General features: G+C 57.3%; 38 protein-coding genes (1 of these 38 running past the window's edge). 20 read left to right on the forward strand and 18 right to left on the reverse strand.

Going from position 1 to position 57,671, the window contains the following annotated elements; all coding sequences use genetic code 11:
* The first annotated feature begins 748 nt into the window (after positions 1-748).
* Positions 749-3,559 carry a TonB-dependent receptor gene (locus QZ170_RS01600; protein ID WP_297176201.1) on the forward strand — a complete coding sequence of 937 codons (2,811 nt, stop codon included), beginning with the start codon at positions 749-751 and terminating at the stop codon, positions 3,557-3,559.
* A gap of 113 nt (positions 3,560-3,672) precedes the next feature.
* Here the strand turns inward: QZ170_RS01600 and QZ170_RS01605 are convergent, their stop codons facing one another.
* The 9 genes from QZ170_RS01605 to proS form a co-directional block, all read right to left on the reverse strand.
* Positions 3,673-4,902, reverse strand: a complete 1,230-nt coding sequence (locus QZ170_RS01605) for a pitrilysin family protein (RefSeq protein WP_297176203.1) — start codon at positions 4,900-4,902, stop codon at positions 3,673-3,675.
* 249 nt (positions 4,903-5,151) lie between these two features.
* Entirely contained in the window at positions 5,152-6,819 is a 1,668-nt protein-coding gene (locus QZ170_RS01610) for a C69 family dipeptidase (RefSeq protein WP_297176205.1), read from the reverse strand.
* 127 nt (positions 6,820-6,946) lie between these two features.
* Positions 6,947-7,447, reverse strand: coding sequence for a flavodoxin (locus QZ170_RS01615; protein WP_297176207.1), 501 nt, complete (start codon positions 7,445-7,447; stop codon positions 6,947-6,949).
* 120 nt (positions 7,448-7,567) lie between these two features.
* Positions 7,568-8,938 (reverse strand): alpha/beta fold hydrolase, encoded by a 1,371-nt coding sequence (locus QZ170_RS01620; RefSeq protein WP_297176209.1) that lies wholly within the window; start codon positions 8,936-8,938, stop codon positions 7,568-7,570.
* Between the two features lie 1,325 nt (positions 8,939-10,263).
* A complete protein-coding gene (locus tag QZ170_RS01625; RefSeq protein WP_297176211.1) occupies positions 10,264-10,707 on the reverse strand; it encodes a nucleoside deaminase in 444 nt (147 codons plus the stop codon).
* Positions 10,704-10,928 (reverse strand): hypothetical protein, encoded by a 225-nt coding sequence (locus QZ170_RS01630; protein ID WP_297176212.1) that lies wholly within the window; start codon positions 10,926-10,928, stop codon positions 10,704-10,706. Before QZ170_RS01630 ends, QZ170_RS01625 begins: the two co-directional genes overlap by 4 nt.
* Before the next feature lie 188 nt (positions 10,929-11,116).
* Complete coding sequence (locus QZ170_RS01635; RefSeq protein WP_297176214.1) at positions 11,117-11,998, reverse strand: diacylglycerol kinase family protein; 882 nt, start codon at positions 11,996-11,998, stop codon at positions 11,117-11,119.
* On the reverse strand, positions 11,995-12,465 hold the full coding sequence (gene queF / locus QZ170_RS01640) for a preQ(1) synthase (RefSeq protein ID WP_297176215.1): 471 nt from the start codon (positions 12,463-12,465) through the stop codon (positions 11,995-11,997). The genes QZ170_RS01635 and queF overlap by 4 nt, the downstream gene beginning before the upstream one ends.
* Before the next feature lie 31 nt (positions 12,466-12,496).
* On the reverse strand, positions 12,497-13,975 hold the full coding sequence (proS, locus tag QZ170_RS01645; protein ID WP_297176217.1) for a proline--tRNA ligase: 1,479 nt from the start codon (positions 13,973-13,975) through the stop codon (positions 12,497-12,499).
* Between the two features lie 584 nt (positions 13,976-14,559).
* Between proS and QZ170_RS01650 the strand changes: the two genes are divergently transcribed.
* From QZ170_RS01650 to QZ170_RS01665, 4 genes are all read left to right on the forward strand, one after another.
* The gene (locus QZ170_RS01650; protein ID WP_297176219.1) at positions 14,560-17,661 is read left to right on the forward strand and encodes a SusC/RagA family protein; all 3,102 of its coding nucleotides are present in this window, start codon (positions 14,560-14,562) and stop codon (positions 17,659-17,661) included.
* Positions 17,662-17,687: 26 nt separating this feature from the next.
* Positions 17,688-19,253, forward strand: coding sequence for a RagB/SusD family nutrient uptake outer membrane protein (locus QZ170_RS01655; RefSeq protein WP_297176221.1), 1,566 nt, complete (start codon positions 17,688-17,690; stop codon positions 19,251-19,253).
* Between the two features lie 66 nt (positions 19,254-19,319).
* Entirely contained in the window at positions 19,320-20,354 is a 1,035-nt protein-coding gene (locus QZ170_RS01660; RefSeq protein WP_297176222.1) for a putative zinc-binding metallopeptidase, read from the forward strand.
* Between the two features lie 13 nt (positions 20,355-20,367).
* Entirely contained in the window at positions 20,368-21,669 is a 1,302-nt protein-coding gene (locus tag QZ170_RS01665; protein WP_297176224.1) for a DUF4302 domain-containing protein, read from the forward strand.
* A gap of 93 nt (positions 21,670-21,762) precedes the next feature.
* Here QZ170_RS01665 and QZ170_RS01670 read toward each other — a convergent pair whose 3' ends face one another.
* The 5 genes from QZ170_RS01670 to QZ170_RS01690 all read right to left on the reverse strand — a co-directional run bounded on the left by QZ170_RS01670 (position 21,763) and on the right by QZ170_RS01690 (position 32,167).
* A complete protein-coding gene (locus QZ170_RS01670) occupies positions 21,763-24,999 on the reverse strand; it encodes a S41 family peptidase (protein WP_297176226.1) in 3,237 nt (1,078 codons plus the stop codon).
* Between the two features lie 44 nt (positions 25,000-25,043).
* Entirely contained in the window at positions 25,044-27,803 is a 2,760-nt protein-coding gene (polA, locus tag QZ170_RS01675; protein ID WP_297176229.1) for a DNA polymerase I, read from the reverse strand.
* Positions 27,804-27,818: 15 nt separating this feature from the next.
* Positions 27,819-28,550 (reverse strand): RloB family protein, encoded by a 732-nt coding sequence (locus QZ170_RS01680; protein WP_297176231.1) that lies wholly within the window; start codon positions 28,548-28,550, stop codon positions 27,819-27,821.
* Between the two features lie 9 nt (positions 28,551-28,559).
* Positions 28,560-29,825, reverse strand: a complete 1,266-nt coding sequence (locus QZ170_RS01685) for an ATP-binding protein (protein WP_297176233.1) — start codon at positions 29,823-29,825, stop codon at positions 28,560-28,562.
* Between the two features lie 167 nt (positions 29,826-29,992).
* Positions 29,993-32,167, reverse strand: coding sequence for a TonB-dependent receptor (locus tag QZ170_RS01690; RefSeq protein ID WP_297176235.1), 2,175 nt, complete (start codon positions 32,165-32,167; stop codon positions 29,993-29,995).
* 529 nt (positions 32,168-32,696) lie between these two features.
* Here QZ170_RS01690 and QZ170_RS01695 point away from each other — a divergent pair.
* The 11 genes from QZ170_RS01695 (at position 32,697) to QZ170_RS01745 (ending at position 48,207) form a co-directional block, all read left to right on the forward strand.
* Entirely contained in the window at positions 32,697-34,481 is a 1,785-nt protein-coding gene (locus QZ170_RS01695; RefSeq protein ID WP_297176237.1) for a thiol-activated cytolysin family protein, read from the forward strand.
* Between the two features lie 41 nt (positions 34,482-34,522).
* Entirely contained in the window at positions 34,523-36,325 is a 1,803-nt protein-coding gene (locus tag QZ170_RS01700; RefSeq protein WP_297176240.1) for a thiol-activated cytolysin family protein, read from the forward strand.
* A 133-nt stretch (positions 36,326-36,458) separates the two neighbouring features.
* On the forward strand, positions 36,459-37,430 hold the full coding sequence (locus tag QZ170_RS01705; protein ID WP_297176242.1) for a hypothetical protein: 972 nt from the start codon (positions 36,459-36,461) through the stop codon (positions 37,428-37,430).
* 1,087 nt (positions 37,431-38,517) lie between these two features.
* A complete protein-coding gene (locus tag QZ170_RS01710) occupies positions 38,518-39,897 on the forward strand; it encodes a DUF6242 domain-containing protein (protein ID WP_297176245.1) in 1,380 nt (459 codons plus the stop codon).
* Positions 39,898-39,942: 45 nt separating this feature from the next.
* Positions 39,943-40,644, forward strand: coding sequence for a hypothetical protein (locus QZ170_RS01715; protein WP_297176247.1), 702 nt, complete (start codon positions 39,943-39,945; stop codon positions 40,642-40,644).
* A 62-nt stretch (positions 40,645-40,706) separates the two neighbouring features.
* Positions 40,707-41,489, forward strand: coding sequence for an isoprenyl transferase (locus tag QZ170_RS01720; protein ID WP_297176249.1), 783 nt, complete (start codon positions 40,707-40,709; stop codon positions 41,487-41,489).
* Positions 41,490-41,533: 44 nt separating this feature from the next.
* Positions 41,534-44,281 (forward strand): POTRA domain-containing protein, encoded by a 2,748-nt coding sequence (locus QZ170_RS01725; RefSeq protein WP_297176251.1) that lies wholly within the window; start codon positions 41,534-41,536, stop codon positions 44,279-44,281.
* A gap of 64 nt (positions 44,282-44,345) precedes the next feature.
* Complete coding sequence (locus tag QZ170_RS01730; RefSeq protein ID WP_297176253.1) at positions 44,346-44,858, forward strand: OmpH family outer membrane protein; 513 nt, start codon at positions 44,346-44,348, stop codon at positions 44,856-44,858.
* 49 nt (positions 44,859-44,907) lie between these two features.
* Positions 44,908-45,456, forward strand: a complete 549-nt coding sequence (locus QZ170_RS01735; RefSeq protein ID WP_297176255.1) for an OmpH family outer membrane protein — start codon at positions 44,908-44,910, stop codon at positions 45,454-45,456.
* A gap of 365 nt (positions 45,457-45,821) precedes the next feature.
* Positions 45,822-46,067, forward strand: a complete 246-nt coding sequence (locus tag QZ170_RS01740; protein ID WP_297176257.1) for a hypothetical protein — start codon at positions 45,822-45,824, stop codon at positions 46,065-46,067.
* A 1,390-nt stretch (positions 46,068-47,457) separates the two neighbouring features.
* Positions 47,458-48,207, forward strand: a complete 750-nt coding sequence (locus tag QZ170_RS01745) for an NERD domain-containing protein (RefSeq protein WP_297176259.1) — start codon at positions 47,458-47,460, stop codon at positions 48,205-48,207.
* A 130-nt stretch (positions 48,208-48,337) separates the two neighbouring features.
* On the opposite strand, the gene QZ170_RS01750 is transcribed toward QZ170_RS01745, so the two are convergent.
* From QZ170_RS01750 to QZ170_RS01760, 3 genes are all read right to left on the reverse strand, one after another.
* Positions 48,338-49,696, reverse strand: coding sequence for a hypothetical protein (locus QZ170_RS01750; protein ID WP_297176297.1), 1,359 nt, complete (start codon positions 49,694-49,696; stop codon positions 48,338-48,340).
* Between the two features lie 3 nt (positions 49,697-49,699).
* Positions 49,700-50,662, reverse strand: a complete 963-nt coding sequence (locus QZ170_RS01755) for a leucine-rich repeat domain-containing protein (protein ID WP_297176260.1) — start codon at positions 50,660-50,662, stop codon at positions 49,700-49,702.
* Positions 50,663-50,773: 111 nt separating this feature from the next.
* Positions 50,774-51,667 (reverse strand): leucine-rich repeat domain-containing protein, encoded by an 894-nt coding sequence (locus tag QZ170_RS01760; protein ID WP_297176262.1) that lies wholly within the window; start codon positions 51,665-51,667, stop codon positions 50,774-50,776.
* An 885-nt stretch (positions 51,668-52,552) separates the two neighbouring features.
* Between QZ170_RS01760 and QZ170_RS01765 the strand changes: the two genes are divergently transcribed.
* From QZ170_RS01765 to nhaD, 4 genes are read left to right on the forward strand one after another with little or no spacing between them, the layout of a single operon-like run.
* A complete protein-coding gene (locus QZ170_RS01765) occupies positions 52,553-53,617 on the forward strand; it encodes a zinc ABC transporter substrate-binding protein (protein ID WP_297176264.1) in 1,065 nt (354 codons plus the stop codon).
* Complete coding sequence (locus tag QZ170_RS01770) at positions 53,614-54,246, forward strand: ATP-binding cassette domain-containing protein (RefSeq protein ID WP_297176266.1); 633 nt, start codon at positions 53,614-53,616, stop codon at positions 54,244-54,246. Before QZ170_RS01765 ends, QZ170_RS01770 begins: the two co-directional genes overlap by 4 nt.
* A 7-nt stretch (positions 54,247-54,253) precedes the next feature.
* Positions 54,254-55,507, forward strand: a complete 1,254-nt coding sequence (locus tag QZ170_RS01775; protein ID WP_297176268.1) for a phosphatase PAP2 family protein — start codon at positions 54,254-54,256, stop codon at positions 55,505-55,507.
* Positions 55,508-55,536: 29 nt separating this feature from the next.
* Entirely contained in the window at positions 55,537-56,925 is a 1,389-nt protein-coding gene (gene nhaD / locus QZ170_RS01780; RefSeq protein ID WP_297176270.1) for a sodium:proton antiporter NhaD, read from the forward strand.
* A gap of 187 nt (positions 56,926-57,112) precedes the next feature.
* Here nhaD and QZ170_RS01785 read toward each other — a convergent pair whose 3' ends face one another.
* Positions 57,113-57,671, reverse strand: partial view of a TonB-dependent receptor gene (locus tag QZ170_RS01785; RefSeq protein WP_297176271.1) — the final stretch only. It continues 1,823 nt past the right edge of the window; the window shows 559 of its 2,382 coding nt (coding positions 1,824-2,382); its start codon lies off the right edge, out of view; its stop codon occupies positions 57,113-57,115.

The following is a 57,671-nucleotide window of genomic DNA, read 5'->3' on the forward strand; positions in this document are numbered from 1 at the left end:
AGCAAAGGACTGAAAATCCTTGTGTCCCCGGTTCGATTCCTGGTGGCACCACAGAATGAAAGAAGAGAGATAGCAGTATGGGGCTTCACCCACCTGCTGTCTCTCTCTTCCTTTTATCCTTTATCACACCCTCTCGCACCCATTTATCCCCCTTAGCCCGACCGCAAGACGCATCCCTACGGCGATTAGGGTGCCCCCCTAGGCTCTAAGCGCGGAGGCGCCCCCACCACCTAGCACACCCTCAGCGGGCTCAGCGCACCTATCCCCCGATACATGGGCGGGTGCGTCCAGCCCGTAGCGAAGCATAGGGCGTCGGGGGAGAAGGGGGAGGAGAAGCACCGAGGAAGGCGGGCAGATCATGGAGCTAAGGAGTCTGAGTATCAGAGAGAAAAAGGAAGGAGGCCGCACCACTGGACGGATCCAGCTGTACAGCCTCCCATATGGCCTGCGGAAGTAACACCTTACCACACTACGAACACCAAACGCAATCTTCCCCGTAACCTAGAAGGTGCCCCCCTCGCCAGACCAAGTCAATATATTTACTCTAGGACACACGTCCCACATATAGGAAACGCTACACACCCAGATGCAGTACAAAATTAAATAAATTTATTTAAACAACACCTCCTATCTTAACGTAAAACGAGAAAAGAGAAGGAAGCCCCCTCCACAGCACCCCCCTTATTAAACATCTCCCCCGCAAGCACCTCTAACCAACAAAAAGAGTATAGAAAAAGGAAGCTCACTTATGTATTATCCACTCCGAGCCCTACGCCGGCTCCTCCTACTGCTACTCCTGCTCGCCCCGCCGAGCCTCGGCCTACGAGCCCAGCAGACGACACACAGTATATCAGGGACGATCCTCGATGAGGCGGGCGAAGCCCTCCCCTCGGCCACGATTAGCCTCCTGCTACCAGACGGCAAGCTCAAGGGTGGGATCACCAGCAGCAAGGACGGCTCGTTCGTCCTGCGCAACGTCGCTCAGGGCTCCTACACCCTACGCATCACCTTCGTCGGCTACAAGGCGCAGACACGCCCGATCAAGATCACCAACAAGAACCTCCAGCTGGGCAAGATCACGCTCGAGGAGGATGGACACGTCCTCAGCGACGTCCAGGTCGTAGCCAAGGCCAACGAAGTGGTCGTCAAGGGCGACACCCTCGAGTACAACGCCACCAGCTACACGACACAGCAGGGGGCAGCGATCATAGAGCTCCTGAAGAAGCTCCCCGGGGCAAGCGTCGATGAGAAAGGACAAGTCACCGTCAATGGCAAGACCGTCTCGCAGATCATGGTAGACGGCAAACGCTTCTTCGAGGGCGACCCTAAGGTAGCCCTTAACAACCTACCCGCCGAGCTCGTCGATAAAGTGCAAGTCCTAGACCGGGAGAGCGAAGCCTCCCGCATGTCGGGCTTCTCGGACGGCAACGAGGAGACGATCATCAACCTGACCATCAAGGCGGGTAAGAAGCGTGGACTCTTCGGCACGGCCTTCGTCGGGGGTGGCACGGACAAGCGTTATGAGGCCAGTGCTATGCTCAACCGCTTCACCGGCGACAACCAGCTCACCGTGCTGGGGAGCATGAACAACACGAACAACGCTGGCTTCAGCGACATAGCGCAGGATCTCAGTCAAGCGAGCTTCATGTACAGCCTCTCGGGAGGACGTCGTGGCCCAGGCGGAGGAGGCGGGCGCATGCCGGGACAGATCGACGGGATACAGACCTCGAAGGTCCTCGGGGGCAACCTCAGCCACACCTTCACGCCCTCCCTCATCCTCGGCGGTAACCTCTTAGCAGGGAACACCACCAAGGACAAGACGACCTCCTCCACGATCCAAAACATCCTCTCCTCGTCCTCCACTACACAGACGGGCAAGACCACGGAGTACAACGACAAGGACACCTACGCAGGCAACTTCCGCTTCCAGTGGAAGATCGACTCGCTGACCGAGCTCATCATCTCGCCTCAGCTCCACTATGGCAAGGGGCTAGGCACCTACACCTCTGACGAGCAGATGCTCAACGATGCCACCAATGCCCTCATCAGCTCCTCCTCGCTACGTCAGCGCACCTCTCAGTCACAGACCGACGGGGACCTAAGGCTGGATGCGAGCCGCCGTCTCTCTGATCGTGGCCGTACCCTCACGCTATCCGCCTCGGGGACGCTCTCGAATGAGCTAGGCTCGGGGACATACCTCTCCGACATCGTCAGTGCCGCTACGGGTACAGAGCATGTGGACCAACGTATCGAGAGCACCAAGCGTAGCGGGGAGTACCGCATCCGTCTAGGGTGGGTCGAGCCACTTGGCAGGGGCTTCTTCGGTCAAGCTACCTATCAGATCAAGGGGGTCAATAGCTTCAGCGAACGAAAGGCCTTCGACGCAGACCTCTCGGGGAAGTACACGGTAGAGAATGCACGATACAGCAACGAGTTTCACTCCGACTTCCTCACCCATCAGGTGGGGCTTGCCCTCAAGAAGAAGGGAGCGACCTACGACCTGACGGCTGGAGTGAACCTCGAGCGCTCCAACCTCAGTAGCTACACCGTAGTGGCTGGCGCGAATGCTCGTAGCATCCGCCGCTCTACGACCAACTACTCCCCGACGCTACGCTTCTCCTACAAGCCCAAGCGCACGACAGAGCTGCGCATCGACTACTTTGGCCGTAGCTTCCAGCCCACCACTGACCAGCTGGCTCCCGTGCAGGACGTGACTAATCCCCTCGTCGTCTATGAGGGGAACCAGAGCCTACTCCCGGGCTTCCAGCACAACCTCTTCGGGCGGTACAACAACTTCTGGACAGCGACACAGACCTCACTTGCCCTCTTCGGACACGCCCGCTATGTGCAGAATGACATCGTCTCCCGCACGACCTATGACCTCACGACGGGGGTGAGGAAGATCGGCTACACCAACGTCAGTGGTAACGCTATGGCTGGCCTCGGGGGCTTCTTCACGCAGGTACTGCCCGGCAAGAAGTTCTCCATACGTCTCGGCTCTCGCAACGAGCTCATCCGTCAGATCGCCTTCATCAATGGGGATGAGAACCGCTCCCTCTCCCTCAGGCTCAACGAAGACCTGACGCTGAACTACCGCAACTCCTTCCTCGACATCAACCTCCGTGGGGGGCTCGGCTACTACAATGCCACCAACAGCCTTACCTCGGTGAACACCACAGCTACCAAGGACTACTCCATCGGCTCAAACATGAACCTCACCCTTCCCCTAGGCTTTGCCATCGAGGCCGATGGTACCTACACCACGACACAGGGCTATGCGGCGGGCTTCGAGAATGACCAGTGGCTCCTGAATGCAGGTATCTCCTTTAGCTTCCTCAAGGGCAAGCGGGCTACGCTCCGCCTCAAGGGCTATGACCTCCTAGACTCTCGCCGTAGCATCTACCGCAACATCTCCGCCACGAGCATCACCACCGAAGAGTCGAATACGCTCGGGCGATATGCTATGCTGCACTTCATCTACCGCTTCGACAGCTTCGGCGGGGGTGGCTCTAGGAGCGACATGAAGCGACAGGGTCCTCCAGGACCTCCTCCCATGTAGGGCTAGCACCATCGCCTACTTATAAAAAGGTACTGCACCGCCGAGCATTCGGCGGTGCAGTACCTTTTTTATATTCCCCACCAGGAGAAGGCTATGGACTTCCTCCCTAAGCCCTAGCGGTAGATCAGCTGATGGAAGGCCTCGGGGCAGAACATCTCCGCTGCGATCGCATGCAAGCCCTCGGGGGTAAAACGCTCCAGACGACGCTCCAGCTCCTGCTGGCTCTCGTAGTAGCCATGATGCAGGAAGGCCTTGCCCATGGATAGGAAGGCTTGCTCGCGGTTGTCCGAGGCGATCGTCAGTTGGCCTCTTAGCTGAAGGAGGGCAGCCTGGAGCTCAGTCGTGGAGAGGGGCTCTCGCCTCATCCGCTCCAGCTCCTGCAGGACGAGCCCGAGAGCCTCTGCCTCTGCCTCGGGCGAAGAGCCGAAGTAGACCGAAAAGAGTCCCGTATCGGAGTAGGGGGTATAGCTTGCCTCGACATTGTAGACCAAGCCCCGACGCTCACGTAGCTCCATATTCAGTCGTGCATTCATCCCCGTCCCCCCGAGGATATTCGTCAGCAGGCTTAGCCCCAGCCGACGAGGATCAAAGGCCGAGTAGGCCGCACGCCCCACGAGGACATGGCTCTGCGAAGTATCCCTTCGTCTGACCCGCCTAAGGGGAGGCGCAGGGAGCGTTAGCCCCCCAGCCTGCCCAGAGGGGGTGGGGAGGGGTGTCGCCACCTGTGGGAAGTAATGTGAGCAGAGTGCCGTGAGCTCCTCCATCGAGAGGTCTCCCTGAGCGAAGAGCACCATCCCCTCTGGGCGGTAATGCTCCCTGAAGAACCGCCTCTGCACCTCCACCCCGATACGTCCGACCGACCCCTCCGTACCCAGTATAGCATGCCCTAGGGGGTGCCCACGGAAGACTTGATCCTCGAACTCATCGAAAATCAGCTCCGAGGGGCTATCCTCATACGAACGGATCTCGTCGAGGATCACCTCCTGCTCCTTCGCCCACTCCTCCTCGGGGAAGGTGCTCCCACGTACGATATCGAAGAGGCTCTGCAGAGCCCGATGAGCGAAGCGACGAGGCAGAGCGACGTAGAGGATCGTCTCCTCCTTGGTCGTATAGGCATTCATCTCTGCGCCCACGGCCTCTAGTCGGTGGATGATCTGGGGAGCGGTGCGTAAGCGTGTCCCCTTGAAGAGCATGTGCTCTATGCTATGGGCTAGCCCATAGTATCGCCTTGGCTCGCTACGTGTCCCCACTCGGATGGCAAAGCCCAGGTAGGTCACGGCAGAGGGTTCATGGCAGAGGATGATACGAAGTCCCGAGGGATGGGTCTCAGTCTGATACTGCATGGAGTGGTGGGGTAAGAGGCGAGGAAGATAACAAGGAGGATGAGTGGGAGACAGAGGAGAGCAAGAGCCCCCATAGGTAATCGGACAAGAGCCACGGGACAAGAGATGGGAAGAGGGAGCTCATAGGCTACACGGATGGGACGGGCGGGGAAGTCCAAGGGAAAGGTGAGCCCCTACCCCCGAGCCTCTTTGGCTCAAGGGCAGGGGCTGGTAGGTGGGCTCCCCGTAGGGAAGCTTTAGGGGCGGGGGCTATTCAGCGTTCTTCTTTGGAACCACAAGGTGCTCAGCCTCGCCACTGCGTGCGATGCTCTCATAGTACTCCTTGCTGTAGCCGGGGAAGTTAGGCATGACGATCTGGCCATAGCCATTCTCTTCGAACTTCCCGTCCTTCTCCTTCTTCACGTTCCCGTCCATGTACTTCACTAGGAGGTATTCACCTAGCTGCTTCCAGCGGGCTGTGGTCTCGTTAGCCACCTTGTCGCAGACACGGGTGAGGTAGTCGGAGACACGGGAGGGCTCGGTCTTCATCAGGGCGAGGGCATACTCGTCGGTGGTCTTCACCAGATCATTGAAGCTCGACTCCAGTGCTGTCTGTACGGGGCGGATATCCTGGATCATGGGCTCATAGCGGTGATAGGCCATATTGGCTACCCAGTTATGGATCCAGAAGGCTGAGGTCCAGCTCATCTGCGTCATGCTCCCATTACCACGGCGGTAGCACTCGGGGACAGAGGTGATAGAGGCATACATGGGGGTAAGGACGGCGGTATTGGCATCGTCCACGCCGAACCATAGGATCCCCCCGATCACATCGGGTAGCCAGCTACGGAGCTGAGCGATGAGGACGAAGCCCGTCTGCTGTGTGGCGATAGCACGCTCATTGACGTACTCCTTGCCATCGACCTTGAAGGTCATAGGACGCCAGCGGTAGGGGACCTTGTAGGCACCTGCCCCGGGGTCGTTGGTCATGGATAGGGGGGTGTCCTCATAGTGGTTGCGCATACCACGGCGGACATCATCGAGCGTCACCTTGCGATCGGGGACGATATAGAGGGGCATGGGCTCCTCGTTCACGTCACCTTGTACGAGCTTGGTGTACTTATCCATCCCCTTGTCGAAGGAGCGGAAGAAGCTCCACACACGAGCTTCGCAGGCTCTGAGGCCACTGAAGTCGTAGGGGTTATAAGCCTTCTGGAAGTCGAAGTCCTTGTCGCTCTTGCCCGTATACCAGCCGTTCTCACGAGCAAGCTTGACGACATCCTTCTCATACATACAGTTCTCCTTGTCGCCGAAGGGGATCTTGTGGATACGAGCCTGATTGGCGTGTGCGCTGATCGCGTTGTCGGGGATGCGGATAGCTACCCATACGGCACCCTTCTTGTTGGGACCCTTGCCGATCATCTCTAGGATCCACACCTCGTTCTTGTCGGCTACGGTGAAGGACTCGCCCGAGCTATAGTATCCATAGTCACGTACGAGGTCGGTCATCACACGGATGGCCTCGCGAGCGGACTGCGAGCGCTGGAGAGCAATATAGATGAGGCTCCCGTAGTCCATGATCCCCTTGGGGTCAGAGAGCTCCTTGCGTCCCCCCCAGGTACTCTCGGTGATGGCCACCTGGTGCTCGTTCATGTTCCCGATGACGTTGTAGGTGACGGCAGCCTGAGGGATGAAGCCGAGAGGCTTGCCCGTGTCCCACTCGTGTACCTCCAGCATGAGACCCTTGCCCCAGGCCTTGGAGGGGTAGTGGACGAGGTCGCCATAGAGGGTGTGTGAGTCAGCCGAATAGCTTACCATGACGGAGCCGTCAGCCGAAGCCTTCTTCCCGACGATGAGGTCAGAGCAGGCAGAGGAGGGCTGTGGCAGGAGCAGGGCTGTAGCCAGAGCGCAGGCTCCGAGGAGAGCGAATTGTTTCATAGGTCGATGTATTTGTTGTGTTACAGAGTAAACTACTTAACCACCATAAAGATATAAAAAATACCCCTCACACCAGACGATACGTCGGTGTGAGGGGTACAAAATAAATGGGTCGGGCGAGGGATCGTTAGAGCTCGCTCTGCAGGAGCGCTACCCACTTCTCGATGCGCTCGTCGGTCAGGTCAGACTGATTAGCCTCGTCTAGGCATAGGCCGATGAGCTTGCCATCCTGCTCTGTCTCCGTAGCGTCGTAGCTGTAGCCCTCGGGCTCGTAAGCACCGATGAAGGTGCAGCCCGTGCTCTGGAGGCCTTCCTTGAGCTTGGCAAGAGCTTCGCAGAAGCTGTCAGGGTAGCTGTCCGCATCCCCACAACCGAAGAGGGCAACCTTCTTACCTGCTAGGTTCTGCTCAGCGAGCTTGGGCAGGAAGTCTTCCCAGTCATCCTGTAGGTCTCCGATACCCCAGGTAGAGGAGCCGAGGAGGAGGACGTCAAAGCCTGCTACCTCCGAAGCATCTACGCTAGCTACGTCATAGAGGTTAGCTTCTGCACCTAGAGCCTTGCCTAGGCGCTGGGCTACCTCAGAGGTCGAGCCTGTAGAGGAGCCGTAGAAAATACCGATCTTACTCATTACGATATAAGTGTATTAGTGTTAGTGATTAAGTTTTCATTGACAAAGATAGCAAACTATCCCACGTCTACCTCATACCACACCGGATACTACCCTCGCCTAAGCCTAGGGCACTCGGGGCTACTGGACCACACGCAGGCGGTCTAGCTCCTGACGTAGGTAGCTGAGCGCCTCGGGACTAAAGCCCTGGGGGAGGCGTGCATACTCTAGTGGAGAGCCACTCTGTGTCGGGAGGAAGAGGTGATTGTAGCCAGGGAAGACCTGCACACGTGCCCGTGGGAGGAGGCGCTGGAGCTCCCGTGCGTTGATCGGCAGGACTTGCTTATCCAGATCCGCATAGATACCGATGACGGGGACACGAAGGTCTCGCCAGACCGCCGAGACATCCTGACTCAGGAGCTCCCGTAGGTAGGGGGTGAGCTGACCGAGGATAGCCTCGATACTCTGTCCATTCCCGAGGTACTCCTGATGGGACTCAAGCACCTTGCGAGCCTTGGCCTTCACCTCGTCTAGGGTGAGGTGCTTGTCCTTCATCAGGGCATAGACCTGAGCGTTCACCCGACCGAGCTTGCGTCGCTGGTCCTCACTCGCTCCAGAGAGCTCGAGCAAGGCATCCATCTGATCCAGCAGGACACGGTCTAGGGCAAAGGTCGGGCCAGCGAGCGAGATCACCCCCGAGACCAGAGACTCTCGGCGAGCGACTTGGGCTGCGACATAGGCACCCTCGCTGTGCCCGAGTAGGTAGATCTTCGTCCCCCGAAGGCTCGGCTCTGCGTGTAGCCTGCGGACGACTGCAGTAGCATCCTGCACGAAGTCGGAGAGGTGCGAGTCCATGAAGACCCCAGTACTCTTCCCCACCCCTCGGTCATCGTAGCAGAAGACTGCATAGCCTGCCGAGAGGAGCGTATCGGCGATGTGGCGGAAGGGCTTGTGCCCCAGTATCGTCTCATCCCTATCCTGAGGCCCGCTCCCCGTGATTAGGACGACGAGGGCGTGCGGGGGACGCTCTGTAGTGGGTAGGGAGAGGGTACCCGAGAGCGTAACCTTCGTCCCGGGGATAGGGATCTGAAGCTCCTGCTGGCGGTAGGGGGAGGCGATGGTATCAGCACGAAGGGGCTCTGTGGCCTCCCTCTTGCGTTCGAGAGTGAGGGGTAGCTCCGCACCTCCCTGGGTCAGTGTCCCGAGGATCTTGCCCGAGGCATCCCTCAGGCCGAGGTAGCGAATCTGGAGCAGATGGCTAGTCAATAGGAGGCTGTCCCCCTCCACCTGTACCTCATCGACCCGTAGGCCGTAGGCACCTTGGTCGGGGCTATCGAGGGCACCCTGCCACTTGCCCTGCTCGTCTTGGTTGAGGTGAAGGATGAGGCGTAGAGACCCCATAGGTAAGCGCAGTGTGCCCTGCCAGTCTCCACGGAGGCTGGTCTGCGCCTGTACCATGAGTCCCCCGAGGAGGAGGACATGGGTAAGGAGGATTGTTTTTCTGTACTTCATCGGTCGTATCTATAGATAATGGTTAGACTAGATGTGAGTAACGTAACAAGGTGACCATTAGCCACCTCGTCCACCCACAAAGTTAACTTTTTCCCACTATCCATAGCATCCGTCCCAGGGTGCTCCCGATAGCACGATGATTGTCCCGCGGCTCACCCCAGCTAGTCGGCTAGGTGAGACAGGGCTATAGGGGCTGATAGGGCTATAGGGGTATAGGGGCTATAGGGCTATAGGGCTAATAAGTCCAATAGGTCTAATAGGCTCCGCCGAACATCACCCCCAAAGGGTGAGTGTGAGCCCCCCGTGAGGGTAGACAGCCACTAGAGCCAGCCCCCTACCCTACAGCCCCTACTCACACCACCACCGGCTATCTATATCCTGCCACCACCAGCTAGACTACACTACCACCACCAGCCAGACTACGCTATCTCCGCCAGCCAGACTACACTACCGTCACCGACCAGACTACCCTATCCACCACCGACCAGACGACGCTATCATACCGACCAGACTACCCTATCCACCACCGACCAGACTACCCTATCCACCACCGACCAGACGACGCTACCATACCGGCCAGACTACCCTATCCACCACCGACCAGACTACACTACCGTCACCAGCCAGACGACCCTATCTCCGCCAGCTAGACTACGCTATCACCACAGACCAGACAACCCTATCACCACCGGCTAGACGGCACTACCGCCACCGGCTAGACGACACTACCGCCACCGGCTAGACGGCACTACCGCCACCGGCTAGACGACACTACCAGCACCGACCCTACCACCGGCTAGACGACACTATCACCACCGACCAGGCGCCCCATCACCGGCTAGGCTACACTACCATCACCGACCCTACCGTCGGCTAGACTACCCACTACTAGCCCTACCTGCCTACGACTATAGCACTCCCGCGCCTAGTGCTATATATGAGCTATCCTACCCTATGCATACTACTCCCCGACCTAGCTCGACCTAGTCCTGCATAGCCCATACTGACCTAGTCCTATATGAGCTAGCCCGACCTAGCTATCTTGGGGGAGGACTTCGCAGGCTGCCTTATTGGTCTTATTGGTCTTATTGGTCTTATTGCACCTAAGACCTATTGGGCTCATCCCCTATACTACCCTACCCCTATACCCGCCATCACGGCTATTCCGAGAGGGCTCATACACTAGATATAATATACCCTCGGGTGGACTAGTAAACATCGTCCCCGTCACCTTACATAGGTGACGGGGACGATGTTACCGAGAAGCCCGCTACGAGGCGGGTTGGCAAGGGGTGCAAATGGGTGGGGAGAAAGCCCTACAGGCGCTAGCGGCGAGACTGGAAGAAGCGCTGCATGAGCGCTCGGGCTTCGTCCTCGAGGAGCCCTCGGTCGAGGCGAACGCCTCGGGGAAAGAGCTTCGGAGCGTGAAGGAGGTAGCCGAACTTCGGTTCGCCTGCCCCATAAACAACACGCTCTACCCGAGACCAAAAGAGGGCACCTGCACACATCGTACAGGGCTCGATCGTCACGTAGAGCGTACATCCCTGGAGGTACTTCCCCCCGAGGGCTTCGGTAGCAGAGGTGATGGCAAGGAGCTCGGCATGAGCCGTAGGGTCGCCGAGGCGCTCCACACTATTGTGAGCACGGGCGATCACTCGTCCAGCACAGACGACGACGGCGCCGATGGGGATCTCTCCCTCCTCGTAGGCTTGCTCAGCCTCCTCTAGGGCCAGGCGCATATAGCGCTCTTCCTCGGGTGTGTAGGTCATGGTCTGCACATCTCCTCCTCGCCGAAGAGCATCGGGGCATTGCGCTCATGCTCCCGCAGCACCTCTGAGATGATCACGGAGCGGAGCCAACTGGAGCGGTTGGTGATATGGTGCTGGGAGCAGTGATCGAGGATCGCTTTGTACTCCCGATCGTTGAGAAGGACATTCAGGCAGTGCCTTCGCCTCTCGGGGGGAGGGGCAGTACGACGCTTCTTGGCCATGGAGATAAGAAAGACAAATCAGGGGAAGGAGAGGGGGCAGAATGAACGGCGAAGGGGAGGAGGCTGGGGGCAGTAATGGTAGGGTGGAGCGCCCAAAGAGGGGCGGAACGAAGGGCTACGCTCCCGATGGGGACAAGCTTGCGGGCTACGGGAAGGAGCCCGTGGAAGTGAGGGGAGAGGTGTCCCGCCTAGGCAGGGACGATCACCTGCAGGGCTCGGTGGTGCAGGCTGACTCGGAGCGTCGTACCCAACTCGAGAGGCTCACCATCGACGTGCACGGGGCCGGGCTGGCTCCGCTCGATACAGACCTGAGTCGTCTTCTGGGCGCTGTAGTACTTGTTTCCCCCGAGGCGCCGACGCATCAGATCCCCGAGTACGATGGGAGCCTCTATAGGACTGAAGGGGCGGATGAGGACGAGGTCGAGGAGGCCGTCACTAAGGTCTGCCTCGGGAGCGATGTAGGCATTGTTGCCATACTGCGAAGCATTGGCTACGACGAGGACAAAGGCTTCGGTCTCTAGTGTCTCTTCCCCTTCGCCCAGAGTCACCCGATAGGTGTCGGGGCTAAAGCGAGCGTATTCCCTGATCATCGTCTGCAGGTAGGTCACGGGGCCTCGGGTACCTGCCTCGGCGAACTGCTTGCTGACCGCAGCGTCGAAGCCCATCCCGCAGGTGCAGAAGAAGGGGATCCCCTCCACCTCGCAGCAGTCGATGGCGATACGTCGCCCCGAGACGAGCGCCTTGATTGCTCCGTCAGTGGACATGGAGAGGCCGACAGCACGTGCTAGGCCGTTACCCGAGCCCTTGGGAAGGATGCCTAGGGCGGTATCGGTATGCCTCAGGGCACGGGCGACCTCGTTCACTGTACCATCACCCCCTACAGCTATGACGTGGTCGTAGCCCTCGCTAGCCGCACGGCGAGCGAGCTCGTAGCCGTGCCCCGCCTCCTTGGTGTAGGTGAGGAAGAGCTCATAGGGGAGGTCGGAGTAGGCACGCCCGAGGAGCTCGGGCAGGCTCTTCTTGGAGCCTGTACCCGAGATGGGGTTGATGATGGCCAGTGCCTTCTTCATCGTACGGGGTAGGAGGCTAGGCGTTGGGCGGCCAGCTCCTCGTACTTCGTGCCGGGGCGACCATAGTTGCAGAAGGGGAGGATGCTAATCCCTCCTCGGGGGGTAAAGTCCCCGAGGACCTCGATGTAGCGAGGGTTCATCAGCTGGATCAGATCCTTCATGATGATATTCACACAGTCCTCGTGGAAGGCACCGTGATTGCGGAAGCTGAAGAGGTAGAGCTTGAGGCTCTTGCTCTCAACCATCTTCACGTCGGGGATGTAGCTGATGTGTATGGTCGCGTAGTCGGGCTGCCCGGTGATGGGGCAGAGGCTAGTGAACTCGGGGCAGTGGAAGCGCACCCAGTAGTCCCCCTCCTGATGCTTGTTGGTGAAGGCCTCGAGCACCTCGGGGGCATAGTCCTGCCGGTACTCGGTCTTGCGCCCGAGGATGGAGAGTTCGTTCTCGCCGTCTCTGATACTTGCCATAGTGATCTGATGGGTCTAGGGATGGGGGTGATTAGTAAGCACGGGCGAAGAGGACACGCTGGGCAGAGGGCTTGCCAGTGACCATACACTTGCCTGGGGTCTTGTCGCCGAGGAGGGGGATACAGCGGATAGTGGCCTTGGTCTCAGCCTTGATCTTCTCCTCGGTCTCGGGCGTACCATCCCAATGGGCGAGGATGAAGCCACCCTCCTCGATCTTCTCCTTGAACTCCTCGTAGCTGTCTACCGTGATCGTATGCTGCTCTCTGTAGTCGAGCGCCTTCTGGTAGATATTGGCTTGGATGTCGTCTAGGAGCTGAGCGACGTGGTCTGCAATCCCTTCGTAGGGGAGGGTCTCCTTGGTGAGGGTATCACGGCGGGCGACCTCGATCGTACCCTGCTCCATGTCTCGTCCACCGAGGGCGAGACGTACGGGTACCCCCTTGAGCTCATATTCGGAGAACTTCCAGCCGGGCTTCTTATTATCGGCATCGTCGTAGCGCACGCTGATGCCACGACTCTTCAGCTCACTGATTAGGGGCTGGATATAGCGGGTGATCTCATCACGCTGCTCTAGGCTCTTGTAGATGGGGATGATGACGACCTGATAGGGGGCGAGCTTCGGGGGGAGGACAAGACCGTTGTCATCCGAGTGGCTCATAATGAGCGCACCCATGAGGCGGGTAGATACCCCCCAGGAGGTAGCCCAGACGAGCTCCTGCTGTCCCTCCTTGTTGGTGAAGGTGACGTCAAAGGCCTTGGCGAAGTTCTGCCCGAGGAAGTGTGACGTCCCACTCTGTAGCGCCTTGCCATCCTGCATCAGCGCCTCGATGGTATAGGTCTCTACGGCACCGGCGAAGCGCTCGTTGGCACTCTTTACCCCGACGTGCACGGGTACCGCCATATAGTTGCGAGCGAAGTCTGCATAGACATTCACCATACGCATCGCTTCCTCCTCGGCCTCGGCCTGGGTAGCATGTGCCGTATGGCCCTCCTGCCAGAGGAACTCTGCTGTGCGTAGGAAGAGACGGGTACGCATCTCCCAGCGTACGACGTTCGCCCACTGATTGCATAGGATAGGGAGGTCACGCCAGGACTGGATCCAGCCCTTGTACGTATTCCAGATGATCGTCTCTGAGGTAGGGCGCACGATGAGCTCCTCCTCTAGGCGAGCCTCGGGATCGACGACGACACCCCCATCGGGGCTGGTCTTCAGACGGTAGTGGGTCACGACAGCGCACTCCTTGGCGAAGCCCTCGACGTGGTCAGCTTCACGGCTTAGGAAGCTCTTCGGGATAAAGAGCGGGAAGTAAGCGTTAGAGTGTCCCGTCTCCTTAAACATATCATCCAGCTGACGCTGCATCTTCTCCCATATAGCGTAGCCATAGGGTTTGATGACCATACAGCCACGTACCGCTGAGCTCTCGGCCAGATCAGCCTTGATCACTAGGTCTTGGTACCACTGTGAGTAGTCCACACTGCGAGGGGTAAGCTCCTTGAGTTCCTTTGCCATTATTGTCTTAGATGTCTTATCTATGTTACTTTGAGTCACAAAGGTACAAAAAGCCTTAGAAAGCCCCTTAGGAGCACACCTCTCCCCATCCCCCCCTCAGACCAGGGCCGACGCATGATCTCGCTCGCACACTCCTGCCCTTGGATCTTCGGGGGTATCATTTCATATCCCAGGGAGCCTTAGCCCATCACTAGAGATCCTACGTAATTATCCCCAAGGAATAGACCTACAAGCAAGCCCTAGAGGGGAGATACTTAGAGCGCACTTGTGTACACGCGTGTATACTGTTGTGTACACGTGGGTATACAGTAGTGTACACACGTGTATACTCACCCCTCCTAGGTAGGAGGTATTCGCTGGGTATATCTAGCCTAGGACACGGATACTTCTATCTTCGGCGTGTACTCCCTCACGACCTTGCCCTCGCACTATAGTGATTTCATGCGTCAGCCCTGCCCCTCGGGCACACACATCCCCTAGAGCAGTCCCCAAAGACGGCATATTTACACACTTAGCGCCTCAGAGCGTGGAGAGGTAGGAGAAAAAAGCTTAATTTCGTAGCGCATTATTAGAAAGATTGCTGCATGAAGATTAAATCATTCGTGTTCGTGCTCCTCCTTCTCCTCTCGGGGATGGATACGTGGGCACAGACACTGCAAGTCGCGGGCAAGGTCACCGGAGTACGGCGTGAAGCCCTCGCAGGAGTGCAAATAACCATCCAAGGTACAAGCCGAGGAACCAAAACAACCGACCAAGGGCTATACATCATCGAGCTAAACGAAGGGCAAGCACTAGAGTTCGCCCTTCGTGGCTACAGCCGTCGCATCGTCGTGCCCACGGGGCGCACCCTAGACGTACAGCTGAGCCTAGATAGCCTCCGCCACACCACCCCTACGGACACCACCGCCACAGCCCCCGCCGAGGAGATGACCCTCTCCACCGGCTCCCGTGGTGCGACCTCCATCCTGGGCAGTGCCAAGCCCCTCTGGGTACTCAATGGGGTGATCCTCGGTAGTGACTATGGTAGCATCGAAGACTTCATCGGGGCCAATGCCAAGCAGGTCGTCGCCGCCAAGGTCCCGGGGCTCAGCATCGACAATATAGAGCGCGTACGCATCCTGACGAGCTCCACCGAGACCTCCGCCTACGGCCCGAGGGGGATTGCAGGGGTCATCGAGATCACCTCCAAGCAGGGCTCGGGGGGCTCTCAGTCACTCAACTACTCGGGGGAGTTCACCTGGCGCCCTATCCCCTCCTACAACAATATCAATATCATGAACTCGCAGCAGCACGTATCCCTCATACAGGATATGGTAGACGCTGGCCTCTTCCCTATCCATGAGATGGGGACGAAGAAGGATCTAGGGCTCATCGGACAGATGTATGAGCTCTTCGGGAAGACCGACGCCTCGGGCAACCCCCTGCTGACGAATGACGTCGCCTCTCGTGCGGCATTCCTCCGTGCAGCTGAGCGCAGGAATACCGATTGGTTCAAGGAGCTCTATCAGAACTCGATCATACACCAGCACACCCTCAGCTTCAACGGGGGGACGAGCAGGACCAACTTCTTTGCCTCACTGACTGCCCGTGTAGACCCAGGCTGGACCATCGCCGACAAGGCCAATACCTACTCGGGGAATATCTCCGCCGACTACCGCCTCCTGCAGAACGTCCGTGTCGGGCTAAAGCTCATCGGGGAGTACGCTACGAGCGAGGAGTCTGGCGAGTCTCCCGTCAAGTATGCAGCTACGACCAGCCGAGCCCTCGCTCCCCGAGACTCCTACACACGGGACTACGTCCCCTTCAACATCTTCGACGAGCTGCGTGCCAACCGCAAGAACAAGACCCAGCAATATCTTTCTATCCAGGGCTCGATCGTCTGGGACGTGATGAAGCAGCTCAAGGCTTCCTTCGTCACCGACCTGAAGTACACGAATACCGTCACCTTCGCTGACAATACCGAGCAGTCCATCCTCGCCCGCTCCATGCGAGCCATGCAGTCTACTTATATACGTAGCAACAACAAGAACCTCTACACCGACCCAGACAATCCCTTTGCCCTCCCGATGTCCATCCTCCCCGAGGGAGGTATCAGGGAGAACAAGCTCCGACAGCGCTTCCTGACCAGCTACAAGCTCAACCTAGACTACCACGAGACCTTTGGCCGTCATCAGCTACGAGCCCTAGGGGAGATCGGGGTAGACGTTGGCTCTACGGAGACGAATACGAACCTCAACTACGGTGTCCTCTTCGACCTCGGGGGGCAGGCCTACTTCATCCCCGAGGCCTTCAAGCGGCTCTACGAGAAGGGGAGCAACTACTACACCATACAGAACGGTGTAGACAACAACGTAGACTTCCTCACGCAGGTCTCCTATAGCTACGACGAACGCTACTCGCTGGTCGGTCTTCTTCGCTTCGATGCCAGCAACAAGTTTGGCCCTTCGCGCTACATCCGTTGGCTCCCTACGTGGAATGTAGAGCTCGGGTGGGCTGTCCACAAGGAAGCCTTCTTCCCCAGCCTGCGCCCTCTCTCCTCCCTCTCCCTCAAGGTCTCCTATGGCCTGGTGGCGGACAACCCATCGGTCTCCAACTCCCTAGAGCGCATCTATGCCGACCTCCCCTGGAGACCCAACTCCAAGGAGATCGGGCTCACCATCAAGAACCTAGCGAACCACGGCCTGACCTATGAGAAGACGCGTACGCTGAGCTTCGTAGCCTCGGCCTCGGCCTTCAAGAACCGCATCTCGGCCACGGTAGACTGGTACACTCGTCGCAGCTATGACCTCGTCGGCCCCATCTACACACAGGGCGTCGGGGGTGAGGTAGACAAGCGGGGTAATGTGGCGGAGCTGAGCTCCTCGGGTCTACAGCTCCAGCTCATGTCCACTAACATCCGCACGAAGACCTTCACCTGGCAGACGGGCTTCTCCTACCTACATAAGACTAATCGTATCACCAAGCTACTCACTAGCCCCACAGTGAAGACGATGACGGACATCTCGGGCTTCTCCTATCAGGGCTACCCGCTCTCCTCGGTCTTCTCTATTCCCTTCCTAGGGCTGACGGATCGGGGGATGCCTCGCCTCCTCAACGATCGTGGTGCGGAGACCCTCGGAGACTTCAACTTCCAGAGCACCGACGTCAGCTCGCTACGCTATAGTGGGACGCTGGTACCGACCGATCTCGGTTCCCTCACCAACATCCTCCGCTATGGAGGACTAGCCCTATCGATCAACCTCAGCTACCAGTTCGGAGCTGTCACACGTAGACGCTACATCACTCCGATGGATGACATCCGAGCTCTACCCCGTGACCTCGTCGATCGTTGGGTACGTCCCGGGGATGAGGCCAAGACGAATATCCCCCGCATCCCCAGCAACTACGCTTACCAAGAATACGGGCGAGACAATATCACCAATGCCTATACGGCCTACAATCTCTCGGACGCACGGACAGCCAAGACGGACTTCGTGCGCCTCAAGGAGGTCTCCCTCGAATACACCTTCGCACGGCAGTTCCTCCGTCGCACCCCAGTGCGCAGTCTCTCTCTGAAGCTTCAGGCGCAGAACCTCATGCTCCTCTACTCGGACAGCCGTCTACGTGGCGACGACCCCGAGTACATGTACCTATCCTCTATGGTACCGCCTAAGCAGCTGATCCTGACCCTACGTGTCGGGCTCTAATCCTCACCCTCAGAAGGCTATCCCCTATGAACAAGTATAAGGCACTTGCCCTCATCATCGCCCTCATCCTACCTGCTGTCCTCTCCTCTTGTAATGGTCTGCTGGACAAGCAACCCGATGATCGGGTCACGGTGAACTCCCCCGAACTCGTCCGAAGACTCCTCATCAACGCTTACCCTACGGCTACCCCGACCTTGGTCTCAGAGCTCTCCAGCGACAATATAGATGACTACGGGACGGACAACCCGAATTATACCAACTTCCAGCTGGGCTTCGCCTACTGGGATGATACGCCCGAGTACAATACGGCAGACGGACTACGTGCCATCTGGGAGGCGCACTACAAGGCGATTGCCCATGCTAATAAGGCTCTGGAGGTCATCGATCAGCTGGGCAACACCTCTGCCCTAGCCCCTCATCGAGGGGAAGCACTGCTCTGTCGGGCCTACGCCCACTTCGTGCTGGTCAATGTCTTCGCCAAGCACTACAACACTCAGTCCAGCCCCACCGACCTAGGTGTACCGTACGTGACCAAGCCCGAGACGGAGCTGGACCCGAAGTACACCCGCAACACCGTCTCCGAGGTCTACGCTGCCATCGCTCGGGATCTACAGGAGGGGCTCCCACTGATCACCGACAGCTACTACAGCGAACCTATCTATCACTTCAATAGGAGTGCGGCATATGCCTTCGCTGCTCGCTTCTACCTCTATCACGAGGAGTGGGACAAGGCCATCGCTGCGGCAGACGTAGCTCTCACGGGCAAGAGCCCACGGGACTGGTCAGAGTTCCAGAACGCATCCGTCGTCGGAGCAAAGACCGAGGATGCCTATGCCAAGCTCTATAGCCGTACCACGACGAGTGCCAACTTCCTCCTGCTCCCAGTCACCTCGGGGATCCGCAGCTATTTCTCCAATGCGAAGGAGCGTCGCTTCTCGCACTGCCACCGAGCAGCTACCGAGACCCTCCTAGCAAGCAACATTTGGTCGAAGACCACGAGCCCACAGAACGACTACTGGCAGGAGCCCTTCATCTCCCCGGTGTACAACTTCAGAGACATCATCAATCAGTCCAAGTACCCCACCTACACGAGCAACTCGAGCAACACGATCGTCGTGCCCTTCTCCTACGAAGAGACCCTGCTCGTCCGTGCCGAGGCTAAGGTGCTTCGTGGGGACAATGCTGGGGCTATCCAGGACCTCAATGCCTGGACCTCCGCCTACCTAAAGGTAAGTGACAAGACCTTCACGGAGGCTCAGATCGTCGACTTCTACAAAGCCCTAGCCTACAGCACGGCAGACGCACCGACGATCAAGAAGACCCTTCACCCTCGCTTCGCACTCTCCGGGGGAGAGACTCAGGAGATGATCCTGCATCAGGTCCTACAGTGTCGCCGTATAGCTACGCTGCACGAGGGACTGCGCTGGATAGACATCAAGCGTTATGGCATCGAGGTACCCCGCTATGTACATGACGCACGCAATAGGGGCAACGTCTCGGTCGCAAAGACCCTCACCAGCTGGGACGATCATACAGCACTGGAGATTCCTCAGAATGCTATATCCAAAGGCATGAAGCCCAATCGTCCCTAAGCCCCGCCACCCCACTCATCCACGGCTCCGACGAGCGAGCCCCACATCCCCTACCAAGATACAGATATGAATAGCATCCCCCGTAGGCTTCGCCAGCTATCCCTGATCGCTCTGGCTAGCCTTGCCCTCTCGGCCTGCAAGGGTGCCGACAGCGACCTCTCCAAAGAGAGTGTCGTACGTACCCCGGAGCACCAGTCCGAGCTGGATAAGTATATCGAGGAACAGTTCTCCCGCCCCTACAATATAGAGGTACTCTACCGCTATCGGGAATACGAGATAGGTCGTGGGTGGGTCACCTCACCGGCACGAGCGGAGAATAGCCTGCAGTTCGTCAATGTCCTGCGCTACCTTTTCCTCGAGCCCTATGTCGAGACCACGAGCAAGGCCTTCGTCAGGCAGTTCTCCCCCCAGGCCCTCATCCTCACGGGCTACTATGGGTACAATCCCCCGCCTAGCAACACCTACACGCTAGCATCAACGATCAACGGGATCAAGATCGTCTTCATGGACATCAACCATCTTGACTTCCCCACCCTAAAGGCACTCTATGCCGAGCGGGAAGCCCTACAAGGCAAGACCGATGCTACCAGCGTCGCCCGATACAACGAACTGGATGCGCAGATCAAGCGGACGAACCAGTCCTACATCACCACCCTGCGCACCTCCTACCTGCGTACGATCTATCATGAGTCTGCCCATACCTTCCACCAGAGGGTAGAGCCTACCACAGACTTCGACAAGATTACTTCGCTAGACTATAAGGGGGGTACGTGGACGACTTGGTGGACACGCAACGGCAAACGTTCCATCCAATACGGCTTCATCAGCAACTATGCGAGCCAGGAGCCTCACGAGGACTTCGCCGAGCTCTTCGCCCACTACATCATCCTTACCCCCGAGGAGTGGGCGGTGAAGATGCAGGAGGCGGATGTGACACCCTCGGGAGCTAGTTCCTCGGGGAAGGTGCTCATCGAACGCAAGCTCGCCATCATCAAGGAATACATGACACGGCAGTGGGGGTTAGACATGGATCTGCTGCGGAGTAATGTCCAGAAGCGGTACCCCGAGTTTGCCCGCCAAGACTTCACCATCATCCACTAAGCCCTATTGACCTATGAAGAGATACTACATGAGCCTCCTCGTGGGGCTCGCCCTCACCTCTAGCCTGATGCCGTCCTGCTCCTCGGCCGACAAGCTCAGCGACCTCGGCGAAGCATCCCAACGTACACGTGAGGTGCTACGTGAGTACACCGACCGCCTAGAGGGCAACAAGGGTTACTGGCTCCTCACCTACTGGCCAGACAGCCGTCTGCGCTATGGGGGCTACAACTTCTTCGTCCACTTCGAGGGGGGGAAGGTCACCGGACTTACCGAGCTACACCCCACGGCGGTGACCTCGCTCTATGACGTCACGACGATAGACCAGCCGACACTATGCTTCTCCACCTTCAACGATGCCTTGCTACATTTCAGTAAGTCCTCGGAGTACTTCCGCTCCGCCCGAGGTGGTGACTTTGAGCTCCTGCTGAAAGAGATAAAGGGTGACACCATCCTCCTGGAGGGACGTAAGCAGGGCACACGGATGACCCTCGTCCCCTTCGGCTCAGATCCTGCGACAGAGATCACGGCTATCCAGCGGGTCTCTCGCCTTCTTCGCACAGCGGGGCTTACCTCGGTGACTATAGGTACGGCAGGCACGGTAGCCCTTCGCCTGCATCCGGGCTACCGCCAGATAGAGTTCACGCCAGAGGGAGGGACGACCGTACGTGCCCCCTTCGTCTACACCTCCCGAGGCCTTCGCTTCTATCAGCCCGTGACCCTAGGGGGTGTTACCCTCAGTGAGCTCGTGCTCAGTAGCGATGATACCCAGCTACAGAGTACCGATGGGAGTATCCAGACGACCATAGTAAACCCTCCCCTAGACTTCGCCACGAAGACCTTCGTCTATTACGCAGAGACGGGCTTTGTGTCCCCCAAGATGCTCCAGCACCTTACCCGTGCCAAGAATGCCCTGACACGCACAGGACGTGGCACACTGCAGACCACAGGCTACTGGGGAGCTTTCACCGCTGCCGACCTCGGGGTGAACCTAAGAGGTAACGACAGCCACAACACTATGGTCATGACCTCGGGCATTATGACGACCCAAGGGTACTACAATAGAGCCAGCTACGAAGTAGACTTCGTCGGTGTAGGGGCAGACCCGACACAGGTGGATATCCTACTGAGGGATGGTAACGACTCCTCGGGCTGGTACTTCTACAGCGCCATCATGCCTATCGTCGAGGGGCCTCGCTCTAAGGCTCCCTACACCATCACCGCCTACACCGATGACGGTGGCGCTACCTACTATTACTACCTGCAGAGTACGACAGACGCAGACTACTGGCTCTACCTCTATCCCTACTCTGCCTAAGCTCAGCCGGTAGATCCGAGCCAAAGATTAGCCCCCTTCATCCGATACGTGTCGGATGAAGGGGGCTAATCTTTTGCAGAGGTAGTCTCGCTGCTACTTCTTCACTTCGCTAAGCAAGACCTCTACGGCTCGCTCGAGCTGTGTGTCGTGTCCCTGAAGCACCTTGTGTGGCTCTAGTGGCACAACGACATCTGGGATCATCTCGGTATTCTCCAGATACTTGCCATCAGCAGTCAGATAGCCTACGGCTGGGATCCCATAGTAGAGTGCTGGGTCTAGGAGTGTATCCCAATTGACGCTCGTCATAGTGCCTGGTACGGGCATCCCTACGACCTTCCCTATGCCCTGGTGCTGATAGACCCAAGGCGAACCGTGAGCATTGCTATAGTCGGCTTCGCAGGTGACCATTACGGAGGGGTGGTTCCATCGTCTGCTGGGCATCTCACAGTAGTCCTTACCACGGACGACCTGCTGGAGATACTTCTTGCCCGAGAAGAATACCTCGAGATCCTCGTGGAGCCTTCCCCCACCATTGTAGCGGATGTCTATGACGATCCCCTTCTTACCATAATACTTACCCAAGACATCGGAATAGACGTTACGGAAGCTGGGGTCTCCCATCGAAGGGATATGGACATAGCCTAGACGTCCACCCGAGAGGCGCTCGACCTCGCTAGCACGCTGACGGATCCAACGCTTGTAGAGGAGTGAGGAGAGCGCACCCTGAGAGATAGGGCGAATGACCTCCTCGATGGTCTCTCCCCCTGCCGTACGGAACGTGACGAGGACACGCTTGCCGACCTTGTCATTGAGTAGCGGGAAGTAGTCTTGCCCCTCCTTGATCGGTGTGCCATCGATCGCCGTGATGAGCGCACCAGCTCGGAGACGGCTCCAGGAGACGTCAAAGGGGCCTCCTACTACGACCTCATCCACACGTAGCCCATCCCCTCGGCTGGGTGAGGAGAGGAAGAGCCCGAGCTCTGCCGTGGGGAAGGCTGAGCCCGAGGCTCGATAGCGTCCCCCCGTGTGCGAGACATTCAGTTCGCCAAGTAGCTCGCTAAGCATCTCGGCGAAGTCTTGGCTCGTGGTGATGTGGGGGAGGAACTGGCGGTAGTGCTTCGTCAGTTGTGCCCAGTCCACACCATGCATATCTGTACGGTAGAAGCGAGCCGCCTCCTCACGTACGACTTCCTCGTACATCGCCTCACGCTCCTTAACGCGGTCGATGGAGCGAGAGCCCGTGATCGTGATCGCCTTCAGCGCGTCATTCTTCGGGTCGAGCTTCTGGGGACTACTGCCGAGGATGAAGAGTGTCTTGCCCTCCTTGTCCTTGTCAAAGAAGGGAGAGCTTAGGTCGAGCTTCTTCTGTAGCTGGGTCTTGTGCTTGAGGAGATCATGTACCCAAAGGTCATAGCCACCCTCGTGGGAAGCAAAGTAATAGAGTTTCTTCCCGTCAGGAGAGAGCATAGCGTCTGCGAGCGAAGAGGAATTAGGAGTAAGGCGGACAATGCGATCCTCTATCCCCTCGAGCTCGAGCTGTACAGGCTCGGGCTTGGCCTTAGTGGTCTTGGTGGAGTCGGTCTTAGCCTTCGCCTTGGCCTGCTTCTCTGCTTCGTCCAGGAGCTCACGCTCCTCATCGGTCATGCGGTAGCGTTCGTACCCCTTGCGGGTGAGGAAGACGATCATCACGTCATTCTCCGAGCCCCATGAGGCGTGGTTACGCATCCCATAGCGGTCGGTCATATAGGTAAGAGCCTTGCCATCCTGAGACCAACGTGGGGAGGTGTTGAAGTAGCCGCTATTGGTGATGTTGAAGACAGGCTTCCCTCCCTCTGCGCTCACAATCCCGATATCACTATAGGGGGCATGTGCCCGAGCGACATACTGCAGAGCGAACCAATGTCCATCAGGAGACCAAGTGTAGTCTATGCCTCCCGAGCGTTCGTGGTGCTGGGAGCCGTCGGTGATGGTACGCAGTTGCTTCGTCTGCAGGTTATAAACCATCAGCTTGGAGCGATCCAGCACAAAGGCGAGTTCCTTGCCATCGGGAGAGAACTGAGGGTACATCTTCTCCCCCTTCACCCCGAGGGAGAGCTTCTCCTCAATGATATTCGTTGCATTGGGGAAGTTGGGGTCCTCACTACGTCCGATGCGTGCCCGATAGAGTTCCCAAGAGCCCTCCTTCGTAGAGGCATAGACCAGTGTGCGGTTGTCCGCTCCGAAGGTCATCCCACGACCCGTGAACGAGCCATGAGTCACCTGCTTCGTCGTGCTATGGTCTGCCGAAGTGACGAATATATCCCCACGTGAGAGGAAGGCGATCTGCTTCCCATCTGGTGATACCGCCGAGGAGCCTAGGGAGCGAGACATAGAGAGGTGGAGCTGCTCGTCACTCTCCCTGTCCTTGGTGATGCGCACAGAGATGCGTTGGGGTTCCTTGCCTGGGGTCAGGGTGTATAGCTCACCAGCGTAGCCGAAGGCCAGTAGCCCACCCTTCGACACAGATAGGAAACGTACGGGGTCACCTTTGAGGCGAGTGAGAGCCTTCGCCTCGGTGCTACCTGCCGAGAGGTCACCCTCATAGACATTCATCGAGCCTCCGCCTCGCTCACTGAGGAAGTAGAGCTTCTTCCCATCAGGAGCATAGAGTGGGTTGCGATCCTCCGCAGGGTGCTGCAGGACGTAGCGGTAGGTCTTCTTGTCCAGATCATACTCCACGAGGTCACGAGCCACAGAGGAGGTATGGTGCTTGCGCCATTCGTTCTCAAAGCCCTTGATGTCCTGATAGAGGATGCGTCGACCATCCGCACTCATGCTGATTGCCTCTGCGGGCGTAGCTAGTAGGAGCTCGGGGCGTGCCCCTCCTCGGACGGATACCCGATAGACCTCAGTCAAGATAGAGGTAGGGAAGAGGGCGGAGTGGGCAGGATCCTGGATATGTGCCTTGAAGAGCACATGGGCGCCATCGGGTGTGAAGGCATAGGGGATCTCCGTCCCCGAGTGGGTGGTCAGCTGGCGAGCTTCGCCCCCCGTGGCAGAGATGATGTAGATGTTCGTCCCGCTGTTATTTCGGTCACTCGTGAAGGCGATCTGCTTCCCATCGGGCGACCAGACGGGGTGGCACTCATAGGCGCTACCCGAGGTGAGGCGCTGGGCATCGCCCCCAGAGGTAGGGACGGTGTAGAGGTCACCCTGATAGGTAAAGGCAACCTTCGTCCCATCGGGCGAGATCGCAGGGTGGCGAAGCCATAGGGGACGCTCCTCTCGGGCCAAGCTCACGAGCGAGGCTGAGCAGAGGAGCGTAAGGGTGAAGAGGGTCTTTCGTACCATAGTATGATGTATGATTTAGTTGGGATCTAGGGAAGGGGGAGCCCTTAGTGTGCTTCGAGCCAATTAGCACCATGCCCGATACTTACCTCGAGGGGCACACGTAGGTCGGGATAGACGGACTCCATCACCTCACGTACGAGGGTGGTCATCTCGTCCAGCTCGGAGAGGGGGACGTTGAAGTTCAGTTCGTCATGTACCTGCAGGATCATCCTACTGCCTAGTCCTCGCTCACGGATAGCCTGCTCTAGGCGAATCATCGCCAGCTTGATGAGGTCTGCAGCGGAGCCTTGTAGAGGAGCGTTGATAGCATTTCGCTCGGCATAGCCACGTACTACTGCGTTGGCACTATTGATATCGGGCAGGAGACGGCGACGACCGAGGAGGGTCGTCACGTAGCCCCGCTTCTTAGCCTCCTCGACTACCTCAGTCATATAGCGGGCTACACCTGGGTAGGAGGCGAAGTAGCCCTCGATCAGTTCCTTGGCCTCTCGCCGTGGGATGGAGAGACGTTCGCTCAGCCCAAAGGCGGAGATGCCGTAGATGATCCCGAAGTTGGCCGTCTTAGCCCTTCGGCGCATATCTGCCGACACCTCTCCGTGACTCAGGCCGTAGATCTTGGCAGCTGTCGCCTGATGCACGTCTTGACCCGAACGGAAGGCCTCGATCAGTGCAGGGTCTTCGCTGAAGTGCGCCATCAGGCGAAGCTCGATCTGCGAATAGTCGGCACTGAGGAACGTACAGCCCTCCTCGGGGACGAAGGCTTCACGGATAGCTCGTCCCTCGGGGGTACGGATGGGGATATTCTGAATGTTGGGATTACTGCTGGAGAGACGCCCCGTAGCCGCAATGGTTTGGTTAAAGGTCGTATGGATCTTCCCATCTGGGTAGACCAGCTCGGGGAGCGCTTCTACGTAGGTGCTGAGGAGCTTCTTCACTCCTCGGTAGTCGAGGATCTTCCCCACCACTGGGTGCTTATCTCGGAGCTTCTCCAGTACCTCTTCGCTCGTGGTATAGCCCCCAGTCTTTGTCTTCTTGGCCTTCTCCACGATCTGTAGTTCATCGAAGAGGGCTTCGCCTACCTGCCGACTGCTATTGACATTGATGCTGTGCCCGAGGAGGAGACTGATCTCACCCTCGAGGCGCAGGAGCTCCCCTTGTAGCTCATCCGCCTGACGGCCGAGGCACGACTTGTCGAGCCTTACCCCCTCTCGCTCCATCCCGAGGAGTACCTTCACCAGAGGCATCTCCACCTCGGTAAAGAGCTTCATGAGCCCAGCCTTCTCGAGTCGCTCATAGAGGTACTCGTAGAGCAGGTAGGTGATGTGCGTGTCCTCGGCTGCGTAGAACTGGAGGCGAGCAGGCTCGACCTGACGCAGATCAAACTGCCGAGGGCTCTGTGGGGCGATCATCTCCTCGAAGGACATCATCTTATACCCGAGGAACTTGTCCGCCAGTTCGTCCAAGCCGTGACGCATATCGGGGTAGAGGAGATAGTGGGCGATCATGGTGTCGAAGAGAGGCCCCCCGACCTCCACACCATACGAACGGAGTACCTGCAGGTCGTACTTGAGGTTTTGCCCCACCTTGAGGGAGCCCGCTTGCTGGAGGATCGGGGCAAGTTGGCCTAGTAGCTGGCAAGCCTCCTCCCTACCCTGAGGGACATCTAGGTAATAAGTCGTCTCAGCATCGAAGGCAAAGGTAACGGCCACCAGCTCCGCCCTTAGGGCATCGACACTCGTCGTCTCGGTATCTAAGGCAAGCACCTTCGCCCCTCGTGCCCGCTCTAGGAAGGCAGGGAGCGTCTCGGCACGAAGTACCTCGATCCGCATCGTGGGGATCGTCGTCGGGGCTAGAGTCTCAGCCTCCTCCGTCTCCTCTAGGCTGGCAAAGAGGTCATCTGGGGGAAGGGTGGGCTTAGCCTTGGCGGGCGCAGGCGACTTGCCAAGCACCCGACTAAGGAGCGTGCGAAACTCCAGCTCCTCGAAGAGGCGACGTACGGCCTCCTCATCCTTCTCTACCCTCTGATAGTCTCCTGGGGTATAGTCCAGCGGCACATCGGTGCGGATGGTAGCCAAGTAGTACGATAGTCGAATGTCGGCCTCGCCCTCTAGGAGCTTCTTGCCCGTAGCTCCCTTGATCTCGCTAGCGTGTGCTAGGAGGTTCTCCACCGAGCCATATTCAGCTAGGAGCTTCTGCGCCCCCTTCTCCCCGATGCCTTTGCACCCAGGGATATTGTCCACCTTGTCCCCAAGGAGGGCTAGGTAGTCAATGACCTGTCGGGTAGAGCTGAGCCCGAACTTCTCTAGTATCTCCTTCTCCCCCCACACCTCATAGCCACCGCCCTGCATCGGGCGATACATCTTGACCTGCTCCGTGACGAGCTGACCATAGTCCTTGTCGGGTGTGACCATATAGACCTCTCGCCCTGCACTCGCTGCTCGATGGCTTAGTGTCCCGATGACATCGTCGGCTTCGTAGTCTGCCACCTCCACAGCGGGGATGCGGTAGGCCTCTAGGAGCTGACGGATGATGGGGACAGCGATACGTATACCCTCGGGGGTCTCCTCTCGCTGAGCCTTGTAGTCGGGGTACTCTCTGTGGCGGAACGTCCCGCCCGCAGGGTCGAAGACCACGGCGAGCTCATCGGGCTGTTCCTTACCCAGCAGATCCTCCAGCATCAGCACGAAGCCAAAGATAGCACTGGTATTTCGTCCCTGGCTATCGATACGGGGAGCCTTGATGAAGGCATAGTATGCCCGATAGATCAGAGCGTAAGCATCGAGTAGGAATAATCGCTGTGGCATGAATAGGATGGGTAATTACTTAGTACGATGGGCTTCTCCCAAAATTTTCTTCCGTTCTTCGGGATCAGTAAGGACCTTGACTAACTCATCAACTCTTGTACAAGGGTTGTGCTTAGCGAAGTTATTGTCTGTATAATTACCTCTGAGCTTCCGTGCATGCTTAATTGCTTGGTCTTGATCTCCGTGCTGGCTAAGTATCGTATACATGTCGGAACTCCCTTTCTCATATTTAAACTTAGGGTCATGCTTCCGTATCACTTCCTCTAAAGCCTTTATACACTCCTTTCGTCCGAGACCTGTACTCTGATACCTAAAGTGGAGCAGATACCAGAGTTCAAAGGACTCATTAGACCAAGCTACTTCGAAGCTCGCACCCGTAGCCTCTTTAATGGCTTGGTTAAAATCCTTGAAGTCATCTTTATCGAAGACTAGCCAGCAGCTGTCGAAGGGGGGTTGCTCCTTGTCTCTTATTGCCTTGGCTTCTTCCAAGAGCCTCATCGTAGCCATACCACATCCTATAACCTTAGTCTCGGGAGAGACTCCAACAAACTCATCATTAGGCTGTTCTTGGGAGGATACTCCCTCGACAACACTATACTTTATTGCTTGGATATCCTTGATCATAGCTTTAAAGTACAAGCACGACGACTTGGTATCCTCTGATACGATTAAGAAACGCACCCCCTTTTGGCGTCCTCCTACTTGACGGCTTCCAAAGCCTTGCTTATGCTGATGTTTTTTCCCCATATCGACCCTCTAGCCCCTTGTTATCTTGATGCGAGGAATAGCTCCATATCTGCCCCTCACATACTCATCCGCGATAAGATCTGACTCCTCAAAATTATCAAACTCAATATGAGCATACAGCTGTGTCTCCTCCCTTTGGTTCTTCTCTGTAAACCAAATTTCATCACGGCGCACATAGTCTAGGTTCAGCTGGTTCGTATCATGTGTGGTGAAGACCAACTGTGCCCCTTGTTTATTAATCTTGGGATTGGTGAATAGCTGGATGATTGCTCGTGTGAGTAGAGGATGGAGCTTGGCATCCAGCTCATCAATCACAAGGAGCTCGCCTCGCTCAAGTGTACTGAATATTAAGCCTAGAAGTTCTGCTACCTTCTGCGTCCCTTCTGACTCTTGTTGCCGAAGTTCAAAAACCTCCTTCCCGCTAAGACCTCCACGGCTATCATAACGGTTGTGAGTAGACTGTACCCGTAGACCTTTTATCTCCTCTTTGAGTAGGTCACCCAGAATTTCTTGGAGCTCTTTAGGAAAATTCTCTCTCTCGATTGTCTCCTCTTCTATGGACAGGTCCCGTACCGCAACATCTATATCCTGGAGAAAGGACTTAGCTTTTTCCGCATATTCACTCTCTCTTTTGAAGAGTTCGTACGTCTTTCGCATGTATCGCTCACTATGAAGCGCTGAAGCAAAGTGGCACTGCTCAAACCAACTAATAATAGAGCCCGAAAGGTTACCCTTGAGCTGAGCCACAAGGGATAGGAAGAGCCTATTTTCATTTAGGTCTCCCTCCCTACCCTTACCCTCAGGAAAAAATCCTCCAATAGAAACACCATTCTTCCCTCGGGAGAAGAGGCGAGTATCGGCTTTCTTACCTACCCTGTAGAGCCACTCTTCTTTGATAGCCTTATCCGTAAAGCTGAAGCCATATCGATAGTGCCGCTCCTTACTTCCCTGTTTATAGAGGAATTCTATCTCAAACTCCGTTTCTTCCTCCTTAGTCTCTTCACTGAGTAAGAAGGGATCATACTCATCTAATGCATCCTCAGGATTAAGGCGTACCGATCCCCGTACCATACGCCTCATCGCTCCGAAGGCTCTGAGGATATTACTCTTTCCACTTGCGTTAGCCCCGAAGAGCAGAGCTAGAGGAAGGGCTCTAATCCCTCCCTTGCTTTCCTGCAGAGACCCTTCATGTGGGAGTCCATCCACAGCCATCAGGCTCAGCACCTGGCGATCCTTTATTGATCTATAGTTCGTTACTGCGAAGTTGAGAAGCATAATTCGAATATCTATCCATTATACAAATAGTACTTTACAAAGATACGAAAGCCACTGCAGACCTCCCCTATATATAAGTGTAGGGGGCAGTCCGTGCGTCAGAGGTCCCGACGCATGGACTGCCCCTCTTGTCCCTCTAAGCGAGGGGAGGGAGGACGCTGGGCGACCTAGAAGCGGTAGCCGAGCGAGAGGGTGATCATCCGCCCATTACCCTGCGTATACTCCGCATCACGTGCTACGAGCTGGGACTGGATGGGGTAATAGGAGGTGTTCAGGAGGTTCTCCACCCCGAGTCCAAGGGTGAAGGCCCCGAGGCGATAGTTTCCCTGAAGCGAGAGTAGGGTGATGGGCTTCACGGGGCCTTCACCCTCCTCGTACTGGCTCACCCCGGTCGCCGGGTTGGTCGTAGGGGCAAAGCGGTCACGGCTCCCCGTGTGCAGGGCGAAGAGGCGTAGGGCAAGGTCCTTGAGGGGACGGTAGCTCACATGGGCAGTGACCTTGAGGGGCGGGATAGACTGCCCCGACATATAGCCTCGCCAGGAGCCATCGGGGAGCTGCTTGCGTCCCTCTAGGGCTGCGAAGGAGGCACCGAGGGAGAGGCGAGGGCTGAGGGTAGCCTCGGCACTCAGCTCTACCCCATAGACACGCTGTGGGGAGCGGTCTACGACCCAGAAGCCACTCTGACTCTTGAGGTCGCTCCCTAGAGCAGCGTAGGTGTAGTAGACAGCCCCCTGTAGGTCTAGTCGTGTCCCCGAGCCAAAGAGCTCCTCGAGGGGCGAGTAGAAGCCCACCTCGTAGTTGTGCGTCCGTACGGGGTCGGTCTCTATCTTGGAGAGGACATCCGCCTTGGCAGCACGGAGGGTACGTCCGAGGTCATAGATGGAGAAGCCCTGAGAGTAGGAGACGAAGGGCTGGAAGGCTCTCAGCGCATTGTAGGTTGCCCCGACATTGAGTGAGAGGTTGCGGTAGCGTAGCGTTCCCGAGGCCACTTGTACGAGGGGGTCGGTCTTCTTGTTTCTCAGGACGGTATAGTTGGGGACGTGGACGTCGATCCAGTCATAGCGAGCACCCGCCTTGAGGGTAAGGTGGTCGTAGAGGGTTGCCTTGGTCTGCACGAAGGGGGCATAGCTCACCGAGGTCATCTTGGGCACCCAGTAGCGACCATCCACCAGAGGCTGGCTCGTCTCATCCAGCTGTAGGTCTGCCCCATAGAGTAGGTGTAGGCTGAGGATGCTCGAGGGACTGAGGCGGGAGAGGAGCTGTGCCCGTGCTCCCCCTTGCAGCGCTTCGATCATCGCCTGTCCACTGGTCTCCTCCCAGCGGGGGCTACGTGGGTTGTGCTTGCGGTAGTCGGTCACAGCCTTGATGCCTCGGCCGAAGAGCGAGACCTCTAGGTCGGTGTGGGCGAAGAGCTCACGAGAGGTCAGCTTGAGGTAGGCATTGTGGTTGTAGGGGAGCCCCTCTGGGATCGCCTCCTTGGGCTGTGTCCCAGGGACACCGATGCGAGGGGAAACGAGGTACTTACCCCCTGAGGCTACTAGCGGGCTCTCCTGCTGCGTACGGAAGAAGTTGTACATCAGCTCCAGCTGCGTCCGCTCCCCGAGGCTGTAGCCGAGCTTCACGAGGGCGTTGATCGAACGGGTGTCTCCGAGTCCATAGCGAGGAGAGAGGTAGACACCATCCGCCCCTATCGCCGAGCCCGTCTGCTGATAGAGCCCATCGACGAGGTAGCTCAGGCGCCCCACCTGCCCGTAGAACTGCTGGGAGAGGCGGTAGCCCGAGGTCTTCTGCGAGCGTCTGAAGTAGTCGTGATCGGTGTAGCTGAGCTGGGTCTGCCCCCCGATGGGGCGCTGCTCACGGCTCTGCTTGGTGATGATATTGATGATCCCGCCATTGGCTCCGTTACCGAAGATAGCGGTAGCTCCCTTGATGACCTCGATACGCTCCACCGCTGCGGGGTCTATCGTCCTGAGGTCTCGGCTCGTAGCACGAAGGGGGGTAGACTGGGGGATCCCGTCGATGAGCACGAGGATACTACGCCCACGCAGGGTGTTGTAGCGCTCATTCACATTGTTCCCCGTAGGGGGGACTCCTGGGACAAAGTACCCGACGATCGCCTGCATGTCGGGCAGGATCTGGCTCATCTCTCGGATGTCTCGTGCCGGGATGATGGTGATGCTGGCGGCAGAGCGCTGCTTGATCTCGGGCATACGTGCCCCGACGACCACCACACTCTGGAGCTCATGCTCGACATCCCGTGCCGGGAGTGTGTCAGCCCTCTGCGACAGGGCGACGAGGCTCTGGCTACAGAGCGTGAGGGTAAGGAGTAACTTTCGATGCATTCTTATTCTTACTTATTGAGTATACCTATTGACCTCATAAAGGCTGGGATAGAGGCCTATCCAGCCCTCTGGAGAGGCTTTGGAATGTGCAAAAGTACGTTATTTGCGAGCTCAAAGCCTCGCTCCTATTAAAAATCACTATACATAGGTAGTCCCCTCGTACGCTCCTTGCCTCGGGTTAGCCTCTGGGCTCTGCCTCTTGCCCCCTTCACCTGCTCTCTCCCTTCCCCGTGGTCATACCCCCTACAACTCCCCCCTACGCTCCTTCGTCCCAGCCACGGTCAGCATCTTTCCCTCCACGAGGTTCACAGGCCTTGCCCCCCATTGAGTAGGGGGCGGTGCAGGGTAGAGCCTTAGGGCTATTTAAGCATATCAGATCGCCAAGACCTTTGTTAAATAATTTATTATATTCCAAGAGGATAAGTATTAAAAAACCACTATCTTTGTGCTAGAGAACACTACACCCTGGGATTAGTACATCTAATTTAAGTTGTAAGGTATGTATACACGACTATTTTATTCTCGACTTATGTACCTTCTCTTAGCTCTCAGCTGCATCCCCCTTGGGTGCAAGCATCAAGAGCCCAACAATGGTACAAAGCACGAGGATCCCCACACCTACAGCCCCCGAGAGCGATCGGTCGACTCCGTCCTCGCCCTCGGAGGAGAGCTCTATCAAGGAGAGCTACTGCCCTTCCGACCGATCGAGCGATGCACCGATGACCTAGAGGGAGGTCGGCCTATCATCTGCCACAAGAAGGCAGGAAGTCCAGATGTCCTCACCGAAGGATACTACAAGCAGGTCACCCGGAGATTCAACTACGATGGTTATTGCCTCCACAATGACTACACCGCTACACTGAGCCCAGCCATAGTATGGCCAGGTAATCTCATCTACACAAACTCTCTAACAACAAACCAACTCCAAGATCTCCCCGAACTCAATCCGTACCGTGCTCCGGGGCGTATTACCCTGGCCGTCGTCAACGGGGATAAAGATCTGAGTCGTACCCTAACAGACTATAGCTACTCAGAGGTCATCAAGCAGATCAACGATCTCATCGGATCACGTCGAGAGGAATTCCCTGCTGACCTCACCTACAGCATCCACACAGTACGTACTCTGGCTGAAGCCTCCTATCACTTACGCATCCCCGAGGATCAGCTAAAGCACGACGACCGGTATCGGGCATTCAAGGATATCTCTTGGCAAAAGAATACCTTCAAAGCTGTCATCAACTTCTCCCAAAACTTCTTCACACTCATCCATAACACCCCTGAGGGTGGCGCTCGCCTCTTCAACGAGCGTATGACGGCCGATGTCCTGAAGAAATATGTGAAGAAGGGATCCTCCCTATCCTATCTCTCTAGTGTGACCTACGGCCGACGCTTCATGGCCGTCATAGAAGAGACCCAGCGCACCTATAAGCAGCCAGAGCATCTCGCTCAGGCTATCGAACATGCTCTACCCCGAGGTAAGGCCGGGGGAGGTAGTTCCAGCTCTACCCCCACCCAGCCCCTACGTAACGTGAAGATCTACCTCTACCTCGTAGGAGGAAAGGACATCTTCACCACAGAGGTGAGCTCCATCCCAACACTCCAAGAACTAAACGAATTCTTAATCGCTACAGCAAAAGGAAAGAACACACGCTATGCTGTCCCCGTCTCTTGCACTGCGAAGTACCTCCATGGTAGTATGAAGGTAGTCTCTATCCCTAGGCGAATTCAGAGCTCATACTCATTCACAGACTATGTCCCCTATGAGGATAATAACAAGATCACACTCTCTGGACTACGACTAGTGGTGCACGCAATAGACAAGTCTCCCGCAGCAGGGAACTTTCCGTACTTCCACGAATGGAGCTGCCAGATCGGGCAAGTAGGCCTAGCCTATAGTCTGGATGGAGTGAACGAGACCCGTACCATCATACACTCGGGGGCTAAGCTCTCCGACCCCAGAGACGACCTATCCATCTCCATCCCGAACCAGACGCTGCCCAAGTTCGGAGTTGCTCCGAAGGGCTACATCAGGCTTGACTTCCAAGGACAATACACTGTATCTCGCAAGACGGGGAAAAACTTCCCCATCGGGACAAAGTATACGAAACCCACGACGCGGAGCTTCTATCGATGCCTATTCCTAAGGTATGATACACGAAGTCACAAGTGGTACACCGATCCTGACCAGATCGTCGAGGGGGATGTACCCTTCCACTCACTCTACCAGTTCCTCGCTGAGCAGTATGGACGTGTGGAGATCAGGCTCCATTACCATGCTAGCTCAGAGGGCACAGGCGCACTCCAGCGTGACTAGCCCCTTCTCATCTCACTAACACCCCAAAACAACCCACTATTATGACACCACTATATCGCTCCACCATCGCTCTCCTGGGACTTTGCCTCCTAGGCTTCTCCTGTAAGAAAGACATCCCTGGAGGCGGGGGGAAGAATCCAGACGAGCCACAGAACATCCGTGAGGTAGCCAGCCTCATCGAGTCGGCAGGCCGCCTCCCCCAAGCTCCACGAGCCAAACTCGAACTCGTCCAGGCCAAGGAGTCTGCAAGATCCTACGCTGGGATAAGGAAGCTCGACTACTCTGATCTCGCCCAAGAGTCAGATAAGATCACCACGGAGCAGCAATACGACTATATCGGTACCTCCGATGAGTTTGCCCTCCTTGACCCCTGGGCAACGATTACGTGGCCAGGGTGTCTCATCCAGGGAGGATCACTGCGGGGAAACAATATCCCCACCGCTATCCCGCTCTACACCAAGCGCAAATCTGGGCGCATCCTCCTACAGATCGTCTCTGGAGCTGACCCTAGGCTCACAGGAGAGAACAAAGAGGGAGCCTGGGCTGAGGATGTAGAGGTAATGAACGAGGGCAATGTGCTCCAGGCTCAGAACAACCTCATCCGCCGCTGGCGAGAAAGTGGAGTGCCTGCCAGCACCTCCTATAAGCTAGAGGTCGTACACAGCCTCAAGGAGATAGCTATCGCCGCCGGGCTGGACATCAATAAGTCGTTCCTCAAGCTCAACGCGGCCTTCGGGTCACAGTTCAGCGAGGAAAAGCGCTATGTCCTCGTGAAGCTCTATCAGCGCTTCTATACGCTGAGCTATCAGGATCCTGAGGGCTTCACAGGGGTCTTCAAGGACAATATCCAGCGGAGCGACCTCGCCCCATATACAGGCCCAGGGAACCCGATCTGCTATGTCTCCTCCGTCTCCTATGGCCGTATTTACTACCTACTCTATGAGAGTGACTACGCCGAGGATCAGCTCATGGCCTCCCTCAATGCCACCTTCTCCTCCATCAGTATCTCAGCCAGCACCCGCCGTAGCGAGATCGTCTCTAAGTGTCGGGTGCACATGATCCAGAGAGGTGGGGATGCAGAGGCTGGCCTCAAGGGTGCTTTGGATCCCCAGCGCGTAGCCGACTTCATCGAGAAGGGAGCTATCCCCTCGCCACAGAATGTCGGGGCTCCGATCGCCTTCACCATCAAGCACCTCTACGATGCAAGCCCGGTACAGATGACGACGACGACAAACTTCTCCTATAGAAAGACGCAGTTCGTCCCCAAGTCTAAGACCAATGCGGTCACCGTACTTCTACGTAACATTACGATCACACCTACAGTGAATAGGAAATGGACGGTCTCGAACCTTGCATATGTCAAGCTAAAGAAGGCCATTGCAGTCTTCTCCGGGAAGATTAAGCCCAAGAGTCGTCCTGCTGAGGAGTACAAGATCCTAGCTCCTGATGAGTTAATAGACAAAGCTTTTGCCCTACGAGGACCTATCTTCATCAATACCTACCAGGGTGGAGCCGTCCGCTGCGGCTTCGATGAGGAGGATCGCTACGATCGTGTCGTCCTGCGTGTCCTGCTAGAGGTACGACCAGAGACTTTCCATAATGGGGTCATCTGGGGGATCTTTGGGGATCGAAAAGGAGAGGGTCCGACCAATATCGAGTTCGTCCAAGAATTTGAGTACGAAAAGGGGGGCTGGCATGCTCTTCCCCCAACGAGATACTTCACCTCCGACGACTTCAATACGCTACACACCAATATGGACATTGAGAAGATCGGCTTCGATATCGACGTGAACTACTCCTTCTACGTCGATAACATCCGAGCTGTCCCCGCTAAGAGGAAGTAGCCTACCGACTCGCCTAGAGCCTCCCCTCAAAAAGGCACCCCTAGGGCTCTAGGAGACGCATCTGAGAGAGGGGGTAGGAGACCTCACTCCGCCCCCTCTCTACTACTAGATAAAGCAAAGACTAGAGACCATCATGAAGACAAGAGCATATATCTCCCTATCACTCCTCCTCAGCCTAGGGCTCTGCCTCTGTGCCTGCTCGAGGAAGGAGCCCCCTAGCCCTCCTCAGCCCCCTGAGCCGGGGAAGGAGGAGCCCAAGAAACCCGACAACCCCGTCCCCAAGCCTCCAAGCAAACAACAGGTACATACCCTCACAATCGAGGGATATAGTCAGCCTCCAAGCCGAGGTTCACTCTCGGCGACCTTCTCCCCTGATGGTCTACTCCTAAGCTACACGATCGAGGTGAGAGATAGCAATGGCCGACCAAAACCCGATAAGAGCTCCTCGAAGGTGTATAATCACGTAGGGGACATCATCCAGTGGTCTGGTCGAGCGTACACAGACTTTGGCTCATGCGACGTCGTCTCATATGACTACGACTATAGCCTCTCAACCAAGGGGCACGTGATACGAGAGACCGAAGCCGATATCGTGCGCGGCGCGCATCATACGAACATCTACACCTGGAGAGGATCCCAGATACAACGGATCGATCATATCCTGACGAATGAGCAACGAGCCCGCCAATGGATCATCTATGAGTACAGTGGCAAGGATGTCATCACGAAGCTCTATGAAGAGACCTCTCCACGCCCTGTCTGGACGAGGAGGAGCAGGTATGACGAGGAGCACCGCCTCCTCAGCCGCATCACCGACCATACACCACCCCCGAAGCATAGTCCCTATGAGCAGGTCGGTGCCCCACATGCCGAGGAGCAGTATGGCTATGATGAGACGATCCTCTCCCTCATCGACCCCATCTACTCCAAGACGCTCTTCCGGCACGACATGATCGGGCACTACGAGGAGCTTGAGGTACGCTATACCAATAAGGCCTTCGACCCTCATGGGAACCCTACCCTGCGCACCTGCACTCGGACAGATCTCAGGAACAAGGTCAAGCAAGAGTGGGATCAAGTGATCACCTACACCTACTACGACTAGTCTAGCCCCTCAGATGATCCTATACCATCCTCTGAAAATCATCGTCGGTGGGGATGGGGGGCACAGATTGAGAAGGATAGAGAGCGGCCATACGACCTCGGACGAGGTTCGTATGTCCGCTCTCTACGCTCTTACTGCGGAGGTTCCTCCAGATGCTCAGAGTTGTATTCTGGAGTTCTCTGGCTGAGTCCGTGCCTCTATACTATGCCCAAAGCTAAGTCCATGTGCTGAGTCCGTATACTTATGCATGGGCGTACCCAACGCCAGCTCCATCCAACCTAGATAGACAAGCTCCCATCTAATCTAATAATCAGGTAGAGGGGCTCACCGGGGATACTCTACCTAGTACATAGACCTACGAGGTCCAGACAGAGTACCTCTCCCCCACGAGCTCTGCCGTATGAGCCTATACCTATACTTATCTTTTACCTCTTCCCCAAGCCTCAGCGCCTCCCCCTCCACGTGGCTCCCCGTCCTCGCCCGAGGGTGAGGGTGAGGGACTCCCCCCAACGGCTATACTCTCGGGTCTGAGGCATCGATATTATTTCTTGTCCTCGGGAGCCTTGCCCCTCGCTCTGGGCATAGATGCGTTAGGCACTCATCTGGAGCTCTTTCGAGAGCCCTTCGGGGAAGATACCGAGAGCGATGTTGTGTACACGCGTGTATACTGTAGTGTACACGTGGGTATACAACAGTGTACACGCGTGTACACTTTCCCCCTCTAGGTAATGGGTACTAGCTCGGTAGCTCTACGCCTAGGGGGTAGGTATTGCTATCTCGGGGGTAGGCTCCTCGGCGACTTTGCCCTCGGACTCTAGGGACTCCATGCCTCAGCCCAAGGGAATATGCCGTGGGACGCTGTCTGGTCAAGCAATTTCTTTATACCTTTGTGCCCTAGTTAGATTAGGCTTGTTGTGATCCGATCTAGCGTCCCGAGTGCCTCCCATCAGGTAGGTCGGGACGTGGGAGGGAGACGAGAGCCACCCGATCAACGTTAGTACATTAGGTAGCATCGTCCCCTCAGAGGGGCAGACACTGGCTACACCATTATAGACGCTGACTACATATTATATAATAGAGCAGACGCATGAGACGTATCGCACAGAGACTCATCCCTACACTTGCCCTTGGCGTGCTCGCCCTCGTGGGCTGCAAGAGCAAGAAAGCACAGCTGGAGGACATCCAGCTCTTCAACGGACAGATCCGCTCCTTCAGCCTCTCCTCGGAGGACAAGGATGCTAAGGCCGCCCTCGAGCGTGTCGTCTTCTCGATCCGCCATCAGGAGCCGGGCTTGATCACCAACCCCGACCCCCTACCCTACGCCCAGCCCCTCAAGAAGGTGACGCTGAGCATCACCCCCGTAGCCACCAATGGCACGGTCGTGGAGGTCGCCCTCGGCACTCAGGGTAGCTTCGAGGAGTGGAAGAAGGGTAAGGTCTATGACCTGAGTAACGGAGTCTCCGACATCATGGTGCGCATACGCAACAAGGAGACCAACCCCCGCCTAGGTGAGGGCAACCAGTACACCTATCGGGTACACCTGGAGAAGTATACCAACGACCCACAGACCTTCGCCTGGCAAGCCCTCTCGGGAGTCTCGGGTCTCCCCGCCGTCTCTTCAGCTCTGGCGACCCTCATCACCGTAGGCTCGCAGCGCTACTGCTACTACGTGAACCCCAGCGGGGGGAACGAAGTCCGTCTCTTCGCCGGGAGCCCTACGACCTGGGCCTCGGGGAGCCTCTCGGGTATCCCCTCGGGTGAGCGACTCACCTCCGTGGCTTCCCTCTCGGGGACGCTCTTCGCCACGACCTCTGCCCACAAGCTCTACCGCTCCTCGGGCCCAAGCTGGGACGTCGTCTCGGGGGTATCGGCTACCCGTATCCTAGGGGTACTGCCCCGAGGGGAGCGAGCCGAGCGCCTAACCCTCCTCACGCCCAAGGGAAGTGGCTATGCCTTCGCCACTTACACCCCTACAGAGGGGCTTCGTGTAGGGCATGACGTCCCCTCGACCTTCCCCATCACGGGGGGCTATAGCTTCGCCGAAGGGGGAATCGACTACGTAGGCTCTAGGCTCTACCTCGTCGGGGGACGTACAGCAGACAACAAGGTCGTCACCAGCCAATGGATCACGACCAACGGTACGGACTGGGGGCAGGAAGCCACCGACATCAAGCTCACTACGACGCCCATCTCGGAGAGCATCGTACAGGAGGCTGGCACCAGCCGTCTCTATCGCTTCGCCACTACGAGCACGGGGCTCGTCGTCTACTTCTCCTCGGACAAGGGGGCACACTGGGAGACTGGGCGAGCTGTCGCTCTAGCTGGGCTCACGCCTAGCGACTTCGCCTCCTCCTCGATCTTTGCCTTCCAGGGGGCAGAGGCGAAGAAGATCTACCTCATCCGTACCACCTCGGCAGGCGTCTCCACGCTCTACGAGGGGACGATCCGCAGAGAGGAGCACCACTAGCCTCTACGGCGCAGATGCTCCCCACCCTCATCCTACACTAGGCTCATGCGCTCCCGCCACGAGCTACGATGGTGCGGGCTCCTAGCCCTAGGACTCATAGGGAGTCCCGAGGGGCTCTCAGCTCAGGAATACAAGTATGAGATCGGAGTCGCCCTAGGCTCTGCCTACTATGTGGGGGAGCTCGGTGATCGGGGAGCCTTCGGCAGGCAGGGAGCGAGCCTCGCACTCACCCTTCGCCACCCGCTAGGACTACGCTGGGCCTGGACAAGCCAACTCGGCTACCGAAGGCTAAGGGGAGCACTCTCCCCTACAAGTCGAGCCTTCCCCACGATCGGGGGTAGAGCCTTCAGCCGAGGGATCATAGACCTCTCTCTCGGGGGCGAATATCACTTCTTCGCCTACAGCGATGGACAGCGCTACCTAGGGACACGTTCGTGGACACCCTACCTAGGGGCTGGTCTAGGACTACTCCTTGGCAAGGGCTATCCCCGCACCCTCATCGCACCGAGCGTCTACCTCACCCTCGGGGTGAAGTATCGCCTCACTCCTCGCCTCGACCTCACGGCCAGCTGGACGCACCACCGAAGTGGTACCGACCGCCTAGAGGTCACCAGAGCAGGCACCGCCTGGATGGCGAACCCACATGGATGGGGGGAGGCAGGCATCAAGGGGCACGATAGCTACGGCTACTGGAGCCTCGGAGTCAGCTGGAGGGTAGGACGGACAAGCGGCGAAGGCTGCTACTAGAGATAATAAGTATATTTGTAGAGGGTAAAACCTCGTTAGATAGTAAACAAAGCAAAGAAAGCGTGTCAAAGACAAGGTCTGCCACAGAGGGACTAGAGGAGCAGGAGACGACCCAGCCCTGGGTCAGAGTGCCCCGCCACGTGGCTATCATCATGGATGGCAACGGACGCTGGGCACAGCAGCGTGGGCTACCACGTGCCGAGGGACATATACGAGGGCAGGATGCCCTACGTGCTACTCTGCGTGCAGCCGCTGAGCTAGGGGTCGAGTATCTGACGGTCTACGCCTTCAGTACCGAGAACTGGGCACGCCCCCAGCAGGAGGTAGAGGCACTCATGGAGCTCCTCGTCTCTGCGATCCACTCCGAGACCCCCGAGCTCATGAGCCAGGGGGTACGCCTACGGGCTATCGGTGACCTCAGTCGCCTACCCGAGCGTGCCCGCCAGTCGCTCTACGAGTGCATCGAGAGGACGAAGGACAATAGGCAGATCACCCTCGTGCTAGCGCTCAGCTATTCCTCCAGAGACGAGCTTACCCGAGCCACCCGCCGTATCGCGGGGGCTATCCACCGAGGTGAGCTCCAGGAGACAGACATCACCGAGGAGCTCATCACGAGCTACCTCGACACCGCCGACCTCCCCGACCCCGACCTACTCATACGTACGGGGGGCGAGGAGCGCATCAGCAACTATCTCCTCTGGCAGGCTGCCTACTCCGAGCTCTTCTTCTCGCCAGTCTACTGGCCTGACTTCGACAAGGCTGCCCTAGAGGCCGCCCTAGAGGCTTATGCCTCCCGTGAGCGCCGCTTCGGCAAGACAAGTGAACAGATACAACTGGAGGACTAGCCCTCGGCGACACCCCCTCCACACCTCGACGATATAAAGACTCTATGCGCAATAGACTCCCCGCACTCCTCTTCGTGTCCTGTCTCCTCTCGGTAGGGATCCTAGAGGCTAAGCCCCACACTACGGCTCGCACCCTAAGCGACTCGACCACCACAGCCACAGGCCCCGTGGTACAGTACCCAGCAGTGAACTATGAGCACCCCGTCACGAAGACCATCGCTGAGGTCAAGATCACGGGCTCGACGAGCTACGACGACTTCGTCCTCAGTAGTCTCTCGGGGCTCAACGTAGGCGATGTAGTCCAGATCCCAGGCAATGCCTTGACCTCGGCCGTGAACCGCTACCTACAGTCGGGGTACTTCTCCAATGCTCGGGTGATCATACGTCGCTACGAGGGGGACAAGGTCTTCATCGAGATCGCCCTCACCGAGCGTCCACGGATCAATGCCATCACCTTTACCGGTGTCTCCAAGGGCGACCGTGAGGACCTCGAGAAGCGCACAGGCCTTAGGAAGGGCGTACAGGTCTCCCCTAACGTCTTAGACCGCACCCGCCAGCTCGTCAAGAAGTACTACGATGAGAAGGGCTACCGGGACATGCGTATGTCCATCAAGCAGTCTCAAGCCTCAGGACAGCCCGGCTACGTAGACCTCGATATCGACATCGACCGTAGTGGCAAGACGAAGGTGCGCAACATCTACTTCGAGGGCAACGAAGCACTTACCCCCCATCAGCTACGTATGGCCATGGGGAAGACCAACGAAGGCTTCTCCTTCTCCCGTGGTCGTGCCCTCTCCTCCCTGCTCAAGATATTCAAGCAAAAGAAGTTCGTAGACGCCGACTACAAGGAAGACCTACAGAACCTGATTAAGAAGTACCACTCCTTCGGCTACCGAGATGCCGAGCTCCTCTCCGACAGCATCGTGCCCGTCCCAGGCGAGCGCAAGGTAGACATCTACCTCAAGCTCAACGAAGGGAAGAAGTACTACATCAAGGGCGTACGCTTCGTCGGGAACACCAAGTATCCCGCCTCCGTCCTCGATCAGGTGCTGGGGATCCGTCCCGGTGACGTCTACGACCAGAAGCGACTAGAGAGCCGCCTGACCACCGACGAGGATGCCGTGAGCAATCTCTACTACAACAACGGCTATATCTTCGCTGGGGTAGACCCCGTGGAGACCAATATCGAGGGGGACTCCGTCTCTCTGGACATCCGCATCACCGAAGGGCCACAGGCTACCATCGACAAGGTGAAGATCCGTGGTAACGATATCGTCTACGAGGACGTCGTGCGCCGTGAGCTCTATACCAAGCCCGGTATGCTCTTCAGCAAGGAGGATCTGATGAACTCCTTCCGTATGCTCAACCAGCTCGGACACTTCGACGCTGAGAAGTCCATCCCCAAGCCCGTGCCTAACCCTCAGAACGGGACTGTGGACATCGAGTATGACCTCACCCCTAAGAGCAACGACCAGCTCAACCTCTCCATCGGGTGGAGCCAGACAGGGATCATCGGATCCATTGGCTTTACCTTCACCAACTTCTCGATACAGAACCTCTTCCGACCCAGCATGTACAAGGGGATCATCCCTCAGGGGGACGGACAGAAGCTCTCGATCTCGGGACAGACAAATGCTCGCTACTACAACCAGCTGAGTATCTCCTTCAGTGACCCTTGGTTCGGCAAGAAGCGCCCCAACCTCCTATCCGTAAGTGCCTTCTACTCCCGCACGACTGCTATCGACCAGCGCTACTACTCAGGACAGGTACGTAATATGGGGTACTATCCCGGCTATGGCTATGGTGGCTACGGGGGCTACGGCTATGGGGGCTATGGCTACGGAGGCTACGGCTACAACAATGGCTACAACAACTACAACGAGGGTGCCTCGACCCTCTATGAGAACTCGTACGACTCCGACAAGTCCCTCAGCATGTTCGGGCTCTCGATAGCTAACGGACGACGTCTGAACTGGCCCGACAACTGGTTCCAGCTCACTGCGTCGCTCAACTACACCCACTACAGACTGAACAACTGGGTGTACAACACCTTCGAGAACTTCCACCACGGTAGCGCCAACGACATCAACGTAGAGCTACGTATCGACCGTAACTCCATCGACAACCCCGTCTACACCCGTCGTGGATCCGAGTTCTCCCTCTCGGTGAGCCTAACCCCTCCCTACTCACTCTTTGACAAGAAGGACTACTCGGACCCCAACCTACCCTCTTCCGACCGCTACCGCTTCATCGAGTACCACAAGTGGAAGTACTCCGGTAAGATATTCCTCCCGCTGATGAACCCCATGACCGTCAAGCGCACTCCCGTGCTGATGGCTCGCGTAGAAGGGGGTATCATCAATAGCTACAACAAGTACAAGCGCTCCCCCTTCGGTACCTACTACATGGGGGGCGATATGATGTCGGGCTCTATGAGCTACATGAACGAGACCATCGGGCTACGTGGCTACAAGAACGGCTCTATCGCAGGTGCTAACTACGACTACGCCTACTCCTACATGCGTGCTAGCCTCGAGCTACGCTACCCACTGATCTTCGAGCAGTCCACCACGGTATGGGTGCTCGCCTTCGCTGAGGCAGGTAACGCTTGGCAGGACATCAGCCGCTACAATCCCTTTGACCTCAAGCGCTCCGCCGGCCTCGGTGTCCGTGTGGTGATGCCTTTGATCGGTCTGCTTGGTCTCGACTGGGGCTATGGCTTCGACCGCCCCAACGGCTATCAGGAGCGTGGCGGTAGCAACATCCACTTCGTCCTCGGTCGTGACCTCTAGTCCGCACCGAGCGCGCAGTATCCCGACAAACCCAGTGTTTCACCCCAATAAGCGTATGCAAGTTATGAAGAAGATCCTTTTTCTCTTCGCCCTCATCCTCCTCTCTTGGGGAGCTGCCGAGGCACAGAAGTTCGCTCTCGTGGACATGGAGTACATCCTAAAGAAAGACCCATCCTATGAGGTGATGAACCGCCAGCTCGAGGACCTATCCAAGAAGTGGCAGAGCGAGGTGACCACCCTAGAGAACAAAGCACAGGCTGCCTATAAGAGCTACCAAGGCGAGGTCGCCTTCCTATCGGCCGAGCAGAAGAAGGCTCGTGAGGAAGCGATCGTCTCCGTCGAGAAGCAGGCCTACGAGCTCAAGCGTAAGTACTTCGGCCCCGAAGGCGAGCTGTTCAAGAAGCGAGAAGCCCTCATGAAGCCCATCCAAGACCGTGTATGGGCTGCGATGAAGGAACTAGCCCGGGCACAGGGCTATCAGCTCATCATCGACCGTACCTCCTCCAAGATCGTCTACGCCGACCCCGCACTAGACGTCAGCGAGACCCTCGTAGCCAAGCTCGGCCTAGCACGCTAATCCACGCTCATAATAATCTCAAAATAAAAACGTAACACAAGACAGACAAATGAAGAAGTTTCTGATTTCACTGCTCCTCATGCTTCCGCTCATCCTCCCCGCACAGGCTCAGCAGAAGATCGGTATCGTCAATACCACTGCCATCATGGAGGCTCTCCCCGACGTCAAGACCGCTACGGCCAAGATCCAGGACCTCGCTAAGCAGTACGATGCTGAGATCAAGCGTATGCAGGACGAGCTCAAGACCAAGCTTGAGGCCTATCAGAAGGAAGAAGCGACCATGACCGAGGTCATCAAGAAGCGTCGCCAGCAGGAGCTACAGGAGATGGAGGCTCGCATACAGAATAGCTACCAGATGATGCAGGAAGAGGTACAGAAGGAGCACGAGAAGCTCATGGCTCCTATCCGCACCAAGGTCACTACCGCCATCAGCAAGGTCTGCGAAGCTCAGGGATGTGCCTATATCCTCGAGTCCAGTGCACTGCTCGCCACCGGTAGCTCTGCCCTAGACCTCACCCAGGCCGTCAAGGATGCCCTAGGTATCAAGGCTGGTGCAGCTACCACTGCTGCTCCTAAGGCTACCACGGGTAAGAAGTAATCACCTCCTAGCCCGAACAACGGCGCCCCCTCCCGACCTAGTCCTCCGAGGCTAGGTCAGACAAGCGAAGGCTATATCCGCATCCTGCAGATATAGCCTTCGCTCATTATACCCCCTCCCCAAGCCAGTATATATGCCCCGTACCAAATCAGTGTATATGCCCCGCACCAAGTCGCATAGCCGAGCCTTCTCCCACCCCTCTTTCCACCCCTTGCTTTAGCGACATATCACGTCCCCAAAGCCAACGACTACCAGCCTCAAGGCCAGCCACCTAGGACTTCTTAGTAGGGGGTAGTATAGATGAGGTAAAAGTAGTACCTTTGCAAAAGAGAATAATACCCTCGCCACACAAATACACACTCAAAATGAAACGAGTACTCTTCAACCTGACGGTCTTGCTACTCATCGCCCTCATCATCCGTGTGGGCTACCTTGCCACCACTATGCAGCCTGGAGAAGTCCTCCGCATGCAGAGTAACTCCCCCCTCCCCACGACAGAGGAACGTATGCCCTCATATTCTCGTTCCGACAGTCTCAGCACGGACTCTGTACATCTCTATTCGCAGCGTCAAGATGCCTCGAGGGGTGCCTTTTGGTTTGGCATCCGCTAAGGGGTAGACACCTACCCTTCATCTACATCTAGTTAGCCCCTTCACCGAGGGGCTAGCTTTTTCTCGCTCCAGAGGCGAGCCCCGCCAGCACAAGTAGCTAGGCATCCTATCTCTGCGGAGATAGCACAACCCATCTAATGACCAAAGCGGGCACAGCCCACACACCGCCCAAAGCAGAGGTGAGAAGCCCTAACTAAGCCCCCTCTCTCCGCACTCCTTACTCCCCACACATAATACACCCCGAAGAGGCCACGTAATCTTCACCCCAATCACCTATGTAAGGTGACGGAGACGCTCATACCGAGAGCGCACTCACGCTCTCGGTATGAGCGCTGATGTCCTCTCGGTATGCACGCAGACCCGTTCTCGGCATGTACGCTAATTCCCCATCGCCCAGCATGATACAAAGGGAGTTGGATGAGAATGGGGAATTCCTCCACCTCGTGGGATCGCACTGCACACCCCATCAGGGTGGTGATAGCCCCTAGGGCTGACGCATGAACTCACTTTAGTGCGAGGGCAAGGTCGCCAAGGAGCATACGCCGAAGATAGAAGTATCTATCTCCTAGGCTAGATATGCCAAGCGAATACCTCCTACCTAAGAGGGATGAGTGTACACGTGTGTACACAACTGTATACCCACGTGTACACTACTGTATACACGCGTGTACACAAGTGCGCTCTAAGTATATCCTCTCCAGAGCTCGCTTGTATGTCTGTTTCTTGGCTATAATACGTAGGATCTCTAGGGATGGGCTAAGATTCCCTGAGATATGAACTAATATCCCCGAAGATCCAAAGGCTGGAGTGTGCGAGAGAGATCATGCGTCAGCCCTATGATAGCCCCCCACTTGGGGGCTCACTGCGCCCCTACTTGTGATATTATGCCACACTGGCAGGGGGAAGACTGAGCCCCCTATTAGCCCACTACCTCCGACCTTGCAGGCTAGGATGGAGTGGACACAAGTGCTTGTGCGGATGTTGCGTTAAAACGGAAAGTCCCTACGGCATTCAGAGAGGACGCCGTAGGGACTTCGTACCTTGACTGAAGCTGTCACACGGCATACCTTTCCCTTGGTCTTTTATACCTCGGTGATCAGTCGTACATTTGCGTACAACATCCCGCCTATATGAAGCTGACTCCTCCCATCCCCAGCCACGGACAGACACAGCCCCAAGCCCCCCTCGCTGTACAAAGCGTACCCTCGTAGGTCTCACCAAAGAGCGAATTCACAGGAATGGGGCTCGGACTCTGCTCTCTGTAAAGCCAATAACAAACAGAATATAAGCTCAAGCAATACCCAAAGGAGGTATCAGCCCGCAGTCTCCCGCCCCTACTTAACGGAGAGCCCCCTATCCTCCCCTACGAACAAATAGAATACGAACGCAGATGATGTCGCTATTTCTACCTCTTACTCTCGTCCTGCTCCTACTATCGCTTTTCCTTAAATGGAATGAAGCAAAGATCAAGGGGCGGATCGGCGAGAAGCGTGTCTCCTCTGTCCTATCTACCCTCCCTGATGGCTACTTCCCGTTTGATAACGTACTCCTCCGAGACAGTGGCAGATCCACACAGATCGACCACGTCGTCGTGTCTCCCTACGGCATCTTCGTCATCGAGACGAAGAACTACAAGGGCTGGATCTATGGGAAAAGGCATGCTGAGTACTGGACACAAAATATATACGGGACGAAGTTTCCCCTGCGCAACCCAGTCAGACAGAACTATGCCCATACCAGAGCACTACAGGAGCTACTAGGGATACCTCTCAATCGGTTCGTTCAGATCGTGGTCTTCCTCGATAGGGCTGAGCTAAAGGGGTATATGGATGAACGTGTGGTGTACCTGAGCCAGCTACGGGAATTCATCTTGAGCCACTCAACGGAAAGGCTAACGACCGAAGAAGTGGCCTCATTTAGGGACCTTATCCACACCAGTGATGTCCGAGGGTCGAAAGCAGCGAAGCGACATATCCTATACGTTCGGGCAAGGGTGCAGGAGCGACAGCGACTGATCGAGAGCCGTATTTGCCCGAGATGTGGAGGGCAACTGCTCGTCCGCCAAGGGCCATATAGCTCCTTCCTGGGCTGTAGCAACTACCCACGCTGTCGCTTCACTGCCTCCGACTCGGGGCACTGATCTCACTACGGCGCAAGAGTTGCCAGCGAAGACTTATACACGCTGGAGCTCATACATGTAGCCCCGATGGCGTCCTTGGGATGCCATCGGGGCTACTTGTGTGCGAGAGCGGGATCGTAGTGACCTCGCCTTAGAGTGGGATATTGACCTTGGCGGGAAAGACTCTCTTGGGGTCACCGAAGCGGGCTATGGCCTCCGCCATCACCCCCTTGCTGGGCTTCAAGATACCAGAGAATACCTCCCGTCCATTATGCCGAACCACTACGGGCTTAGTGAAGTCCACTTCGTCGATATAGAGCGTCAGTGTACCCTGTGCTGTCCCGTGGAGGAGCTTGCTCTTGACCTCGAAGGTATTGCCCTCATGCTGCACATCTAGGTGTAGACGGGCATCCCCACTGTGCTTCACCTTACCGAAGCCCAGATAATAGACACCATCGGAGAAGCCATCATCTATATTGTAGTAGGTATAGCTGATGTGCTTGGGGTAGGTGCGTCGCTTGTGCTGAGCCAGCCATGGAGTCATCGTCAGATAGGGGATCGTATGCCCGTGGTCAGGGATGATATTGCTCTCGTGGATGAAGTCTCCGGGGTTCGCCTTCGCTAGCTCATCGAGCTTGTCCCGCCAGTCCCTAGCGTTGAGGCTACGATCATACTCGTAGTCACGTGCACCGACGTCGAAGCGCAGGGCTACATTGCGCAGGTTCTCTGCTAGGTCAAGGTGTTCAATAGCCGCAGCCAAGGGACCAATGGCAGCGAAGTAGTCGGGCATATAGAGAGCTAGGCGAAAGGCTCCATATCCCCCCTCGGATATACCCGTGAGATAGACTCTATCGGGGTCGGCATCCCCTCGGAGCACAGCCACCTGATAGGCTCGGCGGAAGGCTGCACGCTGCGGAGCGTAGTGCCACCGTCCCTTGCGATCGTCCGCCATACGGGGGACGAAGTACAGAGCTGGACGATTGGGGTAGCTATCGGTGAAGGACATGAGGGTGTACCACTCCTGCTCGTTGATCTCCGAGGTCCAGGGGCCTGGCTCATTGGGGTAACGTCCTCCGCCGTGCAGGTTGATGAAGAAGGGGTATCCCCCCTCGGGCTTAGTCCCCTTGGCGAAGAGGTGGAGCTGCATCCTCTCCCCTCCCGGAAGCTCCCAGACGAGTGCACGAGGGGCATTGAGTGCCCAGTCGCTCTCGCCGAGTCGCTCCTCATTGGCTCGCCGCCAGAGCGACCACAGGTGCACCCGCTGAGCCTCATAGTCCGAGCTAGGCACGTAGTCCTGATAGCTAGCCCTAGGGGCATCCTGAGGACTCACGACGTCTATCTGCTGACGTAGGTAGCTGACAAGTGCCTCATCCCCTACAGTGGAGGGCTCGGGGCTAGGTGTAGCCTGACGGCACCCGACGAGGGTGAGGGCGAGGAGAGAGAGGGCGAGAGCCGAGTGGCTGACTCGGCTCCCGCCTCTGGTGGCATAGCTATGCATGGTAGGACGCATCACCTATTGCTCCTCGAAGCGACTAGCCTTGTCGGCTGACCACTGCCACTTCTCCAGGAAGCTCTTCGTCTTGCCCTTGCCTACACGGATGACGCACTTGCGTACCCCAGCCTGCTCCCACACGACCGAGCCAAAGGGATCGAGGAGCTGCCCCTTGCTCCCCCGCTGTAGGGCGGGTGCGTCCCCGAGGAAGGTGATACGCTCCAGCTGGGCACATTGGTCGAAGGCCTGAGTCTGTAGCTCCGTCACCCCAGCGGGGATCTCGATGGTACGCAGGCTCTGGCAGAAGTAGAAGCAACGGGCAGGGATGACCTTGATCTTGCTGGGGAGGTTGATGGTCTCCATCTTCTTGTTGTTCCAGAAGGCCTCAGGTAGGATCTCCTCCACCGACTCGGGGAGGATAATCTTCTTGACCCGCTCATTGAAGAGCGCCCCACCGAAGATGCGGAGCTTGTCCCCAGGGAAGACGATCTCCTCGGCACGGGTGTAGCTGAACCACCCCGTGGGGATACGTCTCAGCGTCGCCGGGGCAATGATCTTCTTCAGGCTCTTATTGTCCTTGAGCCCGTACTCATCGTCGGTTATCCCGAGGGCGACACGGCTCAGGTCTACCTCCTCGAGCTTCTGCAGGCTGTAACGGATGAAGTCACAGTCGTCCTGATTGATCGCTCCAGAGGTGAGGAGCAGGATACGGATCTTCGATAGGTCCTTCCCCTTGAGTGCAGCCTCTAGTCCCCCAGCCTGGGGGACAGCGACCCGTACCTCACCCTCACGTAGGGCAGGGAGGACTTCCTTGGGGTTAGGGTCGGTGGGGTTAGCCGGATTATTAGGCTTCTTCGTGGCGCCCGAATGGCCATTAGTATTCTCTTCCTTCTTGGGCTTTGGCTCAGTCTTGCTACAGGCAAGGATCGTCGAGCCAACTAGGATCGCCATGCTACAGAGGGCGATTAGCTTCTTGTAGTTCATAGTGGTATATCTGAGTGAGGATAATAGATGATGACCGCACAGCCCCCTCTTCTATCACGGAGGCTAGAGAGGAGGGCTGTGCGAGGATCGTGGATAGGTAATGCTCGTCTCTTATTCGGCCTCGACGAACCACTTAGCACTCCGAGCCTTAGGTCCCCAGCCTAGAGCCTTGAGGTAGTCGGCCTTCGTCCCCTTAGGTACGGTGATCTTAGGCTCTAGAGACGTGAAGTCGTAGCCCTCGAAGGCATTTTCATCTAGCTCGTTGGCGGTGAACTTCGGGGCGGGGCAGAGGAAGACGATTTCCTTGAGCTTGGCACATCCAGCGAAGACATTGTCCTTGATCTCCTTGACACTCGCTGGGATCGTGAGCTTGACTAGGCGACGACAGCCCTTGAAGGCTCCCACGGGGATCACCTTAAGGTTCGTCGGCAGGGTGATGCTCTCATAGTTGCTCCCTGCGAAGGCTTCCCCGCCGAGCTCCTCGACCGAGCTGGGCAGGACGATGCTCTTGAGCTTCTCGTTGTAGGTCGCCCCGCCGAAGTACTTGAGCTTGCCCTCGGGGAGGATGATCTCCTCGGCGAGGGTATTGGAGAGCCAATTCTTCTCCGTCCGCTCGAGGCTCGTTGGGACGGTGATCTTGCGAAGTGAGCTATTATTGTAGAAGCCCTTGTCCTCGCTCCCGAGGCTGAGGGCAGCGTCACGGAGGTCGATCTCCGTTATCTTGAGGCTCTTGGTCACGAAGTCGAGGTCTGCCTGGTTCAGAGTCCCAGAGAGGACGACGAGTTTGGTGAGCTTCGCCAGGTCTTCACCCTTGAGGGCGGCCTCTAGTCCACCCGGAGTGGGGACAGCGACACGGGCTTCGCCGGGCACCTTGGGAGTCTCGGGCTTGACAACAGGTGGTTTCTCTGGGGTAGGCTTGGGTTGAGGAGTCTCCTTGGCGCAGGAGGTCACGAGTATCCCAGCGACTGCGAGGCAGCCAAGGACAACTATTCTCTGAAGTCTCATCTTGCTTATAACTTAGAATTACAGTTGGGTAAAGGACAGGGTGACATCACCCTAAAATCGTCGCAAAGATAGAGCCATTCGGGGACTAGGACACCCCTCCCCTCGCACCTACACATTTGTAGGGATAGCGCACGAAGTCCCTAACTAACAGCTTATTGCCCCTACTCTACACGTACGAATAGCCCTCTAGGGCGAGAGAATAACGGAGGAAAATACATAATAGTAGGTAGAGGCGGGCAGACGAGGATCATCGTGTGGGCGGTAGCTCCTCTGGTGGGCTAGACGAGGCTTCTTGACCCCACTCCTAACATCCTCTGTATCAATGCTACCGAGAGAGCCTCAACGCTCTTACCGAGAGCGCACTTGCGCTCTCGGTAAGAGCGTCCCCATCACCTTACATAGGTGATGGAAGCGATCATTATAGGAGCGCAAAGGCGCTCTAAGTATAGTCATCTCACCCCTCTTGGGAAGCCCCTCACAGAAGCCGTTCGGAGCCCCCCTGACGGCTAAGGCCACCGCCCCCGCTCTGCTCCGCCCTTGTCTGCCCCTCGCTCCCATCGCTAGTCCTCCCGAGGGCTAAAGGTGGCCAACCCTACTCCACCACACTACCAGCCCCTCGCTCCCATCGCTAGTCCTCCCAAGGGTTAAAGGTGGCCAACCCTACTCCACCTCCCTACCAGCCCCTCACTCCCGTCGCTAGCCCCCGAGGGTTCATCGGCTAGACGGGCTGAAGGGCTAGCCCGAGCCCCTCGGGGAAGAGCTCTGGGCGGGGGAGGAGGGTCATTTGGGGTAGTTGAGTTATTTTTGCAGTTGCATCTTGCCCTACTCCTTGCGCTCCATACTCACCTCGGAGCGGGAGCAGCATGGGATGCAAAGCGACAAACAATGAGCAAGCCATATACATATTATACAGAGTCCCCCATGCACCCTACCCTACTCGGTCGTCTGAGAAGGGCTGGCACAGGACTACTCCTGCTGTGCCTCGTCAGCCTCGTCCTGAGCGCATGCCGAGAGCAGCGACGAGCAGACGGACGGGTGGCTATCACGACGACCATCGCCCCTGCAGCCTCGCTCATTCAGGAGATCGGGGGCGACCTCGTCTCCGTCACCACACTCCTCCCCAAGGGTAATAACCCCGAGAACTACGAGCCTACCCCCCGGGATATACAAGCCCTCTCGGAGAGTAAGGGCTACTTCTATATCGGAGACCTCGGCTTCGAGCGTAGTTGGATCGATCGAATCCACACCCTACAGCCCGAGCTCCCCCTCCTACGCTTAGACGGCGAGCTCGCCTCGGCGCCCCATGGGCACAGCCACGATGGGCTCGTGCACGACCCACACTACTGGACGAGCCTCAGGGGCCTTAGGGCGATGACCCAGTCGATCCTCTCCGGACTCTCCGCTGTGGACAGCACGCACCGAGCCCAGTATGTGGAGGGGGCGACACGACTAGGCCGAGGACTCGATAGCCTAGAGGGAGCACTGAGGACACAGCTCCAGAGCCTACCCTCCCGGAGCTTCGTGATCTATCACCCCTCCCTCTCGGAGTTCGCCAGCGAATGGTCGCTAGAGCAACTCGTCCTAGAGGAGGACGGCAAGGAGCCCTCGCCCACTCACCTCGAGCAGGTCATCCGTCGTGCACGGGCAGCAGGGGTACGGGTGGTCTTTGTGCAAAAGGAGTTTGAGAGCAAGCTCGTACACAGCATTGCCTCCGAGCTGGGGGCTCAGACCTATGAGATCAATCCCCTAGATGGAGATTGGCGAGGGGAGCTCCTTCGGATAGCCCGTGCGCTCTCCGGGGCTACACAGTCCACACCCCAAGGGGGCACACCGGAGACAGTCCAGTCCACTACCCAAGGGACGACGCAGGGAGCGACACCATCCTCTACCCAGAGCCCAGCAGCCCTAGGCGAAGGTCTCCCCACGAACCCCACGCGAGAGAGCCGATGAGTACGATCCTACGACTAGAGGATGCTCGCATTGGCTATGCCGACACCCTCGTGCTAGAGCACCTGAACTGGAGTATACAGCGGGGCGAACACTGGGCCATCACCGGCCCGAACGGATGCGGGAAGACGACCCTCATGCGCACCCTCCTACGACTGATCCCCCTACGTGGAGGGCGACTAAGCTACTTCGACGCTGCGGGACGGGAGACGAATGCCCTCGTGACGAGCTACCTCCCGCAGATCAACCAGATCGACCGACACTTCCCCATACGTGTCTGGGAGGTCATCGACTCGGGGCTCCCTCAGGGGATGCGGGATGCCGAGACCCGTCGTCGGGAACAGCGGGCACTCGCAGAGGCTGTCGGCGTGGAGGAGTACCTCGACCAACCCATCGGACGGCTCAGCGGAGGACAGCTCCAGCGCACCCTGCTGGCACGAGCACTTGCCTCCCAGCCCGAGCTCCTGATCCTCGATGAACCCCTGAGCTTCCTAGACCGAGCCTACAAGCAGAGCTTCCAGAGGCTCCTAGAGGAGCTCGTCCCCCAGGAGGCTACCCTACTCGTCGTCACCCACGATATGACCTCGGGGGCAGCGGGCGAATGGAAGGAACTCCAGCTAGGCCAAGACTAATCTGCGTATGACGAAGACCCGAACCCGACTACTCCTCCTCTCTCTGCTGATCCTGCTCCCCACCCTAGGTCAGGGGCTCCGTGCCCAGCCCCTAGGGACGGACACCGTGCCCAGCACGCGGCAGGTGGCTGACAGGCTCCTACTACGGGGTGTAGTGAAGTCCCTACCCATCATCTCGGCGGGTCTCCTACAGACGCTAAACAATAGGTACGTGCGCGAGCTCCGCTTCGCCTACTACCCTCGCTTCCGTCACCACTACGACGACTACCTGCAGTTTGCCCCCTTGGCGGGACAGCTGGGCCTTCGCCTCGTAGGGGTACGTGGGGTGACCGAGTCCCCACTGCAGATGGTCACCGCCGACGCACTGGCCTCACTCTCGATGCTAGCGATCACCTCGGCGATCAAGTACACGGCTCGTGTAGAGCGCCCAGATGGGTCTTCGCGCAACTCCTTCCCCTCGGGGCATACGGCGATGGCCTTTACCTCTGCCGAGCTCCTCAGTATCGAGTACGGGGAGCGCTACCCCTGGATACGTCCCATCGGCTATGCCGTGGCCTCGGCTACCGGGGTCGGACGACTCCTGAATAACCGCCACTGGGTCGGCGACGTCCTCACGGGGGCTGGACTGGGGATCCTATCGGCACATATCGGCTACTGGGCTTCGGACAGGCTCTTCGGACGAAGCCGTCGGCAGAGAGACACGGTGGCTGCCTACCCCACGAGGACGCTCCTCTACCTACCCATCGGGGCAAGTACCCGCTACACGGGTCAGCGGTCGGAGTGGTACTCGGCGAGCCGAGTCCTTGGGCTCGGGGTGGAGCATACCCCCACAGGGTGGCCACTCTACCTACAGGCCGAGGCTCAGCTCACCCTAGAGCATATCTATCGTAGGGCCCAGGTAGCCGTAGAGCCCAGTGCAGAGACTCGAGCCCTACGCCTCAGCCTAGGTGTGGGGCATAGCTTCGCCCTATGGTATGACCTCGGGGTGAACGTCACGGCACGGGGCTCGCTCAGCGGTCTGCAGACGGGGCGAGTACTACACCCCACGGAGCTCGCCTCGGTCTCTGTCCCCCGCTTAGCCCTAGGAATGGGGCTGGAGGTCACCCCCCACTGGCGGTTTACCCGCCACCTTGGCCTACGAGTGCCCTGTGGGGTGGACTACGTCCCCTCGGGGATCGAACTAAAGCCTTTGGGAAGTGATGCAACCCGTCTCAGGGGCATCACCTATCATATAGCCACCTCCCTAGAGGTACATTTCTAGCGAGGTCTTACTAACATTCATTTATTGCTATGTTTTGGTATTACTTAATGCCCGTGATCTTCGTCTTGGGGATCCTCGGGATCGCATTCGAGGAGCAGATCAAGGTCAATAAGACGGCGACCGCCCTACTGACCAGTGTCCTGCTCTGGGCCATCCTCCTGATCAATACAAGTATTGCCTCGGGGACGGAGGGCTTCAGAGAGTACCTCAGGCACGCCCAGCTCATGACAGGAGAGCATGGTGTGTCGGACTACCTCTCGTTCAAGCTCAACGAGCACCTAGGAGATGTGTCCGGTACCCTCTTCTTCGTCCTATGCTCGATGATCCTCGTCAGCACGATCGATAGCTACGGGGGCTTCAAGTCTGTCGCTCGGATCGTGGCCACGACGAACAAGCGTCACCTGCTGTGGCGTGTCGCTCTGGCCTCGTTCTTCTTCTCGGCCTTCTTGGACAACCTCGCCGCCTCGATCGTCATCATCGCCGTCCTGCGCAAGCTCGTGCCTGACACGACCGACCGGATGAAGTACGCCTGTATGTGTGTCATCGCTTGTAACGCTGGGGGCTCGTGGTCACCGATCGGGGATGTCACGACCCTGCTGCTGTGGAATAGCGGACGGATCACACCTTACTATCAGATCTTTCACCTCATCATCCCCGCTCTAGTTAGCCTCGTGGTCTCGACGCTCCTGGCGCACTTCCTCCTCTTCAAGAAAGACGTCAAGCTCCGCCAGCTCCCCGATGTGCCCGAGGATGAGCTGTACGATATCCTGCCTCTGAGGGCTCGTGTGACGGTCTTCCTCTTGGGGATCCTATCGCTGATGCTGGTACCTATCTGGCAGACGTTCTTCGACGTACCCGCCTTCATGGGGGTGATCTTCGGGCTAGTCTTGGTATGGATCTACACCGAGATCATGTTCTCGGCGCACAAGAAGCGTCTGCGTGAGGCCACGACCCTACGGATGACGCAGCAGCTGAACAACGCCGACCTAACCACCATCTTCTACTTCCTCGGGATCCTGATGTCGGTAGCGGCACTGATCGAGGGTGGGCAACTGCTCGCCGCCTCGGGCAAGGTCTCGGAGCTCATCCCTAGCACGGGTATCCTAGCTCTGCTGACGGGGGCACTATCCTCCGTGCTAGACAACGTAGCTCTGGTGGCAGCGGTACTGGGGATGTTTCCCATGGATGCTAGTGGCGCCCTCTCGCCGTTTATGCTCAACGGCTCCTTCTGGGTCTTCCTCGCCTACTGTGCGGTGACGGGGGGTAGCCTACTGATCATCGGTTCGGCCACAGGGGTGACGGTGATGGGGTTGGAGAATATCAGCTTCGGCTACTACCTCAAGCGGTTTAGCCTGCTCGCCCTAGCGGGCTACCTCGCTGGCGCCCTCGTCTTCCAGCTACAGTCACTCATCTTCTAAAGGGGGCTCACGCCACCCTAAGGGGCAAAAAGCTCCCTACAGCATACGCCCTGGAGCACCTAGCTAAGGTGCCCCAGGGCGTATGTCGTGTGGGGGGGGGAGGGAATTCTAAGGAGATGTTTAGCACCGAGAAACAAACAAAAGGGAAGGAGGGGGCTGCTCGCCGAAGAGCCAGAGCATCGGGCTACTAAAGCTTGACGATCAGCCCCAGAGTCGGGAGTACGAGCTTGCTGTAGTAGTCTAGCTTCCGTAGCTGATGTCGCTGGGGATCGGTGGGGTCATCCATAACACGACCCGCAGTATCGAGGTTGGTATAGATAGGGGCACTGACCGAGCGGCTCAGATAGGCATTCTGTATATCGACGTAGAGGTTGAGCATCCAGTGCTTGAAGTAGAACTCCTTGTCGAGGCGCAGGTCGAGCTGGTGCTTATCGGGCAGTCTCAGCGTATTGAAGCGTTCGTAGTCCGGATAGGCACGATGTGTGACAGCCCAAGCGTCTTTATTTGTCGATAGCTCCATATCAATCGGGGTATAGGGTGCTCCACCGATGTAGCGCCAGCGTGCCGAGAGGAACCAGCTCTTACCCAGACGATAGCTCACTAGGAGGTTGAGCATCTGCCTCGTATCCCATGACGAAGGGCGATAGATGCCAGCTAGGTCAGTAAACTCGCTCCTAAACATGGTATAGGTAGCCGTCGCAGAGAGCTGGTGCCAAGGCATCAAGCGGGCTACGACCTCCACACCA

Origin of the sequence: uncultured Porphyromonas sp. (assembly GCF_905372525.1) — a bacterium.
Taxonomy (GTDB): domain Bacteria; phylum Bacteroidota; class Bacteroidia; order Bacteroidales; family Porphyromonadaceae; genus Porphyromonas.

Excerpts from the sequence above, each read along its gene's own strand:
- QZ170_RS01600 (WP_297176201.1), top strand. The coding sequence starts at position 749 with ATGTATTATCCACTCCGAGCCCTACGCCGGCTCCTCCTACTGCTACTC.
- QZ170_RS01605 (WP_297176203.1), bottom strand. The coding sequence starts at position 4,902 with ATGCAGTATCAGACTGAGACCCATCCCTCGGGACTTCGTATCATCCTC.
- QZ170_RS01610 (WP_297176205.1), bottom strand. The coding sequence starts at position 6,819 with ATGAAACAATTCGCTCTCCTCGGAGCCTGCGCTCTGGCTACAGCCCTG.
- QZ170_RS01615 (WP_297176207.1), bottom strand. The coding sequence starts at position 7,447 with ATGAGTAAGATCGGTATTTTCTACGGCTCCTCTACAGGCTCGACCTCT.
- QZ170_RS01620 (WP_297176209.1), bottom strand. The coding sequence starts at position 8,938 with ATGAAGTACAGAAAAACAATCCTCCTTACCCATGTCCTCCTCCTCGGG.
- QZ170_RS01625 (WP_297176211.1), bottom strand. The coding sequence starts at position 10,707 with ATGACCTACACACCCGAGGAAGAGCGCTATATGCGCCTGGCCCTAGAG.
- QZ170_RS01630 (WP_297176212.1), bottom strand. The coding sequence starts at position 10,928 with ATGGCCAAGAAGCGTCGTACTGCCCCTCCCCCCGAGAGGCGAAGGCAC.
- QZ170_RS01635 (WP_297176214.1), bottom strand. The coding sequence starts at position 11,998 with ATGAAGAAGGCACTGGCCATCATCAACCCCATCTCGGGTACAGGCTCC.
- queF (WP_297176215.1), bottom strand. The coding sequence starts at position 12,465 with ATGGCAAGTATCAGAGACGGCGAGAACGAACTCTCCATCCTCGGGCGC.
- proS (WP_297176217.1), bottom strand. The coding sequence starts at position 13,975 with ATGGCAAAGGAACTCAAGGAGCTTACCCCTCGCAGTGTGGACTACTCA.
- QZ170_RS01650 (WP_297176219.1), top strand. The coding sequence starts at position 14,560 with ATGAAGATTAAATCATTCGTGTTCGTGCTCCTCCTTCTCCTCTCGGGG.
- QZ170_RS01655 (WP_297176221.1), top strand. The coding sequence starts at position 17,688 with ATGAACAAGTATAAGGCACTTGCCCTCATCATCGCCCTCATCCTACCT.
- QZ170_RS01660 (WP_297176222.1), top strand. The coding sequence starts at position 19,320 with ATGAATAGCATCCCCCGTAGGCTTCGCCAGCTATCCCTGATCGCTCTG.
- QZ170_RS01665 (WP_297176224.1), top strand. The coding sequence starts at position 20,368 with ATGAAGAGATACTACATGAGCCTCCTCGTGGGGCTCGCCCTCACCTCT.
- QZ170_RS01670 (WP_297176226.1), bottom strand. The coding sequence starts at position 24,999 with ATGGTACGAAAGACCCTCTTCACCCTTACGCTCCTCTGCTCAGCCTCG.
- polA (WP_297176229.1), bottom strand. The coding sequence starts at position 27,803 with ATGCCACAGCGATTATTCCTACTCGATGCTTACGCTCTGATCTATCGG.
- QZ170_RS01680 (WP_297176231.1), bottom strand. The coding sequence starts at position 28,550 with ATGGGGAAAAAACATCAGCATAAGCAAGGCTTTGGAAGCCGTCAAGTA.
- QZ170_RS01685 (WP_297176233.1), bottom strand. The coding sequence starts at position 29,825 with ATGCTTCTCAACTTCGCAGTAACGAACTATAGATCAATAAAGGATCGC.
- QZ170_RS01690 (WP_297176235.1), bottom strand. The coding sequence starts at position 32,167 with ATGCATCGAAAGTTACTCCTTACCCTCACGCTCTGTAGCCAGAGCCTC.
- QZ170_RS01695 (WP_297176237.1), top strand. The coding sequence starts at position 32,697 with ATGTACCTTCTCTTAGCTCTCAGCTGCATCCCCCTTGGGTGCAAGCAT.
- QZ170_RS01700 (WP_297176240.1), top strand. The coding sequence starts at position 34,523 with ATGACACCACTATATCGCTCCACCATCGCTCTCCTGGGACTTTGCCTC.
- QZ170_RS01705 (WP_297176242.1), top strand. The coding sequence starts at position 36,459 with ATGAAGACAAGAGCATATATCTCCCTATCACTCCTCCTCAGCCTAGGG.
- QZ170_RS01710 (WP_297176245.1), top strand. The coding sequence starts at position 38,518 with ATGAGACGTATCGCACAGAGACTCATCCCTACACTTGCCCTTGGCGTG.
- QZ170_RS01715 (WP_297176247.1), top strand. The coding sequence starts at position 39,943 with ATGCGCTCCCGCCACGAGCTACGATGGTGCGGGCTCCTAGCCCTAGGA.
- QZ170_RS01725 (WP_297176251.1), top strand. The coding sequence starts at position 41,534 with ATGCGCAATAGACTCCCCGCACTCCTCTTCGTGTCCTGTCTCCTCTCG.
- QZ170_RS01730 (WP_297176253.1), top strand. The coding sequence starts at position 44,346 with ATGAAGAAGATCCTTTTTCTCTTCGCCCTCATCCTCCTCTCTTGGGGA.
- QZ170_RS01735 (WP_297176255.1), top strand. The coding sequence starts at position 44,908 with ATGAAGAAGTTTCTGATTTCACTGCTCCTCATGCTTCCGCTCATCCTC.
- QZ170_RS01740 (WP_297176257.1), top strand. The coding sequence starts at position 45,822 with ATGAAACGAGTACTCTTCAACCTGACGGTCTTGCTACTCATCGCCCTC.
- QZ170_RS01745 (WP_297176259.1), top strand. The coding sequence starts at position 47,458 with ATGATGTCGCTATTTCTACCTCTTACTCTCGTCCTGCTCCTACTATCG.
- QZ170_RS01750 (WP_297176297.1), bottom strand. The coding sequence starts at position 49,696 with ATGCGTCCTACCATGCATAGCTATGCCACCAGAGGCGGGAGCCGAGTC.
- QZ170_RS01755 (WP_297176260.1), bottom strand. The coding sequence starts at position 50,662 with ATGAACTACAAGAAGCTAATCGCCCTCTGTAGCATGGCGATCCTAGTT.
- QZ170_RS01760 (WP_297176262.1), bottom strand. The coding sequence starts at position 51,667 with ATGAGACTTCAGAGAATAGTTGTCCTTGGCTGCCTCGCAGTCGCTGGG.
- QZ170_RS01765 (WP_297176264.1), top strand. The coding sequence starts at position 52,553 with ATGAGCAAGCCATATACATATTATACAGAGTCCCCCATGCACCCTACC.
- QZ170_RS01770 (WP_297176266.1), top strand. The coding sequence starts at position 53,614 with ATGAGTACGATCCTACGACTAGAGGATGCTCGCATTGGCTATGCCGAC.
- QZ170_RS01775 (WP_297176268.1), top strand. The coding sequence starts at position 54,254 with ATGACGAAGACCCGAACCCGACTACTCCTCCTCTCTCTGCTGATCCTG.
- nhaD (WP_297176270.1), top strand. The coding sequence starts at position 55,537 with ATGTTTTGGTATTACTTAATGCCCGTGATCTTCGTCTTGGGGATCCTC.